Below are 56561 nucleotides of genomic sequence, written 5' to 3'. Positions count from 1 at the left end.
GCACGGCATGGCCCAGCGATTCCGCTTCGAGACGCTCGTTGGTGCGCTGCCAGTCGCCCTCGGCCTGTCGGGTGAGATAGCCGCCCAGCCGCCGACAGCCGGCCATAATCAGCAGCCAGCTGAGCTCCGCCGGGGCGATCGGCGAACCGCCGCCGTCGCGAACGGCGATGCCCAGTTCCTCGCAGGCCTCGACGTCGATGGCCGAGGAGAGACGCCCGGTCTGGACCACCAGCTTGAGGTCCGGCAGCTGCGCCAGCAGTTCGCGGGTCAACGAGGTGCGTTCGCGGATCAGGATGATGGCGTCGCTCTCCGCCAGGCGCGCGGGCAGCGCCTCGTCTTCGAGATGTCGATGTTCGATGTCCAGGCGCACATCGCTGCCGTCTAGCTCGTGAGCGGCGTCGAGAAAGGCACAGCATCCCTGATAGTCGTCCAAGACCGTAACCGTTATCGACATGACAGCTCCTCGAGATGATGGCGTTTGCGCATTGTTGGCACTTTCGTCATCGGCTGTCGAGTCGCTTTCACCGTCTTCGATTGCCGGTTTTCGGTTCAGCTCTCTTCCCGCTCCAGGAACTTGCGTACCCGCTCGGTACTGGGGTTGGTGAAGAACGTCTCCGGGTCGGCCTGCTCGATGATCAGCCCCTTGTCCAGAAACACGACCTTGTCGGAAACCGCGCGGGAGAACGCCATCTCGTGGGTGACGACGATCATGGTGTATCCCTCGGCGGAGAGATCCTTGATCACCGCCAGCACCTCGCCGACCAGTTCCGGATCGAGTGCCGACGTCGGCTCGTCGAACAGCATCACTTCCGGCTGCATCGCCAGCGCCCGGGCGATCGCCACGCGCTGCTTCTGGCCGCCGGAGAGGGTGCCGGGATAGGCATCGGCCTTGGCCGACATGCCGACCTTTTCCAGCAGTTCGCGAGCGTGAGCTTCGGCCTCGGCTTTCGATTTACCCAGCACGTGGATCGGCGCTTCGGTGACGTTGTGCAGCACGTTGAGATGCGGCCAAAGGTTGAAGCTCTGGAAGACCATGCCGGTACGGGCGCGAACCCTGGCCAGCTCGCGAACCGGCATGGGACGCCCGGCATCGTTGACGCCGATGCGCTGGCCGCCGATGTGGATGCTGCCGCGGTCGGGCTGCTCCAGCCAGTTGATGCAGCGCAACAGCGTCGATTTACCGGAGCCGGAGGAGCCCAGGATCGTCACCACGTCGCCCTCGCGCACCTCCAGATCCACGTCGCGCAGGACCTCGACGCCGTCGAAACTCTTTGAGAGATGGCGGATCGAGACTGCGGCTCGCTCGCTGCGGGCTGCGCCGGTCGCGGTTTGTTCAGACCTGACTCTTTCGGATGTGTTCTTCTCAAACATTATCGAATCCCCGTTTGGCGCTGAAACGGCCGCACTGTTTGACGATGATCTCCATGACCACGCTGACCGCCCAGTAGAAGCCGATGACCACGATGAAGGCCTCGGTGGGAATGAAATAGGTTCCCGACAGGCTGTTGGCGGCGGCGGTGAGCTCTCGCACGGTGATGATCACCAGAAAGGCGGTGTCCTTGAGCGCGTAGATCAGCTGGTTGCCCAGCAGCGGCCGGGTCTGCATCACGATCTGGGGCAGAATCAGGCGGAAGAACATCTTGCCCTTGGTGAAGCCGTGGGCCTTGGCGGCTTCGACCTGACCGGGCGGAAAGGTCAGCCGCGCGCCGCGGAATATCTCGGCGAAGTAGCAGCCGTGGTAGACCGCCAGTGCCCCGACGCCGGACCACCAGGCATCGAGGCGAATATCGAACGCCGGCAGGCCGTAGTAGAGCAGATAGGCCAGGATCAGAAACGGCAGCATCCGCATGCCGTCGATGAATACCCGCAGCGGCACGGTCAGGCGAGGGCGGCTGCCCTCCAGCAGATAGAGCATGCCGCAGCCGATCAGGAATGCAGCGCTGATCGACAGGCCGAAGATCTCCATCGTGCTGAAGAACCCGCTCCAGAACTGATCGCGAGCGCTCCACAGAATTTCCCAGTTACTCATGGCGCCTCCGCAGCGTTTCGTTCCACCGCTTCTGTCGTCGTGGTCTCATCACACCGCCAGCCGATTGGCGCGACGTTCGGCAATTCGCTGCAGCCAGACCAGACAGCCAATCGCGGCCATGTAGAGCGCGCAGGCGACCAGAATCGGTGGCAGAGGTTCGTAGGTGACGGCCGAGATGCGATTGGTGACCCGGGTCAGGTCGACGATCCCGATCACCGCGATCGCCGGGCTGCCCTTGATCAGAAACGACATCTCGTTGATCAACCCGGGGAGGCTGGTGATCATCATCTGCGGCAGCATGATGCGGCGGAACGTGACCCACGGCGTCATGCCGGCGGCCATGGCCGCCTCGCGCTGATCGCGGGAGAAGTTGCGAAAGGCGCTACGCCAGATTTCGGCGTTGAACGCCGTGGTGTTGAGCGTCAACGCCAGGATGCCGGCCACGTTGCGGTCGAGATTGATGCCGAAGGTCGGGGCGCTGAGAAAGATGAACAGCGCCAGCGTGACCAGCGGCGTGGCACGCGCCAGGCTGATGTAGAGCACCAGGATCTGGTCGACGACGGGAATGCGGGCGAGGCGGATCAGGGCCAGCATCAGGCCGGCTGTCACCCCGATGACGATGGAGACGCCGGATATCCAGATGGTCGTCCAGGCGCCTTCCATCAGCATGTGCCAGGCACTGGCATTCATGGGCGGCTCCCGAGGGCTTGAGAACGGGGAAGGCGCCGCGCAAACCTGCGGCGCCAAGGATGTTACGTGTCAGGCGCTGTGAGGTGTCAGGCGATGCGGTATGTCGTGCGACCTGACGATCAGGCGACCTGGATCAGTCGTCCAGCCCCGCCAGCTCGTGGAACTGCTCGACGCTTTCCAGCGGCTCGTCCGGGAGGTCGGGGAAGCTCTCGCCGAACCACTTCTCCTGCAGTTCGGCCAGACGGCCGGTCTCCTTCATGTGATCCAGGAACTTCGTCATGTAGGCGAGCAGTTCCGGGCTCGACTTGGGGATCGGCCAGGAGACGTAGCCGGCACCGGAAACCGCCGGACCCTTGGCAAAGACGTCCGGCTTGGAAGCCACCAGCGTGTTGACCGGCACCGCCGAATCGATCACGAAATCGAGACGGCCGTTGGCCAGGTCGGCGAAGGCTTCGGGGTAGGACTCGTACTGCACCACTTCACCCAGCTCGCCGCCGTCGTCCTCGAGCATCTTCTTCAGCTCCGGCAGTCGCGACAGCAGCACGCTGCCCGCCTGAACGCCCACTTTCTTGCCGCTGAGGTCGTCGACATCGCTGATGCTGTCGTCATCGGCGCGCTTGATCGCGAAATGCTGGGCAGAGGCATAGGGCGGGGTGTAGTTGAACACCCGCAGGCGTTCATCGGAGACCGACGCGCCGGTCAGCGCCATGTCGTACTGGCCGGTGGAGACGGCCGCTAGCAGGCCGGTCCAGGGCAGGATGTCCTGGCGGATCTCGAAGTCGGCGTAATTACGCAGCTCCTCGAGCATGTCGGTGTTGAAACCTTTGGCGTTGCCATCCTCGATGAAGTTGAACGGCGCGTAGTTGTCCTCCGTCGCCACGCTCAGATAGCCGCGGCTTTCGATTTCCGGCAGGTCGGCGGCGAAGGCCGTCAGCGACAGGGTCGACAGAGAAAGTGCCATCAGCGTACCGGCCATGGCCTTGGCAGCGAGACGTGGCAGCGGGAATCTGGCGGTGGGTTTGCGGTTCGGGAAGCGCATCATGAAGTACACCCTCTCATTGTTGTTGGTGTCGGTGATTGATCGTGATGATTGGTCGTGACGATTGCGTACCGATGATCCCACCCTAAAGAATCCGGGAGCGGTTGCTGTAGAGCCAGTTGATGAGCATCGGCTGGCCAGATCGGCGTTGCCGCCGGCAAATCAGGCGAGCGCTTTCAGCGCCGTGATCAGCGCATTGAAGGAATCGCCAGCGAGGCCGATGCCCACCAGCTGGCTGGCGCCCGGGCGTGGCGTGGCGGGTGTCCATTCGGCCCGTCCGCCGCTCCACTGAAAGACGTAGTGCCGGCCGTCGGCCTGGATGAAGCCCTTGGCCCGCGCCAGGCCGTCGGCATGCTCGACCAGCAACGCTTCCAGCGTTTGCCGTGTCAGCGAGGGGGGAAGGGTGATCGCGAAGCGCTGCCAGTCGGGGTCGCGATCGGCAGCGGGGGGATGCAGTGTCAGCGGTCGAGCCGGGGCGGGTTGTGGTGTCCGCTCGACGCTGGAATCAACGCCGGCACCAGCACGGGCGACCTGAGCCGCGGGGTTGAGCGACTGCAGCCGATGCATGAGAGATTCGCGCTCGGCCGGGTCGAGATCGTCGCCGCGGTTGAGCGAGAGCGTGTCGGCGCTGGCAATCTGGTCGGCCACCAGCTCGCCGACGCGACTGTCACCGAGGCGCTGCGCGAGACTGGCCAGATCGACCAGGGTGACGATCCGATCCAGACGGAAACGGCGCGCCACCCGGATCATGTCGGCGATGCGGCGGGGCCGGGCCACGCCGCTGGTCTCGATGATCAGCGCCGCCGGCGGTTCCGGCCAGCGGCCGATGCGCGACAGCTGCGTGCCCAGCTCGTCGCTCAGCGAGCAGCACAGGCAGCCGCTGCTGAGCTTGAGCAGGCGCTCCCCGGCATAGTCGATCAGCTCGGCATCGACGTTGATGGTGCCGAAGTCGTTGACCAGCACCAGCGTGCCCGGCGCCACGCCTTTGCGCAGCAAGGCGTTGAGCCAGGTGGTCTTGCCGGCGCCGAGATAGCCGGCCACTAACGTGACGGGAATCGTCACCGGAACCGCGTCCGGTGTTTCGCTGTGAACCGGGCCGTCGCCAAGCTCAGACATTGCTGAACACTTGCCCGCCGACGACCGTGGCGACCACGCCGATCGAGGCCAGCCGCTCCAGCGGCACGTCGCGCGGGTCCTCGTCGAGCACCGCCATGTCGGCGAACTTGCCCACTTCCAGGCTGCCGACGCGGTCGTCCAGCTTGAGAGTGTAGGCCGCGTCCAGCGTGATCAGACGCAGTGCGCGTTCCACGCTCAGCGCCTCATGCGGCCCCAGCACCTCGCCGCTGGCGGTCTGACGGGCGACCGCGCACCACGCCGTGAACAGCGGCGCCAGCGGGGTGACTGGCGCATCGCAATGCGCCGCGATCGGAATGCCCAGGCGATCGGCCGAGGCCAGCGGTTCGAGACGCTGGCAGCGTTCGAAACCCAGCGTACGCGAGCGGTGAATGTCGCCCCAGTAGTAGAGATGATTGGCGAACATGTTGAGACACACTCCCAGCCGTGCGGCGCGTTTCAACTGAGCGTGGCTGATGATCTGACAGTGCTGCAGGGTGTGGCGATGATCGGCGCGCGGCCATAGTTCCAGCGCCGATTCGATGGCGTCCAGCATCAGCTCGACGGCTTCGTCGCCGTTGGTATGAATATGCAGCTGCAGCCCGGCCTGATGATAGCGGTGAACGATCTCGGTCAGACGTTCCGGTTCGGCATTCCACATCCCGTTGGGCGAGCCGTCATGATAGCCCGGCCACTTGAGGCGCGCGGTATAGCCCTGGATCGAGCCATCGGTCATCAGTTTGACCAGCCCGAAATACAGCTTGTCGCTGCCAAGCTCGCGGCAATTCAATACCCGCTCGATGCCGGCTTCCGGCGTATAGGTCAGCGCGCTCATCGCCGGCGCCAGACGCATCGGGACGTCGGCCCGGTTACAGGTACGCTGCATGCTCTCGATGCCGTCGTCGCTCAACGGGTTGTAGAGATCGGTGAGCGTGGTCACGCCGTGGCGTTGGGCGATGCGGGCGTAGCGTTCGAGCGTGGTCGCCTCGCTGCCGCGATCGAAGAGATCGAGATTCAGGGTATCGAAGATCGCGAACATCGCCGCCATCTCGCGCAGCTCACCGTTGGGCTGGCCGTCGTCGAAGGTCACCACGCCCTCGATATCCGCCTGGGATTCGAGACCGGAGAGGCGCAGCATGGCGCCGTTGACCGTCATCATGTGCAGGTTGGCGTGGATCACCACGATCGGGCGCTCGGCGTCGACGGCGTCGAGATCGTTGCGATCCAGCCGGCGATCGGGAAAGTAGATCGGATCGAAGCCCCAGGCGATCAGCGGGGTGTCCGACGGGAGCTTGACTACCTGTTCGCCGAGATGGCGCTGCAGCGCGGCGATGTCGGTCAATCCCGGCCAGGTACGGCCTTCGGGGTCCTGGCGCGGGAAGAATCCGGCGTAGGGATACTCCCACAGTACGCCCTCCAGCGCGTGGCTGTGCCCCTCGACGAAGCCGGGCAGAATGACCTTGTCGGCGAAGCGCTCGTCGAGTTCGAAGTCACCCAGATCCGTCAGCGTTTCCAGCGAGCCGACGCCGAGAATCCGGCCGTCGCGGACCGCGATGTGGGTGGCCTCCGGCTGCGAGGGGTTCATGGTCAGGATGCGTCGGGCGGAGAAAATGCGATGATTCATGAGGGGTTCGGCTCCTGAACGGAAGATGTCTCGCCGCCCCGACGGCGCTGCCATTTCAGCAGCAGCGGGATGCACACCAGCATCAGGACCACGTAGCCGCCGAAGATCGCCAGGTAGCTCCAGGTGCCGAGGGAGGGCGCAATCGGGGCGACGAAGAAGAGTGTCGGAATATTGACCACGATGATCGCGATATTGAAAAACGCCAGCTCCTTGGGCACCGAGGTGCTGAAGTCGGCATCCAGCATGCGCAGCAACAAAAGGCCGGTACCGGTGGAGCCGCAGCAGCAGCCGAAGGCGGTGACGGCGCGCTCGGGCCCGAGCCGGCCGCTGAGACGCCCGATCGCCATTGCACCCAGGAAGGTGACCAGGGTGACCGCGACCGCGATGAGCAGAATCGGTACCAGCAGAGCGGAGAGTACGGCAATCTGGATGCTCATCAGCGTCGCGACGACCATGAAGTCCACCGAGCCGCTGGTGATGCGCTTGAGCGTGTCGTCATCGACCTTGTGGGTCCAGCCGAACCGATCGATCGCCATTCGCATCAGCACGCAGACCGTCAGGCCGTGGATGAAGAACAGGTTGTAGCTGAAGAATACCGACAGCACCTGATTGCCGGCCACCAGCGGCTGCATCGCGGTCAGCCACACGTAGGTGATGGCATAGGCCACGCCCAGCAGGCCAATGTGCCAGGCCAGCGAGTCGACGGTACCGGAGTGCGACACCTGCTTGCCGGCAGAGGGCTGGGTCTCTGGCGTGTGGAAGCCGCGAACGAAATCGTCGTCCAGGGTCGAGTTGCGGTTGGCATTGAGTCCTCGCTTGAGGAAATAGCGTGCGGCCGGTACCCCGACGACGAAGGCGGCCACGAAGCCCAGCGAGGCGAAGATCACGCCTACCTGCGCGGCGTTGGCGATGCCGTAATCGTTCTCCCAGATCGTGCCGTAGGTCAACGCCTGGCCCGGGCCCTGAGTGAAGCCGTGGGTGACGATGGCGCCGAGCAGCGGGCTGAGATCGCTGCCGCTGATCAGATCGTAGCCCGCCATCAGCCCATAGCCGATCACCGCCTGGGCGCCGAGACTGGCGGTCCAGATCAGGGTCAGCCACAGCCCACCGCCGACGATACCCTGGCGCTGTTCACCGGCAGCCGGCTTGGGGCTGCCGGTCAAGCACAGCGACATGAAGCTCAGGGTGAAGAAGTGGAAGGCCAGCGTGGTGAAATCGGATGGGCTGTAGCCGGGAACCAGCCCTGCGGAGAGCCCGACGAAACCGATGATGCCCGCCACGATACTGCCGGGAATCAGGCTGGCACGCAGCCAGGGGAGTCGGCTGCGCAACAGGCTGCCGACAACCAGCAGGGCGGCGATCAGCGCGAAGGCGATGACGCCATGGAAGGTGCTGCCCATGATGTAGTCCTCGTGATTGACGTTGTTATGGTCGGGTCATACGAAATCGTCGAGTCATACTAAAGTTCGGGTGCGCAGCGCTACAGGACAGATTTCCGATCTCGTCGAGACAGGCCTTTCGAGGCAGATATTTCAAGACAGTCCCGGCAAGACTGTGCCAAGTATCGGGCAGCAGCACCGAGCATGCAGCACGATCAAAGTGTCGCGAGTCGATGGAGTGGCTGATCGGCGAGAACGGAACTGGCGCAAATCTTGCAGCGTATGGAGTTCAGCCACGGGGCGGGACTCGGCATGCTCGATCACTACTTTCATCTCGACTTCGATATCCGGCGCGGCCTTCAGGAACAGCTGCGCGAGGCGCTGCTGGATGCCATTCATACCGGCACCATCCCCCACGAGGAGGCGCTGCCGTCGTGTCGCAAGCTGTCGCTGCAGCTGGGGATCTCGCGTAATACCGTGGCGCTGGTCTACGAGGGCTTGGTGGAAGACGGCTATCTGGTCAGCCGGCCGCGCAGCGGCTACTACCTGCACGATGCCTATCAGGAGTCCGGCGCCTGCCACGAGTCCGATGCCCTCGAATCGGGCCGAAGGATGCGCGACGAAGTCGTGGATGCACCAACCTGGGGCAGCCGGTTCACCCATCGGCCCAGTCATCTGCAGGGTGTCCTGCGCCCGAGCAACTGGATGAACTACGAATTTCCCTTCGTCTACGGCCAGCTCGATACCCGGCTATTTCCCCTGGAGCAGTGGCGCGAGACGTCTCGACGGCTGCTGGGCGGAAGGCGCGAGCGTCACTGGCTGAGCGACCGCTACGATCAGGACGATCCGATGCTGGTCGAACAGTTGCGAACCCGCGTGCTGCCCAAACGCGGCATTCATGCGCGCAGCGACGAGATCCTGATCACGCTCGGTTCGCAGAATGCCCTGTTTTTGATTGCCCAGCTGCTGTTCGATGCGCGCACGCGGGTAGCGATGGAGAATCCCGGCTACCGGGAAGCGGCCAACGTCTTCCTGCGTCAGGGGGCCCAGCTCAGTTATCAGTCGATCGACGGCGAAGGCATGTGTCTGGACGCCGCGGCCGCCAAGAGCGATTACCTCTACGTCACGCCCAGCCATCAGGGGCCCACCGGCGTGACCATGAGCCGGCGGCGGCGCGAGGCGTTGATCGAGCAGATCCAGCGCCGCGATCAGATCGTGCTGGAGGACGACTACGATGCCGAGGTCAATTTCGATCGCCATGCCCAGCCGGCGTTGAAGGCGAGTCGCGCCGGTTCCCGGGTGATCTACATGAGCAGTCTGTCGAAGCCGCTGTCGCCGGGGCTGCGGCTGGGCTACGTGGTGGCCGACGCCGAACTGATCGAGGAACTGCGCGCCCTGCGCCGTCTGATGTACCGCCACCCGCCGTCCGGTCTTCAACAGCAGTTGGCGCAGTTCCTCTCCCAGGGCCACTACGACCGCTATCTGCGGCTGTTCGCCGACGAGATGCGCCATCGCTGGGAGATCATGGAAGCCGCCATCAGTCGTGATCTGCCCGACTGCCGACGGGTCGGCGGCGATCATGCCAGCGTGTTCTGGCTGGAAGCGCCCCAGACGATCGATACTCAGCGCCTGGCGTGGCAGGCCGCGCAACATGGGGTGCTGATCGAGCCCGGCTTCCAGCACTTCTTCGACCAGGCCCCGCCGCGCAACTACATGCGATTGGGGTTCGGCGCCATCGATGCCGAACGTATCGCGCCCGGGATCGCCCGCTTGGCCCGCGCTTTCGGCTGATCGTCGATATCGAATGGCTGCGGCCGGACGACAGCGCCCGGACGACAGTGACCGGAGCCGGTCGCTCCGGTCATCTAGCGTGGAGCCTGTCAGCCCGCCGAGAATTCGCCCAGCACCTCGTCGAGGATCGCCAGCCCTTCGGCGACTTCCGCTTCGCTGACGATGCACGGCGGCACGACGTGAATGCGGTTCTCGACCACGAACGGCAGCAGACCCTTGGCGATCAGACCATTCTTGATCGCCCCCATCTCCTTGGCCGGTAGCGGCGTGCGGGTCTGGCGATCGCTGACCAGTTCCAGAGCGTGGAACACGCCGAGACCGCGGGTTTCGCCGACGATGGCGTGGTCTCGTGCCAGCTGCTGGAGGCCGGCAGCCAGTGGACCGTTGCCGATACGGTCGGCGTTTTCCACGATGCCTTCGTCGCTCATCGCGTCCAGCGTGGCGACGATCGAGGCCATCGCCAGCGGATGCCCCGAGTAGGTGAGCCCGCCGAAGAACATGTGGTCGTCGAAATGGCGGCATATCGCGTCGGAGATGATCACGCCCCCGGCCGGGACATAGCCGGAGTTGACGCCCTTGGCGAACACGATCAGATCCGGATTGGCGCCGAAGTGCTCGAGCGCGAACCATTTGCCGGTACGGCCGAAGCCGGCCATGACTTCATCGAAAATCACCAGAATGCCGTACTGATCCGCCAGTTGGCGCACGCCTTCCAGATAGCCCTTGGGCGGAATCAGCACGCCGGCGGTGCCGGGAATCGACTCCAGCAGGATCGCGGCGATGGCGGTCGGCCCCTCGCACTCGATCACCCGCTTCAGGTGCTGCAGCGAGCGCTGGCACTCCTCTTCCTCGTTGCCGGCCCAGAAGTCGCTGCGGTAGAGGAAGGGGTTGAAGAAGTGCGCATGGCCGCGGGCGAACTCGTTGGGTACCCGGCGCGGATCGCCGGTGGCGACGATGGCCGAGCCGGTGTTGCCGTGATAGGAGCGGTAGGCCGACAGGATCTTGTCGCGACCGGTCACGCTGCGCGCCATGCGCATGGCGTTTTCGTTGGCGTCGGCGCCGGCGTTGGTGAAGAACACCTTGCCGAAGCCGGAAGGCGCCCGTTCGAGAATGCGCTTGGCCGCTTCGCCACGGGCCAGATTGGCGTGGGCAGGCGCGACGGTGGTCAGCTGTTCCGCCTGGGCCTGAATGGCGGCGATCACCTTGGGATGCTGGTGGCCGATGTTGGTATTGACCAGCTGGCTGCTGAAATCCAGATACTCCTTGCCGGCGTAATCCCATAGCCGGCAACCCTTGCCCCCCGCGATCACCATCGGCGACAGATTGCCCTGCGTCGACCACGAGTGAAATACGTGCTGACGGTCGAGCCGATGGACAGTGTCATTAGAAACAGTGTCATTGGAAACGGTGTCGTTGATGAGGGTGTCGGTCATGGCGGGGTTCCTGTTATTCCTGGTGGCTGACGTATGTCGGGTTGCCGAGCATGTCTAGTGCTGAAGCCTATCGGGTTGCTGGCGTAGGTCGACGACAAGGCGACAAGAAGATTAGGCGACGAAAGTCCGACGTCTCCGGGCGAATGCGAAAGCTCGGGCGATGATTCTCGATATCCTGATTCAAGACTAGGGGGCGATGGTCGAATCGCGTAGAGCCAGAATTCGCCGATGGTCGTGACAGTCGCGGGAATCGAGAAAGCGGCAAGAGTCGCGTCATGACGATCGTGCCGGAATGACTGCACGGCGATGTCCCGCTTCGAAGGGGAAACTGGCTCTACCCCGACGCCGGGTGGCTGGGTAGGGTTACGACTCACGGCGTGAAGAGCCGTCGATACTCGAAACCCACAGGCCAGCAGAGGAGTCGGCAGCATGATGTCATCGATGCCCCTGCTGTGGCCGGCCATCGGTCTGGCGTGCTTTGCCGGACTGGTCAGAGGATACTGCGGGTTCGGGTTCGCCATGCTGCTGGCCTTGGGGCTGATGCTGTTTCTGCCGCCGCTCGAAGCGGTACCGCTGGCGCTGCTGCTCGATCTCGTGACCAGTATCGGGCTATGGCGCCGTGCCGCTCGACTGGCCGACTGGCGACGCCTTCAGCGGCTACTTTGTGGCATGGTAGTGGCGACCGTGGTCGGCGTTAGCCTGATTGCCACGCTGCCGGCCGCGCCGATGCGAATAGCGGTCGCCTTGCTGGCGCTGGCCGGGGCGTTGGCGCTGCTGTTGCGGCGCGAATTGCCGTCCGAGCCAGCGCCGTGTGAGCCAGCATCGTGTGAGCCTCTGTCGAGCGGTCGCGAAGCGGAGAGCGGTGGCTGGTCGAGCGTGGCGGCCGGGGGCGTATCCGGGCTGTGCATGACGTTGGCCTCGTCCGGCGGACCGCCGTTGATGCTCTATCTGCTGCATCAGCGTCTACCGCCGGTGGGTTTACGGGCCACGGCGATCCTGTTCTTCGCCGCCAGCAGCAGCGCGTCGCTGATCGGATTGGGGCTGGCGGGCGAGTTGAGCCAGCAGACATGGCTGCGTGCCGCCTGGCTACTGATACCGGCGCTGATCGGCAACCTGCTGGGGCAGTGGGCATTCGAACGCTCTAAGCCGCGTTCCATGAAATTGACCGTAGCGCCGCTGTTGATTGCGCTATCGGTCTGGGTGCTGATTCGGGAAGGGTTGCATGGCTGAAGACGCCCGGGATCAACGCCAGCGATAAACGTCGGGCGCGGAGAAGCGCCCGTTCCATCGAAGTCTGACCAGGAGAATATCGTGAACGATGTCGTTTTCATTACCGGAGCCACCTCCGGATTCGGTCGCGCCGCTGCCCATCGTTTTGCTCGGGCCGGCTGGTCGCTGGTGCTGTCCGGGCGTCGCGGCGAGCGACTCGATGCGCTCAAGGCCGAGCTTTCCGACAAGGTGGACGTGCACACCATGGTGCTGGACGTTCGCGACGACGAGGCCGTGCAGAAGGCCGTCGATGCGCTGCCGGAAGCGTTCAAGCGCGTGCGCACGCTGGTCAACAACGCCGGGTTGGCGCTGGCGGCGCAGCCGGCGCAGAAGGTGGCGCTGAAGGACTGGCATACCATGATCGATACCAACGTGACGGGGTTGGTCAACGTCACCCACGCGTTGCTGCCGACGCTGATCGAGGTCGGCGAAGGGGCGACGATCATCAACGTGGGCTCCATCGCCGGCCAGTGGCCCTACCCGGGCAGTCACGTCTACGGCGCCTCCAAGGCGTTCGTCAAGCAGTTCAGCTACAACCTGCGCTGCGATCTGCTAGGAACCGGCGTGCGGGTGACCGACCTGGCACCGGGCATTGCCGAGACCGAGTTCACGCTGGTGCGCACCGGTGGCGATCAGGCGGCTTCCGACAATCTGTATCGCGGCACCACGGCGCTCTCCGCCGAGGATATCGCCGAGCAGATGTTCTACATTTCGACCTTGCCGGCGCACATCAACTTCAACCGGCTGGAAGTGATGCCGACCCGCCAGGCCTGGTCGGCCTTCGCGATCGATCGCGACGACTGAGAGCGATCCCACGCCGTCTCGTCGATGACGGCGGTAGTCACTGGAAAGAACGTCGAGAAAGAACTTCGAGAAGGTGCCACGAAAAAGAACGGATTAGAGAAATGGAAACGAGAGAGGCCCGAGCCTGTCATTACAGGGCTCGGGCCTCTTTTTTAAGCGCTTTGGCATCGAGGCTGGCCGGATGCCAGGCGATGACGCTAGACGCTGGGGTTCTGCTCGATACCCTGAACGTACCAGGGGGAACCATCGCGCAGTGCGCGCTTCAGGTGCCAGGTCTCGTTGAATTCGGTCTCTTCACCGTTCTCTTCGAGCACGCCGTGGAACAGTACGGTCGCTTCGGCTTCGTCCTTGATCTCCTGCACACTGCCCAGTTCCGCGAACAGACGCACGATCTCGGTGCGGTTGTTGGCCGGCTGCGCCATGCGTTCGGCCTTCAGCAGATTGTAGAGCTCGGGCGTCACGTACTCCTGGATCTGGCTCAGGTCGTTGTTGTCCCAGGCGCGCTGGAGCGTGGTGAAATGCTCCTTGGCACCGGTCAGGAAACGCTCACGATCGAACCACTCCGGCTCGCTGGCGATGCCAGCGGAGCTCGTTCCGGTGGCGTTGCCGCCCATGAAAGCCGCCGGCTGGGACCGGTTTTCCTGCGACTGAGTCTCCTGCGACGCGTCCCGCGTCTGGGTGCCGTCACGATGACCGGCCGGGGCATGGCGTCGACGTCCCGCCAGCAGCCGGAAGGCGATGAAGGCCACCAACGCGATCAGCAGCATGTCCATCATCCGGAAGCCATCGAAGGCGCCGCCGAAGAACAGCGATGCCAGCAGGCCGCCCGCCAGCATCCCGGCCAGCGGCCCGGCGAAGCGCGACAGCCCGGCGCTCGGCTGACGAGGCGGCGCGGACGCGTTGCTGCGGGTCGTGGTCGGCTGCTGTACCGAACGCGAGTAGGAGCCGAAACTCTTGCCGCCGCCCAGACGGCGGGCTTCGGCGTGATCGACCGCTGCACCGAAACCGAGCAGGCCGATCATCAACATGACGAGCAGATGCCGCATGGCGTTCTCCTGAAAATCATCGTTATCCGGGACGAGTGCTGGTTTCTCGACCGGTAGCGATCGGATGCACTCGTTACTGCGAGCATTATCGCAGACCCTCATGAATGGAAGCTGAACGCATCGACTTCCGAACTGATTCTTTAGTCGCGGCTGTCTGATTGCAGCCGCCGAGTCGAAGTCGTTCAGTCACGGTCCTGCTCGCGACGACGGAAGACGGGTTTGCCCGGTTTCGATTCGTCCGGCGCGTAGCGATATCCGGCGACGTCGAACCCGGTCAGTGCCGCGGGCTTGTCGATCCGTTCACGGATCAGCCAGGCCGCCATCAGCCCGCGGGCCTTCTTGGCATAGAAGCTGATAATCTTGAACTGGCCGTTCTTCTCGTCCTGGAATACCGGGGAGACGACTTCGGCCTCGAGCGTCTTGAAGTCGATCGCCTTGCTGTACTCGTTGGAGGCGAGATTGACCAGCGTCGAACTGCCGCTGGCGGCGACCGCCTCGTCCAGATCTGCCGTCAGCCGTTCCCGCCAGTAGGCATACAGATCCTTGCCCGCGGCATTCTCCAGCCGGATCCCCATCTCCAAGCGATAGGGCTGGATCAGATCGAGCGGGCGCAGCATGCCGTAGAGCCCGGATAGAATTCGCAGATGCTCCTGAGCGAAAGCATTATCGGCCTTGCTGAATGTACTGGCTTCCAGCCCGACGTAGACATCGCCCTGAAAGGCCTGCGCCGCGGGCTTGGCGTTGTCGAGCGAAAACGGCGGCTTCCAATCGGCGTAACGGGCGGCGTTGAGCCCGGCCAGCTTGTCGCTGATGCCCATCAACTCGGATAGCTGCTGGGGCGAGTAGCCGCGCAGGATATCGATCAGCTCCCGACTGCGGTCGAGGTAGTCGGGTTGGGTGACGTCCTGAGTCGTCGAAGGGGTCTCGAAGTCCAGCGTCTTGGCCGGAGAGAGGATACTGAGCATGGCGTTGCCTACCGTAGCGTGTGGGAGTCGGGAACAGGGCGTCGGCAGCTATCAGGGGCAGGGATTGGAGATCCGCCGATGCACGCCCTCGATCGCTTCCAGCACCTCGTCCGAGAGCTCGAGCGAGTCGCTGTCGATGTTGGCCTCGAGCTGCTCGAGCGTGGTCGCGCCGATGATGTTGCTGGTGACGAACGGTCGCGAAGTCACGTAGGCCAGTGCCATCTGCGCCGGGTCGAGGCCGTGCTCGCGGGCGATGTCGACGTACGCCTGGGTCGCCTCGTTCGCCAGTTCGGAGGTGTAGCGGGAGAAGCGTTCGAACAGCGTCAGCCTGCCCTTGGCTGGCTTCTGGCCGTCGAGATACTTGCCCGAGAGCACGCCGAACGCCAGCGGAGAGTAGGCCAGCAGGCCGACGGACTCGCGATGAGCGATTTCGGACAGGCCGATCTCGAAGCTGCGGTTGAGCAGATTGTATGGATTCTGGACGCTGGCGACCCGCGGCAGGCCTTGGGTTTCGGCCAGATGCAGGCAGCGCATGACGCCCCAGGGGGTGTCGTTGGAAAGCCCCACGGCGCGGATCTTGCCGGCATCCATGGCCTCTTTCAGCGCGCCCAGGGTCTCTTCCAGCGGTGTGGCATCGCTGTCGTCGCCGGGCAGATAGCCCAGCTGGCCGAAGCAGTTGACGTGCCGGTCCGGCCAGTGGAGCTGATAGAGATCGAGATAGTCGGTCTGCAGGCGCTTCAGACTCGCGTCCAGTGCCTGGTGGATCTGCTCGCGGGTATGGCGCGGGCCACCACGCAGATGCTCCATGCCCCGGCCGGCCCCTGCTGCCTTGCTGGCGATGATCAGATCGTCGCGCTTGCCACGTTTCTGTAGCCAGCTGCCGATATAGGCTTCGGTGCGTCCCTGAGTCTCGGGCTTCGGCGGCACCGGGTACATCTCGGCAGCGTCGATGAAATTGATGTCGGCGGCGATGGCGCGGTCGAGTTGCTCATGGGCTTCGGCTTCGGTGTTCTGCTCGCCGAAGGTCATCGTGCCGAGGCACAGGCGCGAGACCTGCATGTCGGTGTTGCCGAGAGGGCGTCGCTGCATGTTGCGCTCCAGAGGGTAAAAACGCCGGGTCGAGAGGAACCGGACCGTGACGAAAAAGGCGGTGAAAATCGTATGTTACTGGCGCCGCTGTGAGGCGGCAAACCCGGCCCGGGCGTCAGGGGTTGAGTCGCTGCCCGGGCAGGCGTATTCTTGCGGCCTTTCGCCGCTCGGCCCCGGTCGAGCGCGCCTGTGTAGAGTCGATTCCGACGCGCCATAGATTGTAAGAAGCGGCACGCTGTCCAGGCAGCGTGCGCTCATAGAGAACAAGAGGCGTCCAGATCGACACGGTAGTTCGGACCGTTAACGGATCCCAGTCTCCAGGGTCACTGTCAGTTATGCCACAGACGTTTTCTTTCTTTACGCGCTTCGAGTTTCAGCTGGCCACGCAGCTTAGCCATACGCGCTGGATGACGGGCTCGCCGGGCAAGCAGCGCTTCATGCTGCGCTGGTTCAAGCGTTGCGCCGACGCCGGTCACGTACCGGCGCGTTCGCTCTACGGTCGCGTCCTGATGCATCGCGGGATCTCGCCGCGGGACAAGTCGACCGGTGCTCGCTATGTGCTGCAGGCGGCCCAGCAGGGCGATAGTCACGCTCAGTATCAGGCCGGACGCATCTATGAGCTGGGCTGCTCGCAGTATCAGCCCAACGTGCATCACGCGGTGACCTGGTATGCGCGGTCCGGCGAGAATGGCCATCTCCAGGCGGCGCAGCGGCTGGCCGATGCGTATCGCCGCGGTGAGCTGGGCTTGCCCCATGACCCCGCGCGCGCGGACGAATGGCAACGCTGGGCGCTCAATCTCGCTGCAGACGGACCCAACGGCGAGACGCCTGCCGCGCTCGCCACGCACTGACCGCCCGCAACCGTCGGAGCACTCCGCGTGCATCCCGCCACCCTCCGGTGGCGGGATGAAGTCACGCCCCAACGCTGTCATGATGATGCCTCATCGGCGTCGCAAGATGAGACGGCATCATGGAGAGGGAGCCCGCAACGTGTTGCTGCCCACCCTGCTAGACATCGAAGCTTCCGGTTTTGGCCGTGGCAGTTATCCCATCGAGATCGGACTGGCCCGGCCCGATGGGAGCCGCTGCGCGTTTCTGATTCAACCCGGCGAAGAGTGGACGCACTGGGATCCCAAAGCAGAGCTGCTGCATGGTATATCCCGATCGCGACTAATGCGTGAAGGCCACCCGCCGATCGAAGTCGCTCGCTGGCTCAACGACGAACTCGCCTCCATCGGCATTGCCTACAGCGATAGCTGGGGCTACGACAACACCTGGCTGTCGCTGCTGTTCGACCAGGCCGGGATGCTGCCGCGATTTCGCCTGGAGGCGTTGCGGCGGTTGCTGAGCGAAGCGCAGACCGAAGGCTGGGCCGCGGCCAAGGAGCAGGTCATCGAAGCCCACGGCATCCGTCGCCACCGGGCCGGCGACGACGCTCGCCTGCTGCAGCTGACCTACAAGGCGACGCTGAATCTCGAATAGCGCTTTTCTCGAATAGCACTTTTCTCGAATAACCACCTGCCTCGAACAGCGCGTCCTCGAACGGCCACTCATCGAACAGCGTGCAGGGCGGGCGGAACGTCCCGCGTCGATTGCCGCGCGCCAGGTCGCCCCATGTTCATGCCCCAGGCTCATGAAGGCGCGGCGACGACTCAACCCTTGCCGCTGACGCTCAACAGGATCTTGCCGATATTGGCGTTGTCCGACAGGTGCTGCATCGCGGTTTCCGCTTCCTGTACCGGCCAGGTGCCGGCGATCAACGGTTTGATCTCGCCGCGGCTCAGTCGGGGCCAGACGTGCGCGTACAGCGCATCGAGAATCGCGCCTTTGGCCTTCGCCGAACGAGAGCGAAGGGTCGATCCGATCAGCCGTTGACGCTTCATCAACATCCGGCCCAGGTTGACCTGCGCTTCCAGTCCGCCCATCAGGCCGATCAGCACCAGTCGGCCATCGGCGTTCAGAACCGCCAGATCCTGGGCGATATAGTCGCCACCCACCGGATCGAGAATCATGTCGGCACCACCCCAGTCCTTCACCGCGTCGACGAAGCTGCCGTCATGGCGATTCCAGCCGGCGTCCGCGCCCAGCCGATAGCAGGCTTCCAGCTTGTCGGCGCTGCCCGCGGTGACGAAACAGGGGTTGCCGAACGCGCGGCAGAGCTGAATCGCGGCCGTCCCGACGCCGCTGGCGGCGGCGTGCAGCAGTACGCGCTGGCCCGTCTGAACCGCCCCTTCCATGTAGAGGTTGAGCCAGGCGGTCGCGAAGACTTCGGGTAGCGCGGCGGCCTCGCGCAGCCCCAGCTCCTGAGGAATCGGCAGTACCTGCGCTTCGTTGACCACCACCTGCTCGGCGTAGCCGCCGCCGGCGAGCAGGGCGCAGACCCGGTCGCCGTGGCGAAAGCGTTCGACGTCACGGCCGGTCTCGGTAATCGTTCCGCTCACTTCCAGTCCGGGAATCTCGGACTCCCCCGGCGGCGGCGGATAATTGCCGCCGCGCTGCATCAGATCGGCGCGATTGATGCCTGCCCAGGCGACATCGATGCGCACGTCGTTGGCGCCGAGCGGGCCCGGATCCTCGTGGTCGCGCCAGATCAGCCGCTGGTCGTCGATGGCAATGGCTTGCATGCGAAATCCTCCTTGATGGATACGGTGGCGTCGATGAGGTGACGGTCGCGTCACGGGCTCGGTGCTTGTCGAACCGGCGCTATCGAGAATCGACACTTTCGGCGACCGTCGCTTTCGCTAATTGTCGCTTTCGCTGACCGTCTCTTTTGAACGGCGCTCGGTTTGAACGTGGCCTTTCGATACGCCGCCGATACTAGACATTGGCACCGTCAAGTTTGGCACTTTCGGCCAGACGGTCCAGCAGGGTTTCGATATCCCCCTCGGCCAGCAGCGTGCGGCGGGTCGAAACGTCGAGGAAGCCGTGTTCGACCGTGGTGTCGAGGAAGGTCAGTAGCGGCGAGTAGAACTCGGCGATATTGAGCACGCCGAGCGGTTTGGCGTGGAGGTCCAGGTAGCGCCAGGTCCAGATCTCGAACAGCTCTTCGAGCGTGCCGATACCGCCGGGCAGGGCGATGAATGCGTCGGCATGTGCCGCCATCGCGGCCTTGCGCTCGTGCATGTTGTCGACCCGGATCAGCCGGCTCAGACCGTGATGCGAGACTTCGCGCTGCACCAGGTGTTCGGGCATCACGCCGATCACTTCACCGCCCTCGGCGAGACAGGCGTTGGCCAGTTTGCCCATCAGACCGTTGCGGGCGCCACCGTAGACCAGGCCCCAGCCGCGCCTAGCAATCGCTGCGCCCAGAGCTTCCGTCGCCTCGGCGAAACGTGGATCATTGCCTTCGCGTGACCCCAGATAAACACAGATTTGCACGCTGTCACTCCTGAACGAAGAAAGAGGATGGGAACGGTGGCGATCAGGGAATGCTGGCAGCGACGTCGTACTCTGCGTCGAGCCAGCGACCGATGGCGTTGTCGCCGCAGAGATGATGGGCGTACTGCGTATGCAGGCAGCGCACCTGATCCCAGTTGGTGATACCGCCGACGCCGCGTTCACGCATCAATTGCGAGTAACCGCGCTGTTCGACCGCCTCGCGTTGCGCGTCGGTCATGAAATTCCAGCGCTGGCGGACATAATCGGCGTGGCTCTGGTGATAGCTGGCGAGCCATTCGGGCTCCCGCTGCAGTCGCGCTTCCAGCTCCTTGATCACGCCGCTGGCCTCGAGCCGTGACAGCACGACCTTGAGCCGCTCGCAGGAGAGCCAGTAGAGAGTCGGGAAGGGCGCATCGTCGACGATCGGTGCCATGCGCAGGACCAGCGGGCGGCCGAGGCCATCGGTGGCGGCCACTGCTTCCAGACCGCGGGGCGGGCGGCCCAGCTGTTCAGTGATGATCGCCAGTTGCGCTTCAGTCGGTGTCTGATCGGTGTGAATCACCATGGGAGGAATCCAGTATGACCTTATTGGAACGAGCCACGGCGCGGTAGAAGGCCTGGCTCAGCTGCATCGGCGTGGGCGAGTAAAGATATTCACCCAGCAGATAATGGCGGGCGCGCTCGACCAGCACGGTATGCAGCCGATTGAACGGCGCATCATAGTCGTAGGGATCCGGGCCCGGCAAACGCAGATGCGGATAGTCGGCCAGTCGCTCCAGGAAATAGTGCTCCAGCACCTGTTCGATGGCGCGATGGCGTTCATGATCGTCGGGATCGATCCATAGGTCGAAATCTATCGACATGAGCGAACCCTGAGGCGTCGACTCATTCGCAAAGCGATCCGCGCCGGGCCAGGTCGACCACGCGGGCGGCGGTCAGCGCGATAAGGTCGTTCGGGGTCAGCGACAGTTCCAGCCCGCGGCGACCGGCGCTGACATGGATCGTTTCCAGACTCATGGCGCCCTCGTCGATGAAGGTCGGCAGACGCTTCTTCTGGCCCAGCGGGCTGATGCCGCCGACCAGATAGCCGGTGGTGCGCTCGGCCGTGGCGATCTCGGCCATGCGCGCCTTGCGCGTGCCGGCGGCCCTGGCCAGCGCCTTGAGATCCAGCGAGGCATCGACGGGCACCAGCGCGACCACCAGGCGGTCGTCGTCGAGCTGAGCGAGCAGCGTCTTGAACACGCTGGCCGCGGATAGCGCGAGCGCCCGAGCGGCATCCAGGCCGTAGGATCCCGAGCCGTTTTCCAGTTCGTAGCTGGTGACCTGGTGGGCAATGCCCTGCGACTCGAGCAGCCGGATTGCAGGTGTCACGAGCTAGCTCCCGCGGTGTCGAACACGGGCGGGCAACCCGAACATATGGCTAAGCTGACCACGCGATGGAAACTCCCTGACAAGAGTGGCTGACGTCGAGGTGGCCGAGCGCTGAACGAACGTGCTGCGTCAGCGATGCCTCATTTCCTCGTTCCTGGAACGTTGCACCGCAAATCGCGCTATCGCAAGCCCTCTGTCGACGACAGCCTGGGCAGCGGCGCAATCGACAGCTAGGGCATCCTTGAGTCGCGATGTCGCCGAGGCCAGGAACCGAAGAGTTCCGGAGGCTTGCGTTAAATCAGACGCTGGCCGCGATAGTCCTGCCACGCTTCGGCCAACGGTGCCGCGAGACACTCACGCAGATGGGCGGGCAGTGAATCGCGCGCCGTCTCGAGCGCGTCGAACTCGCGATTGTGCAACCAGCAGTAGGCCCAGGCACAGGCCTCGTCGTCGTCCCGGGGGCGGGGCTTGCCCGGCATCTGCACCAGCAGGAACAGCGACGTTCTCGCGGCCCAGCGCGGCGGGGTAGCATCGCCGCTCCAGTGAGTCAGCGTGGCACCGTCCGGGGTCGATTCGGGCTCTCCCAACTTGGCGATGCGCGCCGTATCGGCCAGAATCATGGCCAGACGGTCGGGATCGGCCTGCCCCAGCAGAAGCCAGTGCCCGACCAGTTTCGAGTTGCCGGCCAGCACCCGAGCGTAGAAGGGTCGGGGGGAGGCATTGTCCGCAACGTCAGGCCGCTCGCACATATTCGTCAATCCATTTCGATGATGAGATCACTATCGTGAACTTCGATTTTGCCACGCGTATCGATCGCCGCCAGCACCCCACCAAGAAGTGGCAGCAGTACGATGAAGATGTCCTGCCACTGTGGGTCGCCGACATGGACTTCCGCTCGCCACCCGCCGTGCTCGAAGCGCTCGAATCGCGCGTCGAGCACGGGGTATTCGGCTACGGCGGGGTGCCGGAGAGTCTAAAGCAAGCGCTGAACGATTGGAGCCGCCATCATTACGACTGGGCAATCGACACCGAGTGGCAGCTGTGGGTACCCGGCGTAGTGCCGGCGCTCAATCTGGCGGCGATGGCGCTCAGCGAGCCGGGCCAGGGCGTGCTCACCGCGACCCCGATCTACCCGCCGTTTCTGAGCGTGGCCAAAAATGTCGGCCGCGAAGCGCAGACCTTCGAACTGGCCGAACCTCATGCCTCTCAATACGGGGCCCCCGGCGAGCCGTGGCGACTCGATCTCGAGGCGCTGGAGGCGGCGATTCAGCCCAATACTCGCGTGTTGCTGTGGTGCCATCCGCACAACCCTACCGGGCGCGTGTGGACCGTCGATGAACTCGAGGGGCTCGCCGAACTGGCGGTGCGCCACGATCTGATCGTCGTTTCCGACGAACTGCACTGCGATCTGATTCTCGATCCTTCGCGGCCCCACCGTCCGCTGGGCCAGCTGTGTCCGGAGCTGGCCTCGCGTCTGATCACGCTATGGGCTCCGTCGAAGACATTCAACATTGCCGGACTATCGGCCGCCTGCGCGATCATTGCCGACGACGATCTGCGTCGACGATTCCAGACGGCCGCTGCCGGCCTGCTGCCCGGCGTCAACGTGCTCGGGTTGAGCGCGTCGCTGGCGGCCTATACGGACTGCGAGGATTGGCGTCAGGCATTGCTGGGCGAACTGCGGGACAATCTGGCCATGGTGGAAGCGCATGTTTCGCGCTGGCCGGGCGTGACGATGTCGACACCGGAGGCGACGTATCTGGCGTGGCTGGATTTTCGCCATAGCGCGTTGACCGATTCGCCGCAGCAGCGCCTGCTCGAGGAAGCGCGGGTAGCGCTCTCCGACGGTGCCGATTTTGGCTGGCCCGGATTCGTCAGGCTCAACTTCGGCATGCCGCGGAGCTGGCTGGAGGAAGCTTTGCTGCGGCTGGACCGTCTGCTTTCCGATTGAGACACAAAGATGTCCGGCGCCGAGAACGTTCGGCGCCGGCTATCATCGGGCATGTTCAGTAATCGTGCATGTTCAGTAGAGCATGGCGAACAGCCGACGGCGGTAGGTGACCGTCAGCGGATGCTCGGCACCCAGGGCGTCGAAAACGCGCAGCAGCGTCTTGCGTGCGGCATCTTCGCCGTAGGCACGATCGCGTATCATCAGCGTCAGCAGCGCCTCGAGGCCGGTCTCATACTGGCCGTCGGCGATCTGGCGCATGGCACGCTGATACTGTGCTTCGCTGTCGTCGCGTTCGCCCAGAGCGTCGATCTCGGCCTGACTCAAGGCTTCCTCACCGAATTCGATACGCGCACGCACGCCGCGTGCCTTCGCCGCATCGCGGTGTTCCGGCGGCAGGTTATCGAGAATCTGCTTGGCATCGTCGGTCCGGCCGGCGGCCACTCGTACGCCGGCCAAGTCGATTTGGTAATCGTAGTGTTCCGGATACTGCTGGATCAGCTCCTGATAGATCGCCTCGGCGGTTTCGGTGTCGCCGGATGCCAGCGCCGCTTCGGCCATCTCTTCGGGGCTCTGAGACGCCTCTGCCGGCGCCTCGAGATACTTGCCCAGCCATTCACGTATCTGCTTCTCCGGCAGCGCGCCCTGGAACTGATCGTAGAGCTGGCCCTGGGAAATCAATTTGACGTCCGGCACCGAGCGCACGCCCAGTTGCGAGGCGATCTGCGGAAAGGCCTCGATATCGAGCCGCGCCAGCACGAAGGCCCCGGCATACTCTTTGGCAAGTTTCTCCAGTACCGGTTTCAGGGTCTGGCACGACTCGCTCGAGTTGGACCAGCTTTGAAGTAGCACCGGGTGCTGCATCGAACCATCGAGCACGACCTGCTGAAAGTTTTCCAGCGTGACGTCGACGATGACGTCTTCCGCGGCAACAGTGTTGCCGGCGCCATTCTGACTGCCTTGCTCGGGGCCGGTCAGCGGCTGTCCGGTACGGGGATCGACGATAGCCATGTGAAAAACCCTTGATGTTCGATTCGAGATTGATGAGTGTTATGCGGGTCATGGTGCGTCGATTCAACCCCCGGCGTTCGACTCACCCTCAGGAATCCGCTATTTCCATGAATTTATCTCGCCTACTCAAGCGCCTGCTTGTCTTCGTGCTGGCGCTCGTTGTCTTCGTCGTCGTGCTGCTGTTGGGGCCTGGCTACATGCTGGCTTCCCAGCAGGTGCCGATGCATGCCAACTGGCAGGGCGCCGATCGTTCTTCGAGCGGACTGGCGCCGGATCCGGGGGAGGTTCGCGAGGCGGTCGTTCAGGTCTACGCGGCGCGCACCTTCGAGTGGCGCGGGGCATTCGGCGTGCATACCTGGATCGCGACCAAGGCCGAAGGCGCCAGTCGCTACCGGGTCTATCAGGTACTGAGCTGGCGTCGACCCACGGTGGAAACCGGCTACGCGCAGCCGGATCGCCAGTGGTACGGCAATCCACCGACGTTGCTGGCGGATATTCGCGGAGACAAGGCGGCGCGGGCGATCGACGGGATCGAGCGTGTCGTGCCCGCCTATCCTGACCCGGATCGTTACCGGATCTGGCCCGGACCCAACAGCAACACTTTCATCGCCTGGGTGGTGCGGCAGGTGCCCGAACTGTCGGTGGACTTCCCGCCCAACGCGATCGGCAAGGATTATCTCCCCGGACAGATCGTGGCGCGAACGCCCACTCACACCGGCTACCAGCTATCGCTGGGCGGTCTGTTCGGCGTCATGCTGGCCTGGGACGAGGGCTTCGAGCTAGACCTGCTGGGGCTGACGGTCGGCGTCGACTGGCAGTCCCCGGCGCTCAAGCTGCCCGGCATCGGCCGGGTCGGCATGGCGCAACCCACCGGCAGTGCCGGGGAGCGCGAGGCCGAGCAGGAAATCCCGTAGCGACATGCCACCGCGCTTCCGCTCGCCTTCTTTTGCTAACCATCTCTTGTTCTTCACGCCATGCCGGTCGCGTCTCCCGAGCTACTCGGTAGCGGCGGCCTGGGGGATCTCATCGACGCCGGCACGCGCCTCGGCCTCGACGAAGACCCGTTTGACGCTTTCATGTTTTTGCTTGATCTCGCCATCCAGCTTGGCAATGGTACGTTCGATGCGCTCGGCGGGGGTGCCGCGCGCGAAACGCACGCTGAGATTGACCAGGATGAAGTTCGGACCCATGTGCATGGTCAGGACTTCATTGACGCCTTCGACACCGTCGGCCTCGGCGGCGAGCTGGCGGATGTTCTCGACGACGTTCGAATTGGCGCTCTCGCCGATCAGCAGGCCCTTGGTTTCCATCGCCAGCCAGATCGCGGTACCGCCGAGGATCAGACCGATGACCACCGACGCGATGCCGTCGAAGATCAAGATGCCTGTCCACTGAGAGAGCGCCACGCCCGCCATGGCCACCAGCAGGCCGAGAAGGGCGGCGGAATCCTCGAAGAGGACCACGAACATCGACGGATCCTTGCCGCGGTGTACCGCTTCGACATAGCTCCACTTGCCCTTGGTCTTGCGGAATTCATTGAGTGCGAAGGCCCAGGAAGCCCCCTCGAACAGAATGCCCAGGCCGAGCACGATGTAGTTGATCAGCGGCGACTCGATAGGCTCGGGGTGAAGAATGTGTATCACCCCTTCGTACAGGGAAACCCCGGAGCCGACCGCAAAGATCAGCAGGGCGACCACGAAGCTCCAGAAGTAGACTTCCTTGCCGTGACCAAAGGGGAATTGTGGGCTGGGTGGCTGTTTGGCCCGGTGCATGCCAAATAGCAACAGTACCTGGTTGCCGGTATCCACCACCGAGTGAATACCTTCGGAGAGCATCGCCGAGCTACCGGTCATGGCGGCGGCGACGAACTTGCTGATCGCAATGAGCAGATTGCCACCCATGGCGGCATAGATGACTGGTTTGGATTCCGCCATGTCATTGACTCCCTGTCGTATCGGCCGCATTCCGGCGGCCATGGCGTTATTGTGAAAAGGCGATGAGCGCCGTTATCGGCCCGAATCCGGCCACTCGATGGTGTTCTCGCTGCCGTCCGGTAGTACCTGCCAGAAACGGTCGGGGTCGTCGCCGGGTTGCCAGCCGCCGAGTGAACAGCGCGCCTCGCAGCCCAACTCGCGGGCGGCGTCGCGGGCGCAGTCGGTATCTCGCGGCCAGGGCGTGGCATCGCAATCGAACCACAGGCTGGCATAGCGGTCCGCCGCGCGCTCGACGAGCATGACGCCGATGGTGCCCTCGGCGCCCATCGCCTTGCCGCGCCAGATCCCCTTGCCGGCGCGGTCGAGGGTCATCTCGTCGTCGTCGAGTGCCGCGCGCAGCCACCGGGTGATGGCGTCGATATCGGCGACCGCCAGGTAGATTTCGATGTCAGGAAAACGCTCCATGGGTTCCTCAGGCAAACAGCCGCTCGAGTGTGGCTTCGTAGATGCGGCTCAGGGTATCGAGGTCGTCGGCACGGATGCGTTCGTTGACCTGGTGGATAGTGGCATTGACGGGACCCAACTCGATCACCTGTGTGCCTAGTGTAGCAATGAAGCGTCCGTCGGACGTGCCGCCGGAAGTCGATAGCATCGGGCGGTGCCCGGTGATCGTCTCGCAGGCGTTCTGCGCGGCCTCGAGCAGCTCGCCGGCCGCGGTCAGGAAAGGCTCGCCGTTGAGCGTCCAGTCGAGCTGGTAGTCGAGCCCGTGCGCCGCGAGCTTGTGCTCGACGCGTTCGCGCAGCTGAGTCTGCGTGACTTCGCTGGAGTAGCGAAAGTTGAACGTCACTTCCAGCTCGCCGGGCACGACATTGGTGGCGCCGGTCCCCGCGTAGAGATTGGAAATCTGGAAGCTGGTCGCCGGGAAGAAGTCGTTGCCGGCATCCCACGGTTCGTTGACCAGCTCGGACAGCACCGGCAGCGCCTGATGAATCGGATTACGTGCCAGATGCGGGTAAGCGACGTGGCCCTGAATACCGCGCACGCGCAGCACCCCGCCCAACGACCCGCGGCGGCCGTTCTTGATCACGTCGCCTAGATATCGGGTCGAGGAAGGCTCGCCGACGATGCAGTAGTCCAACGGCTCATGGCGCTCGCGGAGCCGTTCGACGACCGCGCGGGTGCCGTGAATTGCGGGCCCTTCCTCGTCGGCCGTGATCACGAACGCGATCCTGCCGTGGTGATCGGGATGGGCGGCAACGAAGCGCTCGGCTGCCGTCACCATGGCTGCCAGACTGCCTTTCATGTCGGCGGCGCCGCGGCCGCAGAGAAAGCCGTTGTCATCGATGATCGGCTCGAACGGCGGATGATCCCATTCGCGCTCCGGGCCGCTGGGCACCACGTCGGTATGGCCGGCGAAGGCCAGCAGCGGGCCATGCTGGCCGCGCGTCGCCCAGAAGTTTTCGATGCCGCCGATCGTCATCCGCTCGATCTCAAAGCCGATGCGCTCCAGACGTTCGATCATCAATGCCTGACAGCCGTGATCGTCCGGGGTCACCGACGGTCGCTCGAGTAGTTCGAGCGCCAGCGCCAGCGTGGCCGAGCGGGCGGTGGACGGTGACGCTATCGTCCGTGACGCTTGAGACATGCCTTTCTCCAGGGCGGCCGACCGGCAGGGTCGGATCAATTGTGAGCGTGAAGTGATTCGTTGAGGGCGACTGCACTCTTGTTGGTGCGGCACTCCAGCCGACCTGTCACCGAGTGACGAATGAACAGCAGATCGTCCTGACCGGCGAGTTCGCGGGCGGCGACCGTCTGAACCGCCTCGCCCCGATCGTCGAGCACGGTCACCTTGGCGCCGGCAGTGACATAGAGGCCAGCTTCGACGGTGCAGCGATCGCCCAGCGGAATGCCGAGGCCGGCGTTGGCACCGATCAGGCAGTTCTCGCCGATCTTGATCACCACGTTGCCGCCGCCGGAGAGCGTGCCCATCGTCGAGCAGCCGGCGCCCAGATCCGAGCCCTTGCCGACGAAAACGCCGGCGGAGATACGGCCTTCGACCATGCCCGGGCCTTCGGTGCCGGCATTGAAGTTGCAGAAACCTTCATGCATGACCGTGGTGCCTTCGCCCAGATGCGCACCGAGACGCACGCGGGCGGTATCGCCGATCCGGATCCCCTTGGGCACGACGTAGTCGGTCATCTTGGGAAACTTGTCGACGCAGTCCACGGAGAGCGGGCGTCCGGCGAGACGGGCCTTGAGACGACGTGCCGGCAGCTCTTCGACATCGATGGCGCCTTCGTTGGTCCAGGCGATGTTCTTGAGCAGACCGAACATGCCATCGAGCTGGGTGCCATGCGGCTTGATCAGTCGATGAGAGAGCAGATGCAGCTTGAGATAGACCTCCGGCACGCTGGTCGGCGCATGATCTTCATCCAGAAAGACCGCGACCAGCGGACGCTGCGCTTCGGCAAAGGCCTCGGCGATCTCGGCCTGATCACCGGCACCAGCGTCGCGCAAAGCGGTCGCGAGCTTGGCGGCGTGTTCCGGCAGAAAGCTGACGACTTCCGTGGACTCGTCGGCGTCTAGCGCCTGGCGTGCGGCCGCGACCAGGGCCGCGGCAGGCTGGTGCAGCGGGGCTGGATAGTAGATTTCGAGCCAGTCGCCCTGGCTGTTCTGGGTGCCGATTCCTAGCGCGAAGCTCAGCATCGCAGGTTCCTCATGATGGTCGAAAAGTCGTCGAGATCGTCAATGCGGGCGGCATGCTCAAGCCTCTCTAGGAGACGAGGGCCGCGTAGCGGTCGGCGTCGAACCCGACGATGATCAAGGTGTCGTCGCTGCCGCTCTCGGTATGCTGCAATACCGTTCGTTGCAAGATCGGGCGCTTGATCAGGGTCGGGTGGGCGAGCATCAACTCGCGGGCGCGCTCGGCGTCGAGAGGCTGCTTGTCCGCGGGGTCGAGCTGGCGCCAGGTGGTGCTGCGGGTGTTGAGCAGCGTCTGCCAGTCGGCACCGGCGAGAAAGGCATCCAGTTGCCGCGGATCGAGGCCATCCTCGCGCAGATCGTGAAAGCGATATGGCACGCCCAACGCATCGAGGTGGCGCCGGGCCTTGCGGCAGGTATCGCAGGTCTTGATGCCGTAAACGGTGATGGTCATGTCACGTGCCCGTCAAGCGCTTCTCAGGAAGCGGCCGATTATAGGCGCCCGCGGACGGGAGCTCAAAAAAGTCGTCGGTTCGACGCCATAGATGGCTCTTGACCTAGAGGCTACACCTTGGTGTTAACGTCGGTTTTTTCCCGGGAGAGAACGGATGACAACTTCCAAGCGTCTGATGGCGGGTATCGTGGGGTTTTCCGCGCTGGCTTTCGCCGCCAGTGGTTTTGCGCAGTCGGGTAGTGACAGTCGTGAGGGCCACCAGGCTCATTCAGCATCGAGTTTCCGGTCCGGTGACGCCGGCAATGCCTATCGTGAGGCGGCGAGGGCCATGCAACACGACATGGATCTGGCAAATAGTGGCAATCCAGACGTCGATTTCGCTCAGGGTATGCTGGCTCACCACCAGGGCGCGGTCGCAATGGCCAAGGTCGAACTGGAGTATGGCAAGGATCTGGAGATGCGGACGCTGGCCAGAAAGATCATTGCGGCCCAGCAGGCCGAGATAGAACAGATGCAGGCGTGGCTGAAAGCCAATCCCGCATCGGTCGATTGAGCCTGTTTCGAGCTGGCTGAGCTGGCTGGTCTCTGTGCTACACGTCGAGCACCTCGTACAGGCGCTGGCGCAGACGCGCCTGGGCTTCCGGGTCGGTCAGCGGTTGGCCGCGCTTGTCGGTGATGAAGAACACGTCTTCGACCCGCTCACCGAGGGTGGCGATCTTGGCCGTCGACAGGGCAATGTCCTGCTCCATGAAGATACGCCCGACGCGGGCCAGCAGGCCGGGGCGGTCGGGGGCGATCAGTTCTAGCGAGGTGCGGGCGTTGGCGGGGTCCTGCTCGATGATGACTTCGACCGGAACCCGGAAATGCTTGAGCTGGCGCGGAGTATGGCGGCTGACGATCTGTGGATAGTCATCCGGATCGTCGAGCTCTTCCACCAGGTGGCGACGAATCGTTTCCAGACGTACGGGATCGCGAATGGCGTCATCGTCATCGTCCAGCAGGATGAAGGTGTTGAGCGTCCAGTCATCGCTGGAGGTGGCGATGCGGGCATCGTGGATCGACAGGCCCAGCTGCTCGATGGCCGCCGCTGTGGCGGCAAACAGGTCATCGGCCGAGCGGGTATGGATGAACAGCTTGGTGCCGCCTTCGGTCATGTCCTCGCTGGGGGCGCTGACCAGGATCAGCGGCAGATGGTCGTCGTCGTGGGCGAGGATGCCCTGAGTCTGCCAGGCGACTTCGCTGGGCGTGTACTGCAGAAAGTAGTCTTCGCCGAAGGTTTGCCACAGCCGGGTGACGCGCGCCACGTCGGCGCCGACTGCCCGTAACAGTCCCAGTGCCTCCTCGCGGGTTTCGCTGACCCAGCCCTGGCGATCGACGGTGTTATCGAGGCCGCGGCGCAGCACGCGGCGGGTTTCGGTGTATAGCTGGCGCATCAGCGACGCGCGCCAGCCGTTCCACAGCGTCGGGTTGGTGGCGCTGATGTCGGCGACGGTGAGCACGTATAGATAGTCGAGATGGGTTTCGTCACGCACAGTGCGAGCAAAGCCGTGGATCACGTCCGGGTCGGAGATATCCCGCTTCTGGGCCGTCTTCGACATCAGCAGATGATGTTCGACCAGCCAGGCGACCAGTCGGGTATCCCAGTTCGACAGCGCATGGCGACGGCAGAACTCGGCGGCATCGACCGCGCCGAGTTCCGAATGATCGCCGCCGCGGCCCTTGCCGATATCGTGGTAGAGCCCGGCGATCCATAACAGTTCGAGCTTGGGCAGCTTCTGGATGACGTCGATGGCGACGGTGTATGCGTCGGTGTCGCGCGCCTCGCGAAAACGCTGAAGAAAGCTGAGCAGGCGTAGCGTGTGCGCGTCGACGGTATAGATGTGGAACAGATCATGCTGCATCAGGCCGATCGCCTCGCCGAACTCCGGGAGGTACTTGCCCAGCACTCCGTAGCGATTCATGCGGGTGAGCTGGGTCGGCACGTCGCCGCCGCTGCGCAGCAGCTCCATGAACAGACTCTGGTGGCGCAGGTCGTCGCGGAACGTATCGTCGATCAGATGGCGGTGGTCACGGATCTGACGGATGGTGTCGGCACGCACGCCCTCGATCTCCGGGTGCTGGGCCATCAACAGGAACAACTCGAGCAGCGCGTCGGGCCGATGCAGGAAGACGTTGGGGTGGCGATGCTGGATGTAACCGCCTCGAATTTCGAAGCGCGTGTTGATCGGCTTGATCTCCAGCGATTCACCGGCGTGGAGGATCACCTCGTCGAAATGCTGCAGCAACATGTCGTTGAGGCCGGCCAGGGCGGTGACGTGCCGGTAGTAGGCTTTCATGAACTGTTCGACGGCAAGCCGCTGGGGGGTATCGACGTAGCCGAACAGCTTGGCCAGAGCACGCTGATGATCGAACAGCAGCCGATCTTCGGCACGGCCGGCGATCATGTGCAGGCCATAGCGAACCTGCCACAGAAAAGCCTGGCCCTGGCTGAGGATCCTGAGTTCGGCATCGTTCATGAAGCCCTGGGCAACGACGTCCTCGTAGCGCATGGGGCCGAAGTGGCGCTTGGCGACCCAGCCGATCATCTGGATGTCGCGAAGTCCGCCCGGGGCACTCTTGAGGTTGGGCTCCAGGTGATACTCGGAGTTGTTGTGCTTGTAGTGGCGGGTGATCTGTTCTTGCCACTTGCCCTCGAAAAAAGCCGCCGATGACCACATCTGCTGGGTCGAAAGGCGAGCTCTCATGGCCTCGCGCAGACTCTCCGGCCCCGCCAGGGTGCGGGTTTCCAGCAGGTTGGTGATGATGGTGATGTCACCGCGGGCCTCGCGTTCGCAGTCGTCGAGCGAACGCACGCTCTGACCGACTTCGAGCCCGATATCCCACAGGAAGGTGATGAAACCGGTCAGCGACTCGCGGTAGGGCGTGTCATCGTTGTCTCCCAGCAGCAACAGCAGGTCGATATCGGAATGAGGGTGCAGCTCGCCGCGACCGTAACCGCCCACCGCGAGCAGGGCGACGTTGGCATCCGGCCAGTCGAAACGCTCCCACGCGACCTGCAGCAGTCGGTCCAGGCACCAGGCGCGACCGTAGACCAGATCGCGCACGTCGGCACCGTTGCGAAAGCGTTCGTCGAGGCGATCGCGGATCGTCTGGAGCGCCTGCTTGAACAGCGGGATCGGCTGGCTCTCCAGCGCCAGCGCCTCGCGAAAGGCCGCCGCATCGAAAAGGGTCGTGTCCGGATGAAAACGGTAGTGATGCAGCAGCATGCGGCGGGCGTCTCCGAGGGCGAGGCGGTGGCGGGGCGATCAAGCCTTCAGGAAGCTGAAGTCTTCGTCGGAACGGGCGGTCAGGACTTCCACTCCGGACGCGGTCACCAGCAACGTGTGCTCCCACTGCGCCGACAGGCTCTTGTCCTTGGTCACGGCGGTCCAGCCATCCTTCAATACCTTGGTGCGATAGCCGCCGGCGTTGAGCATCGGTTCGATGGTCAGGCACATGCCCTCGGCGAGTTCGGCATCGGCCTCTTCGGCGTAACCGTCGTAGTGCAGCACCTGGGGTTCCTCGTGGAATCCGGCGCCGATGCCATGGCCGCAGAAATCCCGGACCACGGAGTAGCCGGCCTTCTCGGCATGGTGCTGGATGACCCTGGCGATGGTCGACAGCTTGACCCCCGGGCGAACCTCGGCGATACCTTTATACAGGCTTTCCTGGGTGACGCGGCTCAGGCGCTCGCCTTGGATGGTGTCGCCAATGACGAACATCATGCTGCTGTCGCCGTGGAAGCCGGCCGCCGTCTTCACGGTGATGTCGATATTCATGATATCGCCGTTCTTGAGCTTCTTGTCGAAATCCGGGATGCCGTGGCAGACGACGTGATTGATCGAGGTGCAGATCGACCGGGGAAAACCGTGGTAGTCGAGCGGGGCCGGGGTGGAGCCGAGCTCCTTGACGATGAAGTCGTGACACAGGCGGTCGAGCTCGCCGGTGGAGACGCCAGCTTGCACATGCGGCGTGATCATCTCGAACACGGCGGCGGCCTGACGGCCGGCTTCGCGCATCTTTTCGATTTCTTCAGGCGTCTTGCGTGGAATGTTCATGCGCTCTCGCAATGGGGTCGATGGGGAAAGACGAAGGATCGCGAAACAGGGTGGACGCCCACTGGGGTGCCGGGGTTAAGACGTCTGTCGGCTTCATCTTACGTGTGTTCTATGGTATAAATCCGCGCGCTTGACTGCAATTGCCTGTCTATCAGTCCCGAAGACTGCCTGTCTATCAGTCTCCGAGACGAGACGGTCGAGATGGCCTGCGACAGCATTCCATCGGCACGAGCGAGTAGCGACGACGGTAGTCGAGTGACTGCCGCGTCATAAAAAACACACACGCACCGGCACATTGTCCCGGGTGCCGCGTTGGCCTAGCCAAGCGGTCGGATCCATGGGGTGTGTGGAAGCCTAACCCGATTCTTCAGGAGTCATCATGGCACAAGTCAATATGCGTGACCTGCTCAAGGCAGGCGCACACTTCGGTCACCAGACCCGTTACTGGAACCCGAAGATGGGTCAGTACATCTTCGGCTCGCGTAACAAGATCCACATCATCAACCTCGAGCACACGCTGCCGGCTCTGCTGGAAGCGACCGGTGTCGTCGAGAAGATGGCGTCTTCCAGCAACAAGATCCTGTTCGTCGGCACCAAGCGTTCCGCCAGCAAGATCATCAAGCAGGAAGCCAATCGTGTGGGTCAGCCGTTCGTCAACCATCGCTGGTTGGGCGGCATGTTGACCAACTTCAAGACCATTCGTCAGTCGATCAAGCGCCTGCGCGAACTCGAAAGCATGCGCGAAGATGGCACGTTCGAGAAGCTGACCAAGAAAGAAGTTCTGATGGCGACCCGCGAGCAGGACAAGCTCGAGCGTTCCATCGGCGGTATCAAGGACATGGGCGGTCTTCCGGACGCACTGTTCGTGATCGACGTCGATCATGAGCGCATCGCGATCAACGAAGCCAACAAGCTGGGCATCCCGGTGATCGGTGTCGTCGATACCAACTCCAACCCGGACGGCGTCGATTACGTCATTCCGGGTAACGACGACTCCATTCGCGCCATCCAGATCTACGTTCAGGCGATCGCCGATGCCTGCGGCAAGGCGAAGGAAGGCAACCCCGACGAATTCGTCGAGGTGAGCGAGTCGGGCGAGACCAGCGAAACCAGCGACGCTGCCCAGTAAAACGGGTTGGTAATGGCGTCGAGTCTGCGCTGGGCATGCCCTTCGAGGGCGGCCATCGTTTGGGCCCATACCGGCCAGATCATCAGCGCAGACTAAAAGGGGGCTCGCGAGCCCCTTTTTTACACCCGCGACGACGCGCAGCTAGCGTCGTCGTTAGATGAAACCGCGATTCTCAGGGGTAGAACATGGCAGCTATCAGCGCTTCTCTAGTCAAGGAACTGCGCGAGCGTACCGGTCTCGGCATGATGGAGTGCAAGAAAGCACTGACCGAAGCCGACGGCGACATCGAGCGTGCGATCGAAGACCTGCGCAAGAACTCCGGTCTGAAGGCCGCCAAGAAGGCAGGCCGTATCGCCGCTGAAGGCGCGATCCTGACCCAGGTTGCCGAAGACGGCAGCTACGCCGCGATGCTGGAAGTCAACTCGGAAACTGACTTCGTGTCCCGCGACGACAATTTCCGGGGCTTTGCCACCAAGGTGCTGGCCAAGGTTTTCGAGACCAAGTCCGAAGACGTTGCCGCGATCATGGATGGTGAGCTGGAAGACGCTCGCAACCAGCTGGTGCAGAAGATCGGCGAAAACATCTCCGTACGTCGTGCGGTCGTCGTCGATGCGCCGGAAGGTGGTGTCGTCGGTGGCTACGTCCATGGTGACCGTATCGGCGTGTTGACCGTGCTCACGGGCGGCAACGCGGAAGTGGCCAAGGACATCTCCATGCACGTGGCCGCGATCAACCCGGTCGTCGCGCGTCCGGACGACATGCCGCAGTCGCAGCTCGACAGCGAGAAGGCGATCATCCTGGCCCAGCCGGACATGGCGGGCAAGCCAGAGCAGATCGCCGAGAAGATGGTCCAGGGCCGTCTCAAGAAATATCTGGCGGAAAACAGCCTGACCGAGCAGCCGTTCGTCAAGGATCCGAACCAGACCGTCGCCGAGTACGCCAAGACGGCGGGCGGTGAAGTCGTCGGTTTCACCCGCTTCGAAGTGGGCGAAGGTATCGAGAAGGAAGAAGTCGACTTCGCCAAGGAAGTGATGGAACAGGCTCGCCGCAGCTAAGTTCGACGGGCTGCGTCTTGCAGGGCCAGGTTTCAAGCAGTGCCCGGAGCGGGGTGTCAGGTATCATCCCCTGGCCTCGGCTCCATCCCATGGCGTGCGCGAAAGCGCACGCCATTGCGTATCCGGTAGATGAGAAGCCATCTAGCCGATTGCCGAACCGACTCGCCATCTCCAGGAGAGAGTGACATGACCGACGTCATCGACCGAACCGCCAAGCCCAGTGAGCGCGGCGATAAATCCGAGCGCGGTGATAAATCCAAGTACAAGCGCATATTGCTGAAGCTGTCGGGCGAGGCGCTGACCGGCGAGCAGGAGTTCGGTATCGATCCCAAGGTGCTCGATCGCATGGCACTGGAAATCGGGCAGCTGGTGGGTATCGGAGTCCAGGTCGGTATCGTGGTCGGTGGTGGCAACCTGTTCCGCGGCGCCGCACTGCACGCGGCGGGGATGGATAGGGTCACCGGCGATCATATGGGCATGTTGGCCACGGTGATGAACGCGCTGGCGATGCGTGACGCTCTCGAGCGCTCCAACATCCGCTCGCGGGTGATGTCGGCGATTCCCATGAGCGGTGTCGTCGAGCATTATGACCGTCGTTCCGCGATTCGCTATCTGACGTCCGGGGACGTGGTCATCTTCTCGGCGGGTACGGGGAATCCGTTTTTCACCACCGACTCGGCGGCTTGCCTGCGCGGTATCGAGATCGATGCCAACGTGGTGGTCAAGGCCACCAAGGTCGACGGTGTCTACGACAAGGATCCGGTCAAGCATCCGGATGCCGTGAAATATGAGCAGCTCAGCTACGATGACGTACTGGACCAGAAGCTGGGAGTGATGGATTTGACCGCCATCTGTCTGGTGCGTGACCATGACATGCCGGTTCGTGTCTTCGACATGACCAAACCTGGCGCCCTGTTGAATCTGGTGGTCGGTGGGCGAGAAGGCACGCTGATTGATTGAGGTTTAGGACATGATCGACGATATCAAGAAAGACGCTGGCGCGCGGATGCAGAAGAGTCTGGAAGCGCTCCAGAGCAATTTCCATAAGATCCGCACGGGGCGAGCACATCCGAGCATCCTCGACGCGGTCATGGTGGAGTACTACGGCAGTCAGATGCCGATCAACCAGGTCGCCAACATCATCATCGAAGACGCCCGTACTCTGGCGGTGACGCCTTGGGAGCGCTCGATGGTGCAGAAGGTCGAAAAAGCGATCATGACGGCGGATCTGGGGCTGAATCCGGCCACCGCCGGCACCGTGATTCGCGTGCCGATGCCGCCGCTGACCGAGGAGACTCGCCGCCACTATATCAAGCAGGCGCGTGGCGAGGCCGAGAATGCGCGAGTGGCGATTCGCAACGTTCGGCGTGATGCCAATGGCGATCTCAAGACGCTGCTCAAGGATAAAGAGATCACCGAGGACGATCAGCGTCACGGCGAAGAGGAGATCCAGAAGTTGACCGACAAGCACGTCAGCGAAATCGATCGCCTTCTGGAAACCAAGGAACACGACCTGATGCAGGTATAAGGGTCGGGGCGCCCAGGTTCATCCGCGGGCGCCACCAACCACCTGTCTTGCGAGCTATCATGACAGACATGCAGTCGCGTGACGCTCAGGCGCTGCCGTCGATTCCACGCCACGTGGCGATCATCATGGACGGCAATAACCGTTGGGCGCGCGCTCGGGGTCTCTCCAGCGCACAGGGGCATCGTGCTGGTGTGGAATCGCTACGCGCGGTCATCCGGCGCGCGGCGGAGCGGCGTATCGAGACCCTTACGCTATTCGCCTTTTCCAGCGAAAACTGGCGCCGACCGTTGGCCGAGGTCAGTGCGCTGATGGAGCTTTTCATGCTGGTGCTCAAGCGCGAGGTCAGAAAGCTCCACGAAAACGGCATTCGACTTACCATCATCGGCGACCGCCAGCGCTTCTCGCCATCCTTGCGAAAGCACATGGAGCGTGCCGAAGCACTGACGCGCGACAATTTCGGGATGCACCTCGTGGTGGCCGCCAACTACGGCGGTCGCTGGGATATCGCCTCTGCAGCCCAGCGCCTGGCACGCAAGGTCGCCGATGGCACGATGAGCGCCGAAGCGATCGACGAGGCGGCGCTGGATCGGGAGATATGTCTGAGCCAGGAACCGCCGATCGATCTCTGCATTCGCACCAGTGGAGAACAACGAATCTCAAATTTCCTGTTATGGCAGTTGGCCTACGCGGAACTCGTCTTCGCCCCTGAGCTGTGGCCCGACTTCGATGGGTCGAGGTTCGATGCGGCGCTGGAGACCTATCAGCAACGTCAGCGCCGATTCGGCATGAGCCAACAGCAAACCGAGGTTCAAGGTGCTTAGACAGCGCATCCTCACGGCGCTGGTCCTGGCGCCGCTGGCCCTGGCCGGCCTGTTCGGGCTCTCGGGTGGCAGCTTCGCCGCATTTACGGCATTGGTGCTGCTGCTCGGTGCCTGGGAGTGGGCTCGGCTGGCTGGCTTCGACGAGCTCAAGCCTCGGTTGATCTATACCGTGGTGCTGGGGCTGACACTGCTGGTGGCCTGGTGGGCGGACTGGATATCGGCGCAGTGGCCACTCTGGATTGCCGCTGCCGGCTGGTTGGCCAACGCCTGGTGGGTCTCGCGTTATCCCCGGGCGAGCGATCAGTGGCAGCCGCCGTGGCGTCGTCTCGCCATGGGTGGCTGGGTGCTGGTTCCTTGCTGGGTAGGGCTCTACCAGTTGCGCCAGGACGGCAGCGAGTGGTTGCTGTTCGTGCTGCTGCTGGTCTGGGTCGCCGACATCGGCGCGTACTTTTCCGGGCGTCGCTTCGGGCGTCGCAAGCTGGCGCCTCACGTCAGCCCCGGCAAGTCCTGGGAAGGGGTCTACGGCGGCTGGGTCGCGGTTGCCGTCCTGGTTTTCCTTTATGCGCTGTGGCTTTCGCTCGATCTTCATCAGACGCTGGCGCTGCTGGTCGTTGCGCTGGTGGTGGCTTTCGTTTCCGTCATCGGCGATCTGCTCGAAAGCATGCTCAAGCGCTTTCGCGGCCTGAAAGACTCCAGTCAGCTGCTGCCGGGGCACGGCGGCATTCTCGATCGTATCGATAGCCTGACCGCTGCCGTTCCGCTCTTCGCTCTGATTCGCCCCTGGCTGGGATAGCGCACCGATGCCTTCATCTTCTACCCGCAAGGTCACCCTGCTGGGGGCGACCGGTTCCATCGGTCGCAGCACCCTGGACGTGATCGCGCAGCAACCCGACGCCTATGAGCTTTATGCGGTCACGGCCCATCGCTCGCGCGAGGCGCTGCTCGATATCTGCCTGCGCTTTGCACCGACCCGGGCGGTGATCGGCACCGAGTCCGATGCCGAGTGGCTTCGAATGCAGTTGCGCGAGGGCGGGCGCGGCGATGTCGACGTCAGCCATGGCGAGGCGGGGCTACTGGAGGTCTCGCGCGCCGCCGAGGTCGACACCGTGATGGCGGCGATCATCGGCGCGGCAGGGCTGCTGCCGACGCTGGCGGCAGTGGAGTCGGGCAAGCGCGTGCTGCTGGCCAACAAAGAGGCGCTGGTGATGTCCGGCGGGCTGTTCATGGACGCCGTGACCCGCCATGGCGCGACACTTTTGCCCATCGATTCGGAACATAATGCCATCTACCAGTGTCTTCCTATGCAGCATCGCGGCGGGCTGTCGCGACATGGGGTGTCGAGGCTGCTGCTGACCGCGTCGGGCGGGCCGTTCTGGAAATGGCCGTTGGCGGAGCTCGAAGCCGTCACGCCGGATCAGGCGTGCGCGCATCCCAACTGGTCGATGGGCCGCAAGATCTCGGTCGACAGCGCCACGATGATGAACAAGGGCCTCGAGCTGATCGAGGCGTGCTGGCTGTTCGATGCGACGCCTGCACAGATCGAGGTGGTGGTGCATCCGCAGAGCATCGTCCACTCGATGGTCGGCTATGCCGATGGCTCGGTGCTGGCGCAGATGGGCAATCCCGACATGCGCACGCCGATCGCCTACGGGCTGTCCTGGCCGTCGAGGATCGAAGCTGGCGTCGAGCCGCTCGATCTGTTCGCGATCTCGCGGCTCGATTTCGAGGCGCCGGACGAATCACGGTTCCCGTGCCTGCGGCTCGCCCGTGAAGCCATGCAGGCGGGCGGCACTGCGCCGGCGACGCTCAATGCGGCAAACGAGATCGCGGTACAGGCGTTTCTCGACGAGAAGCTCTCTTTCCTCGATATCGCCCGGCTGGTGGACGCGACGCTGGCGGCGACCGAGGTGCGCGCGGCGGATTCGCTCGACGTGGTATTGTGCGAGGATGCTCGGGCGCGACAACTGGCCGAGCGCCTGTTGCATCAACGGTCTTTCTAGAGGGGGCAGGCGTGATGGATGCGATCCAGAACGTACTGGCGGTCATTGTCGTACTCGGCCTGCTGATCACGTTTCATGAGTTCGGGCACTTCTGGGTGGCGCGGCGCTGTGGCGTCAAGGTGCTGCGGTTCTCGGTCGGGTTCGGCAAACCGCTGTGGTCGCGATTCGATCGCCAGGGTACGGAGTATGCCATCGCCGCGATTCCCCTCGGCGGCTACGTCAAGATGCTCGACGAGCGGGAAGGGCCGGTCGCGCCGCAGGAGCTGGATCGCGCGTTCAATCGCAAGAGCGTCTGGGCCCGGATCGCGATCGTGGCAGCCGGGCCCATCGCCAATCTGCTGCTGGCGCTGGTCGCCTACTGGGCGCTGTTCGTTTACGGCTCGACCACGGTGGCACCGGTCATCGGTGACGTGGCGACGGACTCGCTCGCGGCCCAGGGCGGTTTGCGCAGTGGCCAGGAGATCGTCAGCATCGACGGCCGCGAGACGCCGTCGTGGAACGAGGTCAATCTGCAGCTGATCTCGAAGATCGGTGCCGATGGCGAGCTGCAGTTCACCACGCGAGACCCTTCGGGCGGCGCGACCCGGACACACGACGTATCGGTGCACCAGTGGCTGGTGCGCCAGGATCCGCCGCAGCCGATGTCCTCGCTGGGTATCACGCCATGGCGTCCCGAGGTGCCGGCGATACTGGGCCAAGTGCTCGAGGATGGCCCGGCGAGCCGTGCCGGGCTGCAGGCGGGAGACAGGATCGTCAGCGTCGACGGCAAGCCGGTCGGCGACTGGGTCGCCTTCGTCGATGTCGTGCGCAGCCATCCCGGTGCCGATCTCTCACTGTCGGTCGAGCGGGACGGTGCGGCTCGCAGCGTGTCGCTCACGCCGGAATCGAGGAAGGCCGAAGACGGCGAGAGCATCGGCTACGTCGGCGCAGCGTCGCAGACGGTCGAATGGCCGGAGTCCTATCGCCGCGAGATCCGCTACGGACCGGTCGCGGCGATCGGTCAGGCGCTGAGCAAGACCGGTGAAATGACCTGGCTGACCGCCGACTCGATTCGCAAGATGATCGTTGGCTGGATATCGCCCTCGAATCTGTCGGGGCCGATCACTATCGCTCGCATTGCCGGTGACTCGGCGCGTAGCGGGGTCGAGACCTTCGTCGGATTTCTAGCCTATCTGTCGATCAGTCTCGGCGTGCTCAACCTGCTGCCGATCCCGGTGCTCGACGGTGGCCACCTGGTCTATTATCTGATCGAGCTGGTCCGGGGTAAGCCGGTGTCGGAAACGGCGCAAGCCATGGGGCTGCGCGTCGGGGTCGCCCTGGTGGGGTGTCTTATGGTGATGGCGCTCTACTTTGATTTGATGCGGCTGTAGTTATTGGGATGATGTGAGTGACAGCAGTGTAATGCGACGTTGGCGCAGCGGTTCGTCAGCGGTCGCCGCCGCGGTGGTGGCGTATGGAAAGACCCCGGGCATGGCGAGCAATGCGCTTGTCAGTCGTAGGGAGAAATGTATAAGGTGCCTGTTCGATACGCGGGCGGACCCCACAGAAGCGACTGATTGAATGAAACTCAAGACCATCGGATTGGCAGGACTACTGCTGGCCAGCTCTCCCGTTGCGCTGGCAGCACCTTTTGAGATTTCGGATATTCGTGTAGAGGGGCTGCAGCGCGTCTCGGCCGCATCCGTTTTCAACGCTTTCCCCGTCAGTGCCGACCAGTCGGTAGACGATCAGCAATTGGGCCAGGCGGCTCAGAAACTGTTCGATACCGGATTGTTCGATGACATTCGGCTCTCCCGTGACGGTGACGTGCTGATCGTCAACGTGGTCGAGCGGCCGTCCATCGCCGAGATCAACATCGACGGCAACTCCCAGATTTCCGATGACGATCTGCGCAAGGGTCTGACCGATGCCGGCCTCGCCGAAGGGCAGGTTCTGCAGCGCTCGACGCTCGAAGAGATGCAGCGCGAGCTGGAGCGTCTCTATCAGTCCCAGGGGCGTTACAGCTCGAACATCAAGACCTCCGTCGAGCAGCTCGAGCGCAACCGTGTCCGCGTCAACATCAATATCAACGAAGGTGAAGTCGCCAAGATTCGTCAGATCAACGTCGTCGGCAACGAGGCCTACGACGATGGCACCCTGAGCGACCTGTTCCAGCTCGAGGACAAGCCCGGCTGGTTCTTCGGCTGGTTCTCCGACGACGAATACTCCCGCGAGGCGCTTTCCGGCGATCTGGAAACGCTGCGCTCCTGGTATCTCGACCGGGGCTACGTCAACTTCGCCATCACCTCGACCCAAGTGTCGATCAGCCCGGACAAGTCACGAATCTTCGTCACCATCAACGTCGACGAGGGCAAACGTTACAAGCTCGACAAGATCAACTTCGATGGCGATCTGAAAATCGACGAGTCGACCGCACGCTCGTTGGTGACCGCCAAGCCGGGTGAGTATTTCTCCCAGAGCAAGCTGACCGAATCCTCGGAAGCGTTGCGCCAGAAACTGGGTGCAGAGGGTTTTGCTTTCGCCGACATCAAGGCGGTGCCTACCGTCGATGACGCGGGCGATACCGTCGATATCACCTTCCGCGTCGATCCGGGTCGTCGCGCCTACGTGCGCCGGATCAACTTCGAAGGCAATACCACGACCCAGGATGAAGTGCTGCGCCGCGAAATGGTGCAGATGGAAGGCGCGCCGGCCTCTACCGACCAGATCTCCCAGTCGCGGCAGCGGCTCGAACGTCTCGGCTTCTTCAAGCAGGTCGATGTCGATACCCGCCCGGTCGCCGGTGAGCCCGATCAACTGGACGTGACCTACAACGTCCAGGAGCAGCCGTCGGGGTCGATCTCGGCCAGCGTCGGGTTCTCGCAGACAGCCGGCGTGATCTACGGCGCGGCGCTGTCACAGAGCAACTTCCTGGGCACGGGCAACCGCGTCAATATCGGCGCGCAGAAGAGTGATACGTTCACCAATATCAACTTTGGTTTCACCGATCCGTACTGGACGCTCGACGGTATCTCGCGCGGTTATAACGTCTTCTATCGCGAGACCGATTACGAAGACTCCGATATCTCGACCTACTCGACCGACTCCTACGGCGGCAACATCAACTTCGGTTATCCGATCAACGATCTGTCACGCCTGAATTTCGGTGTCGGCCTCGAGAATCTGTCAATCGATACCTACGACGATACACCGGCGGAGATCGTCCAGTACACCGACGATCAGGGCGAGGACTTCTTCAACTATAAAGTGACGGCCAGCTGGACCCGGAACGATCTGAACCGCGGTATCATGCCGACGGCCGGCAGCTACCAGCGCGTGTCGCTGGAGGCCGCTGTCCCTGGCTCTGATGCCGACTACTACAAGCTGCGTTACCGTGGGCAAAAGTTGTTCGAACTCAATCCCGACTGGTCGCTCAAGTTCAGTTCCAACCTCGGTTACGCCGATACGCTAGGCTCTAACGATCCCTATCCGTTCTACGAGAACTTCTACTCGGGCGGTCTGGGCTCGGTACGTGGCTACACGGGTAACACCCTGGGGCCAAAGACTACCAAGCGCGGCGACGGCGACGACGATACCCTGGGCGGTAACGTGCTGGTCGAAGGATCCGCGGAGCTGATCTACCCGTTCCCGTGGGTCGAGGATCGCCGTTCGCTACAGACCAGCATCTTCCTCGATGGCGGTAATACTTTCCTGACCGATTGCTACGATGTCCCTGACGACTTCACTTCGAGCTGTAACAGTGGTGTCAATCTCGATGATCTGCGCTATAGCGTGGGTCTGGGGCTTTCCTGGCTGACGCCGGTAGGGCCGTTGACGTTCAGCGTGGCCAAGCCGCTGAACGACAAGGAAGGCGACGATCCTCAGGTCTTCCAGTTCTCGCTGGGACAGACCTTCTAGCATCAGCGCACGGGATCACGGCACCCTGGGGGTGCCGTGAATTCGATCCCGATGATTTCACCAGCAATCAGATTTATTTCAAGGAGATGCCGTATGCGCAAGATCGCAGGAGTTCTCGGACTCGGTTTGTTGACCATGGTCTCCGTGCCAGCCATGGCCACGGAAGTAGGTGTGCTCGATTGGCGTGAAGCGTTGATGTCCTCCAATTCCGCTCAGGCATCGATGAATCAGTTGAAGAACCGTATCAGCGCACAGCAGCAGCAGGCGAAGTCGCTGAGTCAGCAGCTTCAGCAGCTTCAGCAGCGGCTGCAGAAAGACGGTGATGTGATGTCCGAATCCGAGCGCAACTCGGTGACACAGCAGTTGCGCGAGAAGGGCGGAAAGTTTCAGCAACTGCGTGGCCAGATCTCTCAGGCACAGCAGCAGGCCGAGCAACAGTATCTGAAAAGTGCCAAGCCCCAGCTCGATCAGGCGATTCAGCGCGTTGTCGACGAGCATGACCTCGACATGGTCGTTGACCGTGATGCCGTGGTCTATTCGGGTGACAGCCTCGATATCACCGATGAAGTGACGAAGATATTCAACTCGCTCAAATAATGGTTCAACCCGGCGCCCGTTCATGAACAGAGATGCTGCTACCTCCTACACGCTCGGTGAACTCGCCGAGCGTATAGATGCACGCGTGGTCGGTGATGCTGACGTGCGTGTCAGCGGACTGTCGACGCTGACCGACGCCGGCCCGACGGATTTGGCGTTTCTCGCCAACCGGGCTTACCTGAAGTATCTAGCCGAGACTCATGCGGCTGCCGTTCTGGTGCATCCCGCGCATGGCGAAAGTTGCCCCTGTCCGCGGCTGGAGCTGGATAACCCTTACCTGGGTTATGCCAAGCTTTCGCGGCTGTTCGACCCGTTGATCAATCAGCCCTCACGTGGGGTGCATCCGACGGCGTCGGTATCGACGACAGCGGTCATCGGAGAGCGAGTCGAGATCGGCGCCTACTGTGTCATCGAGGACGGTGTCGAGGTTGCCGACGACTGTGTCGTTGGAGCGGGGTCTTTCGTCGGTGCCGATACGCTGATCGGCAAAGGGTCTCGACTGCACGCCAACGTCACGCTTTACCACGGCGTGGTCATCGGTGAACGTGCCATCCTTCACAGTGGCTGCGTCATCGGGGGGGACGGGTTCGGTTTCGCCCACGATGGCAAGCAGTGGGAAAAAATCGCGCAGTTGGGTGGCGTTACCCTGGGCGACGATGTCGAGGTCGGCAGCTGTTCCAGCATCGACCGTGGTGCGCTGGGCGACACCTTGATCGGCAATGGGGTCAAGATCGACTCCCAGGTGCAGATCGCCCATAACGTGCAGATCGGAGATCATAGCGCGTTGGCGGGTTGCGTCGGTATTGCGGGGTCTACCAAGGTGGGCCGCCACTGCCTGCTAGGCGGCGGCGTCGGTCTTTCCGGGCATCTTACTCTGACCGACGGCGTGCAGGTGACCGGCATGAGTCTGGTGACGAACTCGATTCTCGAGTCCGGTGTTTACTCTTCCGGCACCGGTTCGATGTCGAATAGTCAGTGGCGAAGGAACGCGGTACGCTTCAAACAACTCGATGAGATCGCCAAGCGGCTGACGCGGCTCGAGCGCGATATCCGCGACGCTTGAGAGCTTGGGCCACTCTCTTGGCAATCCGGGCCCGGCGCCCGGAAGGCTGGTAGTCGCTAGGTGCGCCTGTATAATGCCCGCCCACACGGGTCACCGCTTTTTCTGCCCGGTGCCTGCCCTTGGCCAAAGCCCTGCCATTGGTCAACGTTCTGCCCTTGTCAAAGTATAGGGCAGGCATTTCGTTATTCTAGAGGTCGTATTGATGATAATGGACATCAACCAGGTTCGTGAGTATCTACCGCATCGTTATCCGTTTTTACTGGTAGATCGCGTGATGGAAATCACGCAGGGCGAGTCGATCGTCGCGCTCAAGAACGTTAGCATCAATGAGCCCTTTTTCAACGGCCATTTTCCGCACCACCCGATCATGCCCGGCGTGTTGATCATTGAGGCACTGGCTCAGGCCTGCGGTATTCTCGGCTTCAAGACCGTCAACAAGATGCCGGCGGATGGCTATGTCTACTATCTGGTCGGTAGCGACAACGTACGCTTCAAACGCCCGGTCATGCCAGGCGATCAGCTACGACTCGAAGCCAATGTCATCAAGGGCAAACGCGGTATCTGGAAGTTTGCCTGCCGCGCCACTGTCGGCGGCGAGCTGGCCTGTGAAGCTGAAATCATCTGTGCCGAGAGGAAAATCGCTTGATTCATCCTACCGCCATCATCGACCCTTCCGCCCGACTGGCCGATGACGTCGAAGTCGGCCCTTATAGCGTGATCGGCCCCGACGTCGACATCGGCGCGGGGTGCGTGATCGGTCCGCACGTGGTGATCAAGGGGCCCACACGACTCGGCAAGCGCAACCGGATATTCCAGTTCGCATCGGTCGGGGAAGATTGTCAGGACAAGAAGTACGCTGGCGAGCCGACGCGCCTCGAGATGGGTGACGACAACGTCGTACGCGAGAGCGTGACCATCCATCGCGGCACGGTCCAGGGCCACAACGTGACCACCATCGGTCATCGCAATCTGTTCATGGCCTATTCCCACGTGGGTCACGACTGCCTGATCGGCAACGATTGCATCCTCGCCAATCAGGCGACGCTGGCTGGCCACGTGACGCTGGGTGATTTTGCCATCATCGGTGGGTTGTCGGCGATCCATCAGTTCGCCCATATGGGTGAACATGCCATGGTTGGAGGTTGCTCGGCCATCACCAAGGACATCCCGGCTTTCGTCATGGTCAATGGCAACCCTGCCGCTGCCCACGGTTTGAACTCGATTGGACTCAAGCGTCGTGGTTTTTCGGCCGAGGCCATCAAGGCGTTGGGTGAAGCCTATCGCCTGGTTTACCGCAAGGGATTGACGACAGAGCAGGCCATTAGCGAAATCGAGAGTCGCTTTTCACTCGAGGAGACGCAGCGTTTCGTCGACTCCCTGAAAGTCTCCGAGCGTGGCATCACTCGCTAAACGCTATCCGGCCTGGGTTTATCCAGGCGGGCTTGTTTAGCCTGGTTCTACTTCGCCAAGCCCGTTTACCAAGCCCTATTTAGCCAGGTCTTATCGGACAGGAGACGGCGCATGCGCGTCTATCTCATAGCGGGAGAGCTGTCGGGGGATATCTTGGGCGCTGGCTTGATGCAGGCGCTCAAGCACCGCCATGCTGATATCGAGTTCCGCGGCATCGGCGGCCCTCGTATGCGGGCCCAAGGCCTCGATTCGCTCTATCCGTTGGAAACGTTGTCGGTCATGGGCTTTGTCGAGGTGTTGAAGCACCTGCCGCGTTTGATCAAGGTGCGACGTCATCTCAAGCGCGACGCGCTGGCCTGGCAGCCCGACATCATGGTGGGCATCGATTCACCGGACTTCAATATTGGTCTCGAGCGCCAGCTGCGCGAGCAGGGTATCCGTACCGCGCACTACGTCAGCCCGTCGGTATGGGCGTGGCGACAGGGCCGAGTGAAAACGATCGCCAAGGCGGTCGACGGAATGTTGACCTTCCTGCCGTTCGAAGCGGATTTCTATGCCGAACATCGGGTGCCGGTCGCCTACGTCGGTCATCCGCTGGCCGACGAACTGCCGCTGGTCAATGATCGAGCGTTGGCTCGCAATGAGCTTGGGCTTGCCCTCGGGGTGCCGACATTGGCGGTGCTGCCTGGCTCGCGCAGCAACGAGATCCGCTTTCAGGGGGAGATGTTCCTGCGGGCGGCATCCGCGCTGCGCCAGCATCTTGGTGCGCTGCAGGTGGCGATCCCTGCGGCATCACCGGAGCGGCGTCGCGAGCTCGAGGCGTTGCTCGTGGAGTTCCCGGACCTTGCCGCCAACACGGTCATCGTCGAGGGCCGCTCGCGCGAAGTGATGACGGCCGCCGATGCGGTGCTGCTGACCTCCGGTACCGCGACTCTGGAAGCCATGCTCTGCCATCGGCCTATGGTAGTCGCCTATTGCATGGCGCCAGCGACCTACTGGCTCGCACAGCGGCTGGTCAAGACGCGCTGGATTGCGCTGCCGAATCTGATCGCCCAGGAAACGCTGGTGCCGGAGCTGGTCCAGGAGGCGGTGACTCCCGAATCGCTGTTCGAGACATTGATGCCGTGGTTCGAGGACGAGCAGGCGCGCTTGGCGCTCGAGCAGCGCTTCGCGGCACTGCATGCCGAGCTTCAGCGGGGTGCCAGCGAGCGAGCTGCCACAGCCATTAGCACGCTGGTCGAGCATGGGACGCTGAATTCCGAAATCGGAAGCGTTTGACGAGGAAATCATGTCATTGAAATCTTCGATATCCGCTTGGCCGGACATTATCATCGAGTATGATGGTCATCTGCTTGCCGGTGTCGACGAGGTTGGGCGAGGGCCGCTGATCGGATCTGTGGTGGCCGCAGCGGTGATTCTCGATCCCGACCGTCCGATCGACGGGCTGACGGATTCCAAATGCCTGAGTGCAGCGCGCCGCGAGGCGTTCGACCTGCAGATCCGCGAGTGCGCGCTGGCATTCGCGATTGGTCAGGCTTCGCCACGGGAAATCGACTCGCTCAACATCTATCACGCGACGCATCTAGCCATGCGACGCGCGATCGATTCACTGCCGATGGCCGCCGAGTACCTGCTGGTCGATGGTAATCGTCTGCCCGGTCATGCCTGCCCGGGGCAGGCCGTCGTCAAGGGCGATCTGCGCCACCCCGCGATCAGCGCGGCTTCGATTCTGGCCAAGGTGGCGCGGGATGCTCAGATGGTCGAGCTGGACGCGCGCTATCCGGGTTATGGCTTCTGCCGTCACAAGGGCTACCCGACGCCGGAGCATCTCGACGCGCTGGCGCGGCTCGGGCCACTGACGGAGCATCGCTGCTCCTTTGCGCCGGTTCGCGAACGACTGATGCCGGTATGAGCGGGCGGGCCTGATAGGATCGTTCTGGTCGATTCGCGCCGACCGATTCGCAACTCAAATACGCCCCATCGCCCATTGTGGCTCGTGTGACGTTTAGGCATGCTGATTTTCACGAATCGCCGGTCGCTGTCATTATCTTCCTGCCGGTGACCGCGAGCACCCCGGGATTTTGTGCCCAACGTCTGATTTCATTCGCCGCCTGACTCGAGTTCGTCATGACAACACCCTTCGTTCACCTTCGTGTCCACAGCGAATACTCTCTGGTCGACGGTCTGGTTCGCCTCAAGCCGCTGATCAAGGCAACGGCCGAAGCCGGCATGCCGGCGGTAGCCGTGACCGACGACACCAACCTGTTCGGACTGGTCAAGGTCTACAAGGCAGCTCAGGGCGCCGGGCTCAAGCCAATCATCGGTGCCGATCTTTGGCTGCACAACGCTCACGACGAGAGCCATCCCTATCGTCTGACCCTGCTGGCGATGAGCGATACCGGCTACCGTAATCTGACCGAATTGATTTCGCGGGCCTGGACCGAGGGTCAGCGGCAGAACATGGCGATCCTCGACAAGACCTGGGTGTTCGAGCAGAGCGAGGGGTTGATCGCCCTTTCCGGCGCTCGTGAAGGCGAAATCGGGCGTTTTCTGATTGCCGAGCATATCGACACCGCGCGCCAGCTGCTGGAAGAGTGGCGCCAGCATTTTCCGGGACGCTTTTATCTGGAGTTGCAGCGCACCGGCCGGCAGTACGACGAGGAGTGCGTGCACCATTCGGTCAGGCTGGCGAGCGAGAGCGGTACACCGGTGGTGGCGACCAACGACGTACGCTTTCTCCAGCGTGAGGACTACTGGGCCCACGAGACGCGCGTCTCGATCGGCGAAGGAAAGGCGTTGGAGGACCCCCGGCGCGAGCGACGCTATAGCGAAGAGCAGTATCTCAAGACCCCCGAAGAGATGGCCGAGCTTTTCGCCGACGTGCCCGAGGCGCTCGAAAACAGTGTCATGATCGCGGCGCGCTGTAGCGCCAGCGTGCGACTTGGCGAGATATTCCTGCCTGAATATCCGATCCCCGAAGGGCTGACCCAGGACGAATTCTTCCGCAAGATATCCCATGACGGCCTCACCGATCGCCTGAACACGTTGTTCGCGGGCGACACGCCGATCTATCCGGGCCGGTCGCTGGCCGAGCACGAGCCCGCCTACCGCGAGCGGCTCGACTTCGAGCTCGATATCATCCTCAAGATGGGGTTCCCCGGTTACTTCCTGATCGTGATGGACTTCATCCAGTGGGCCAAGGACAACGACATCCCGGTGGGGCCGGGACGCGGCTCCGGTGCGGGCTCGCTGGTCGCCTACGTGCTCAAGATCACCGATCTCGACCCGCTGGAATACGATCTGCTGTTCGAACGCTTCCTCAACCCCGAGCGGGTGTCGATGCCCGACTTCGACGTCGATTTCTGCATGGAGAAACGTGATCGGGTTATCGACTACGTGGCCAATCGCTACGGCCGTGACGCGGTCTCGCAGATCGTCACCTTCGGTACCATGGCCGCCAAGGCGGTGGTGCGTGACGTGGCGCGTGCCCAGGGCAAGCCCTACTCGATGGGCGACAAGCTCTCCAAGTTGATCCCGTTCGAGGTCGGCATGACCCTGGCCAAGGCGATCGAACAGGAGCCGCAGCTCAAGGAGTATCTCGAGTACGACGAGGAGGCCGCCGAGATCTGGGAGATGGCGCTCAAGCTCGAGGGGATCACTCGCGGTACCGGCAAGCACGCTGGTGGCGTGGTGATCGCGCCGACCAAGTTGACCGATTTCTCGCCGCTGCTGTGCGACGAGGACGGCTCTGGCTTGATGGTGCAGTTCGACAAGAACGACGTCGAGGATGCCGGGCTGGTCAAATTCGACTTTCTCGGTCTGCGCACGTTGACCATCATCGACTGGGCACTGGAGATGGTCGATGTGGTGCGCGCCCGCGACGATGTCGGTCCGCTCGATATCAGCACCATCCCGCTGGATGACAAGCCGACCTTCGACATGCTCAAGAAGGCCGAGACCACGGCGGTCTTCCAGCTCGAATCCCGGGGTATGAAGGAGCTGATCAAGCGCCTGCTGCCCGATTCGCTGGAGGACATGATCGCCCTGGTGGCGCTGTTCCGTCCCGGTCCGTTGCAGTCGGGCATGGTCGACGACTTCATCAACCGTAAACACGGCCGTGCCGCCATCGCCTATCCCAGCGCCGACTATCAGCATGAGTTGCTCAAGCCGGTGCTGGAGCCGACCTACGGCATCATCCTGTATCAGGAACAGGTGATGCAGATTGCGCAGGTGCTGGCCGGCTACACCCTGGGGCAGGCCGACATGCTGCGTCGCGCCATGGGTAAAAAGAAGCCCGAGGAGATGGCCAAGCAGCGCCAGGGCTTCATGGACGGCTGTGCCGACAAGGGGATCGACAAGAATCTCGCCGGCAACATCTTCGACCTGGTGGAGAAGTTCGCCGGTTACGGGTTCAACAAGTCGCACTCGGCGGCCTATGGCCTGGTGTCGTACCAGACCGCCTGGCTCAAGGCACATTATCCCGGCCCGTTCATGGCCGCGGTGCTCTCCACCGAGATGGACAACCTCGACAAGGTCGTGCCGCTGATCGAGGAGTGCCGGCATCTCGGGCTGACGGTGACGCCGCCGAACGTCAATGTCGGTGCCTACAAATTCACCGTCGACGAGAGCGGTCAGGTCGTTTACGGGCTCGGCGCGATTCGCGGCGTCGGCGAGGGGCCGATCGGCGCTATCGTCGAAGCGCGCGAGGCGGGCGGCGAGTTTACGGACCTGTTCGACTTCTGCCGTCGCATCGACGGCAAGCGCATGAACAAGCGCACCCTCGAAGCGCTGATTCGCTCTGGCGCGGTGGATACGCTGGGCCCGTCGCGTGCGGTGCTGGCGGCTTCTCTGGAGGCCGCGATCAAGGCCGCATCGCAGAACCAGACCAACCAGAACCTGGGCATGATCGACATGTTTGGCGAGGCTTTTGCCGAGCCCGTCGACGATGGCGACATCTACGCTGACTATCGCCACGCCCGCGACTGGAGCGACAAGGAGCGTCTGGCCGGCGAGAAGGACACCCTTGGCCTCTATCTCACCGGCCACCCGATCGACGAGTACGAGCACGAGCTGAAGCGCTTCGTGGCGACCCGGATCGTCGACCTCAAGCCCTCCCGCGAGCCGCAGCGCGTGGCCGGGCTGGTCGTCGCAATGCGCACCATGAAATCGAAGCGTGGCGATACCATGGCTTTCCTCACGCTGGATGACCGCACCGGGCGGATCGAGGCCTCGCTGTTCGGCGAGATGTACGATCAGGTCCGCGGGCAGCTGACGGCCGAGCAGGTGCTGATCGTCGAGGGGGAAGTGTCCAGCGACGACTACTCCGGTGGCCTGCGTCTGCGCAGCAAGGACATCACGCTGATGGCCGACGCCCGTGCCCGCTTTGGTGAAGCGGTCGAGCTCTGCGTCGACGGTGCTCAGCTCAACGGCCGGTTCTCTCGATCCCTGCACGATAGCCTCTCGCCATGGTTGAGCGACTCCGGTCTGCCGGTGCGGGTGCGCTACCGCAATGCCGAGGCCAGCGGCTGTTTCGAGCTGGCGCCGAACTGGAAGGTCTCCCCCAGCGATGAACTGATGACCGCGCTTCGCGGCGTCGAAGGTTACGAAAAAGTCGCGCTTCGCTATCGGGGTGGCTAACGTGTGGCGGTAGGGTGCCTCCTTGCGAACACGCATGAAGGTGCGATAATAGTTCGTTTCGCGGCACGCCAGTCGCCCGTGTTTCAGAAATCCGCTCTGTTTCAGAAATCGAAGCCTGCCAGGATCACAGTAGAAGCTCTATGAATCCCAACTATCTAGACTTTGAACAACCGATTGCCGAACTCCAGGCCAAGATCGAAGAACTGCGTCTGGTCGGTAACGATAGCCGCATCAGCCTGAGTGACGAGATCGGCAAGCTCGAAGAGAAGAGCCGTAAACTCACCGAGCAGATCTTTCGCGATCTGACCGCCTGGCAGGTGACGCAGCTGTCGCGGCATCCTCAGCGCCCCTACACGCTCGACTATCTCGCCAGCGTCTTTACCGATTTCGACGAGATGCATGGCGATCGTCATTTCTCCGACGACGCCGCTCTGGTCGGTGGCGTGGCACGTCTCGACGACAAGCCGGTGATGGTCATCGGCCACCAGAAGGGGCGTGACGTCAAAGAGAAAGTGCGGCGCAACTTCGGCATGCCACGGCCTGAAGGGTATCGCAAGGCGTGCCGACTGATGGAGACGGCCGAGCGTTTCAAGATGCCGGTACTGACGTTCATCGACACGCCCGGCGCCTATCCCGGTATCGATGCCGAGGAGCGAGGGCAATCCGAAGCGATCGCCTACAATCTGGCGGTGATGTCGCGGCTGAAAACGCCGATCATTGCCACCGTGATCGGCGAGGGCGGCTCCGGCGGGGCGCTTGCCATCGGCGTCTGCGACGAGCTGCAGATGCTCCAGTACTCCACCTATTCGGTGATCTCGCCGGAGGGTTGCGCCTCGATCCTGTGGAAGAGCGCCGACAAGGCCTCTGAAGCGGCTCACGCGATGGGTATCACCGCCTCGCGTCTGAAAGAGCTCGGATTCGTGGATTCGCTGATCGACGAGCCGCTGGGCGGCGCGCATCGCAATCCGCGCAAGACGGCCGATCGGGTCAAGGACGCGCTGACGGGCAGTCTCGATCGGCTGCGGGCGATGGATACCGAGACGCTGCTGGAGCGACGGTATCAGCGCCTGATGAGCTACGGCGCTCCAGCCGCTTAACGGCTCTTCCTGCGCTCGCCCACACGGCGTTGAGTCGGAGCGCAGCAAAGACAACGGCCGAAGACCGGCCTGGCGCGCGAGCGTAGCAAGTCATACCGGCTCGGCATGCTCATTGACACCCAGGTCAAATCCGCTGCCTCGCCGGTTTTCGTCTTGTTTGGGCTTCGCTCGGGGCGAGCCCTCTAGATCGTCAAGTCCCCAAGAGAATCTCGCTCTATTTTCGAGGCCTAGCATCATTGCCGCAGCACGTAGGAGTCCGCCGTGCGACCTTCCCTCGAAGATCTCATTGATAACGCCCTGGCACGTCATGTGTCGGGGCGTGTCGTCTGGGTGGCACTCTCCGGTGGTCTCGACTCTTCTCTGCTGCTGAGTGTGGCGGCACCGCTGGCGCGCCAGCGCGGCGTCGATCTGCGGGCGATTCACGTCAATCACGATCTGCAGGCGGCGGCGGGCGACTTCGAAAGACACTGTCGCGAGCTGTGCGATTCGCTGGCCGTATCGCTGGTCGTTGCTCTGGTCACCGTCAGCCCGGCGGGGCAAGGGATCGAGGCCGCCGCCCGCGACGCGCGTTATCAGGCATTTTCCCATCATCTCTCTGCGGGTGACCGCCTCTGGCTGGCGCAGCATGCCGACGACCAGGCCGAAACGCTCCTGCTGGCGACGCTTCGTGGCAGCGGGGTGCGTGGCCTGGCGGGCATGCCTGCAGTGCGTCAGTGGCGAGGCCTCGCCGTCGAGCGCCCCTGGCTGGGTCTGGCGCGATCCGAGCTGGCACGGGAGGCGGCACGCCGTGGGGTGGCATGGTGCGAAGATCCCACCAACGCCGAGGTAAGGTTCGATCGCAACTATCTGCGTCACCGCGTGCTGGCACCGTTGCGACAACGCTGGCCAGGCGCTGCCGAGGCACTGGCACGAAGCGCCGGTCATCTGCAGGAGACCGATGAGCTGCTGGGACAGCTGGCCGAAATCGACCTGGCGGAGGCGGGGGGCGATCCCGGGCGCCTGCGGCTGTCGACGCTGCGCGGGCTTGCCTCTTCGCGTCGACGCCTGCTGATTCGTCATGCGCTCGAGCGCCTGGGTTTGCCGACGCCACCGGCGCCACGCCTGGTCGAGCTCGAACGTCAGCTGACCACGGCAGCGGCTGACCGTCTGCCGTCGCTTGTCTGGGCCGGGGGCGAAGCCCGGCTATGGCGGAATCATCTCTACTTGCTGGCGCCCCAGCCACCGATCGATCTGTCCTGGCAGACGACCTGGGATGGCGTCTCGCCGCTGGAAACCCCCTGGGGGCACTATCATTGGGTGCTACGGCCGGCTCGAGATGGCGCGACAACGTCGCTGCGGGTCGGCCTGCGCCAGGGCGGCGAACGTCTCTGTCTGGCCGGGCGTGGCAGGCGCGATCTCAAGCGTCTGCTGCAGGAAGCCGAGATCCCGCCGTGGCAGCGAGATCGTCTGGCGTTGGTGTGGTGCGGCGACGAACTGGTGGCGGTGCTTGGCGTTGCGTCAGCGCAAGGGTGGCATCAGGTGCCGTATGACAGCGTCAGACCGGCGCTTTGCTGATAGGCGGCTTCCTGCTCGAGGTCGTTGAGCAGCAGCGCCTGAGGCTTGGCATCGGGCAACCTCAGATGAAGGTCGTCGCCGTCGCAGGCGAGGTGGAAGTCGACGGGGGCCTGTTCCGGGCGAGCGTGATTGAGCATCACGGCCAGCCGCAGTAGTCGAGCCAGGCGCTGGTAGGTGAGCCGTACGGCCTCGGGCAGCGCTTCCAGTTCTTTCTGGGCGAATTTACGCCGATGAGCGCGGACCAGAAACGCCAGCGCCTGCTGCTCGGGGCGCGAGAAACCGGTCAGATCGGAATATTCGAGCAGATAGGCGCCATGACGGTGGAACTGGCTGTGGGAGATCGCCAGACCAATTTCGTGCACCTGGGCCGCCCAGAACAGGAACAGTCGCTGCTCTTCACTGAGCGACCAGCCATCGCGGACCTGATCGAAAGCCGCCATGGCGCTCTGCGCCACGTGATCGGCATGGGCCGTCTCGACACTGTAGCGGCGCATCAATGACTCGATGCTATGCCGCCGGGAATCTTCGGGCGTACTGCGGCCAATCAGATCGAACAGCACGCCTTCACGCAGCGCGCCGTCGGAGTAGCGCATGCGCTTGAGGTCGAAGGCTTCGAAAACCGCACACAGAATCGCGACGCCGGCGGGGAACACCCGCGCGCGATCTTCCTTCAGGCCGTCCATCGCGACCTTGTCCAGATTGCCGAAGCCGATCAGGGTCTTGCGCAGCTTCATCAGTGCGTCGCGCTCGATCAGCGTGGCATCGCCATCGCCTCTGGCCCCGATGACGGCGGCGGCAGCCTTGATCGTGCCGCTGGAGCCGATAGGATCCTGCCAGCCCAGCTGGCAGTAATGCCGTTGGATATTGGCCAGTTCGGACATCGCCGCCATTTCGGCACGTCGAAAGCGCTTCTCGCTGAGTTCGCCGTTGGCGAAAAAAGTGCCGGTATAAGCGACACAGCCCATATGCAGGCTTTCCAGCGCCTGGGGTTCGAAGTCCTCGCCGATGATGAGCTCGGTGGAGCCGCCGCCGATATCGACGATCAGGCGTCGGCCGTGGACCTCGGCCAGCGCGTGCGCCGCGCCCAGGTAAATCAGGCGCGCTTCTTCACGCCCGCCGATGATCTCGATCGGATGTCCGATCAGCGCCTCGGCGCGGTCTATCAACTGGCGGGCGTTGTAGGCCGCCCGTAGCGCGTTGGTGCCGACGATTCGCAAGTTGGCGGCAGGCACACCTTCGAGAAAAGGGGCGAAACGCTCCAGGCAGGCCAGGGCGCGTGCCACGGCTGCGTCGGTGAAATTTTCGTTCTCGTCGAGGCCGGCGGCGAGCTGAACTTTCTCCCCCATCTTGGCGACGACCTGGAGCTGGCCGTCCTGATAGTTGGCGACCAACAGGTGAAAGCTGTTGGAGCCGAGATCAATCGCGGCCAGGCGCCGCGTCTCGTCGTTGGCGGTCGACTTCCCGCTCATGGCGTGGCGTCCTCGAAAACGGTCATGAAATGGGTGGCTGCGGCGTGTCGTCCGATTGTGCAGCGTTCTCGGCGAACGCTGCGACAGCGCTGGATGAGCCAAGATTGCGGGGGGCGCCCGGCCTTGTCAATTGCCCGCGC

Annotated in this window: 53 protein-coding genes (1 of these 53 only partly in view); 26 read left to right on the top strand and 27 right to left on the bottom strand. The window is 63.2% G+C overall.

Annotated features, from left to right (window positions below):
• The 8 genes from ACUN9V_RS06675 to ACUN9V_RS06640 form a co-directional block, all read right to left on the bottom strand.
• Nucleotides 1-454, bottom strand: the 5' portion of a protein-coding gene (locus ACUN9V_RS06675) for a D-2-hydroxyacid dehydrogenase family protein (RefSeq protein WP_246837626.1). Its footprint begins 503 nt before the window's first position; the window shows 454 of its 957 coding nt (coding positions 1-454); the start codon lies at nt 452-454; its stop codon lies off the left edge, out of view.
• A 95-nt stretch (nt 455-549) separates the two neighbouring features.
• Complete coding sequence (locus ACUN9V_RS06670; protein WP_083627652.1) at nt 550-1371, bottom strand: amino acid ABC transporter ATP-binding protein; 822 nt, start codon at nt 1369-1371, stop codon at nt 550-552.
• Nucleotides 1364-2029, bottom strand: a complete 666-nt coding sequence (locus ACUN9V_RS06665) for an amino acid ABC transporter permease (protein WP_075561051.1) — start codon at nt 2027-2029, stop codon at nt 1364-1366. The genes ACUN9V_RS06670 and ACUN9V_RS06665 overlap by 8 nt, the downstream gene beginning before the upstream one ends.
• Nucleotides 2030-2077: 48 nt before the next feature.
• A complete protein-coding gene (locus tag ACUN9V_RS06660; protein WP_445510805.1) occupies nt 2078-2719 on the bottom strand; it encodes an amino acid ABC transporter permease in 642 nt (213 codons plus the stop codon).
• A 133-nt stretch (nt 2720-2852) separates the two neighbouring features.
• Complete coding sequence (locus ACUN9V_RS06655) at nt 2853-3761, bottom strand: transporter substrate-binding domain-containing protein (RefSeq protein ID WP_439285759.1); 909 nt, start codon at nt 3759-3761, stop codon at nt 2853-2855.
• Between the two features lie 159 nt (nt 3762-3920).
• On the bottom strand, nt 3921-4874 hold the full coding sequence (locus ACUN9V_RS06650) for a CobW family GTP-binding protein (protein ID WP_445510804.1): 954 nt from the start codon (nt 4872-4874) through the stop codon (nt 3921-3923).
• A complete protein-coding gene (locus ACUN9V_RS06645) occupies nt 4867-6495 on the bottom strand; it encodes an amidohydrolase (RefSeq protein WP_445510803.1) in 1629 nt (542 codons plus the stop codon). The genes ACUN9V_RS06650 and ACUN9V_RS06645 overlap by 8 nt, the downstream gene beginning before the upstream one ends.
• Nucleotides 6492-7895, bottom strand: coding sequence for a sodium/glutamate symporter (locus ACUN9V_RS06640; protein WP_445510802.1), 1404 nt, complete (start codon nt 7893-7895; stop codon nt 6492-6494). Before ACUN9V_RS06640 ends, ACUN9V_RS06645 begins: the two co-directional genes overlap by 4 nt.
• Nucleotides 7896-8156: 261 nt before the next feature.
• Here ACUN9V_RS06640 and pdxR point away from each other — a divergent pair, with 261 nt between their 5' ends.
• Complete coding sequence (gene pdxR / locus ACUN9V_RS06635; protein WP_445510974.1) at nt 8157-9665, top strand: MocR-like pyridoxine biosynthesis transcription factor PdxR; 1509 nt, start codon at nt 8157-8159, stop codon at nt 9663-9665.
• A gap of 89 nt (nt 9666-9754) precedes the next feature.
• Here pdxR and ACUN9V_RS06630 read toward each other — a convergent pair whose 3' ends face one another.
• Entirely contained in the window at nt 9755-11098 is a 1344-nt protein-coding gene (locus ACUN9V_RS06630; RefSeq protein ID WP_445510801.1) for an aspartate aminotransferase family protein, read from the bottom strand.
• 429 nt (nt 11099-11527) lie between these two features.
• On the opposite strand from ACUN9V_RS06630, the gene ACUN9V_RS06625 reads away from it, so the two are divergent.
• Nucleotides 11528-12328: a sulfite exporter TauE/SafE family protein gene (locus ACUN9V_RS06625; protein WP_445510800.1), complete on the top strand. Its 801-nt coding sequence runs from the start codon at nt 11528-11530 to the stop codon at nt 12326-12328.
• Nucleotides 12329-12409: 81 nt separating this feature from the next.
• Nucleotides 12410-13171, top strand: a complete 762-nt coding sequence (locus tag ACUN9V_RS06620) for an SDR family NAD(P)-dependent oxidoreductase (RefSeq protein ID WP_445510799.1) — start codon at nt 12410-12412, stop codon at nt 13169-13171.
• Between the two features lie 197 nt (nt 13172-13368).
• On the opposite strand, the gene ACUN9V_RS06615 is transcribed toward ACUN9V_RS06620, so the two are convergent.
• The 3 genes from ACUN9V_RS06615 to ACUN9V_RS06605 form a co-directional block, all read right to left on the bottom strand.
• Nucleotides 13369-14217, bottom strand: coding sequence for a Tim44 domain-containing protein (locus tag ACUN9V_RS06615; RefSeq protein WP_445510798.1), 849 nt, complete (start codon nt 14215-14217; stop codon nt 13369-13371).
• Nucleotides 14218-14399: 182 nt separating this feature from the next.
• Entirely contained in the window at nt 14400-15182 is a 783-nt protein-coding gene (yaaA, locus tag ACUN9V_RS06610) for a peroxide stress protein YaaA (protein WP_445510797.1), read from the bottom strand.
• 51 nt (nt 15183-15233) lie between these two features.
• On the bottom strand, nt 15234-16271 hold the full coding sequence (locus ACUN9V_RS06605) for an NADP(H)-dependent aldo-keto reductase (protein ID WP_445510796.1): 1038 nt from the start codon (nt 16269-16271) through the stop codon (nt 15234-15236).
• A 335-nt stretch (nt 16272-16606) separates the two neighbouring features.
• On the opposite strand from ACUN9V_RS06605, the gene ACUN9V_RS06600 reads away from it, so the two are divergent.
• Nucleotides 16607-17122, top strand: a complete 516-nt coding sequence (locus ACUN9V_RS06600) for a tetratricopeptide repeat protein (protein WP_075561061.1) — start codon at nt 16607-16609, stop codon at nt 17120-17122.
• 139 nt (nt 17123-17261) lie between these two features.
• Complete coding sequence (locus ACUN9V_RS06595; protein WP_445510795.1) at nt 17262-17753, top strand: 3'-5' exonuclease; 492 nt, start codon at nt 17262-17264, stop codon at nt 17751-17753.
• A 170-nt stretch (nt 17754-17923) separates the two neighbouring features.
• On the opposite strand, the gene ACUN9V_RS06590 is transcribed toward ACUN9V_RS06595, so the two are convergent.
• The 6 genes from ACUN9V_RS06590 to ACUN9V_RS06565 all read right to left on the bottom strand — a co-directional run bounded on the left by ACUN9V_RS06590 (nt 17924) and on the right by ACUN9V_RS06565 (nt 21769).
• Complete coding sequence (locus ACUN9V_RS06590) at nt 17924-18895, bottom strand: NAD(P)H-quinone oxidoreductase (protein ID WP_075561062.1); 972 nt, start codon at nt 18893-18895, stop codon at nt 17924-17926.
• A gap of 193 nt (nt 18896-19088) precedes the next feature.
• The gene (locus tag ACUN9V_RS06585; RefSeq protein ID WP_445510794.1) at nt 19089-19649 is read right to left on the bottom strand and encodes an LOG family protein; all 561 of its coding nucleotides are present in this window, start codon (nt 19647-19649) and stop codon (nt 19089-19091) included.
• Between the two features lie 43 nt (nt 19650-19692).
• The gene (locus tag ACUN9V_RS06580) at nt 19693-20214 is read right to left on the bottom strand and encodes a DUF501 domain-containing protein (RefSeq protein WP_445510793.1); all 522 of its coding nucleotides are present in this window, start codon (nt 20212-20214) and stop codon (nt 19693-19695) included.
• The gene (locus tag ACUN9V_RS06575) at nt 20183-20512 is read right to left on the bottom strand and encodes a hypothetical protein (protein ID WP_445510792.1); all 330 of its coding nucleotides are present in this window, start codon (nt 20510-20512) and stop codon (nt 20183-20185) included. The genes ACUN9V_RS06580 and ACUN9V_RS06575 overlap by 32 nt, the downstream gene beginning before the upstream one ends.
• 22 nt (nt 20513-20534) lie before the next feature.
• Nucleotides 20535-21020, bottom strand: a complete 486-nt coding sequence (gene ybaK / locus ACUN9V_RS06570; protein WP_445510791.1) for a Cys-tRNA(Pro) deacylase — start codon at nt 21018-21020, stop codon at nt 20535-20537.
• A gap of 293 nt (nt 21021-21313) precedes the next feature.
• Complete coding sequence (locus tag ACUN9V_RS06565; RefSeq protein ID WP_445510790.1) at nt 21314-21769, bottom strand: hypothetical protein; 456 nt, start codon at nt 21767-21769, stop codon at nt 21314-21316.
• Nucleotides 21770-21804: 35 nt separating this feature from the next.
• Between ACUN9V_RS06565 and ACUN9V_RS06560 the strand changes: the two genes are divergently transcribed.
• A complete protein-coding gene (locus ACUN9V_RS06560; protein ID WP_445510789.1) occupies nt 21805-22971 on the top strand; it encodes a MalY/PatB family protein in 1167 nt (388 codons plus the stop codon).
• 72 nt (nt 22972-23043) lie between these two features.
• Here the strand turns inward: ACUN9V_RS06560 and ACUN9V_RS06555 are convergent, their stop codons facing one another.
• Nucleotides 23044-23979, bottom strand: coding sequence for a tetratricopeptide repeat protein (locus ACUN9V_RS06555; protein WP_445510788.1), 936 nt, complete (start codon nt 23977-23979; stop codon nt 23044-23046).
• Between the two features lie 107 nt (nt 23980-24086).
• On the opposite strand from ACUN9V_RS06555, the gene ACUN9V_RS06550 reads away from it, so the two are divergent.
• On the top strand, nt 24087-24893 hold the full coding sequence (locus tag ACUN9V_RS06550) for a DUF3750 domain-containing protein (RefSeq protein WP_445510787.1): 807 nt from the start codon (nt 24087-24089) through the stop codon (nt 24891-24893).
• A gap of 81 nt (nt 24894-24974) precedes the next feature.
• Here ACUN9V_RS06550 and ACUN9V_RS06545 read toward each other — a convergent pair whose 3' ends face one another.
• From ACUN9V_RS06545 to ACUN9V_RS06525, 5 genes are all read right to left on the bottom strand, one after another.
• Nucleotides 24975-25913 (bottom strand): cation diffusion facilitator family transporter, encoded by a 939-nt coding sequence (locus ACUN9V_RS06545; protein ID WP_445510786.1) that lies wholly within the window; start codon nt 25911-25913, stop codon nt 24975-24977.
• Between the two features lie 72 nt (nt 25914-25985).
• On the bottom strand, nt 25986-26378 hold the full coding sequence (locus ACUN9V_RS06540) for a hypothetical protein (protein ID WP_445510785.1): 393 nt from the start codon (nt 26376-26378) through the stop codon (nt 25986-25988).
• Between the two features lie 7 nt (nt 26379-26385).
• A complete protein-coding gene (dapE, locus tag ACUN9V_RS06535) occupies nt 26386-27558 on the bottom strand; it encodes a succinyl-diaminopimelate desuccinylase (RefSeq protein ID WP_445510784.1) in 1173 nt (390 codons plus the stop codon).
• A 35-nt stretch (nt 27559-27593) separates the two neighbouring features.
• Complete coding sequence (gene dapD / locus ACUN9V_RS06530; RefSeq protein ID WP_445510783.1) at nt 27594-28619, bottom strand: 2,3,4,5-tetrahydropyridine-2,6-dicarboxylate N-succinyltransferase; 1026 nt, start codon at nt 28617-28619, stop codon at nt 27594-27596.
• Between the two features lie 67 nt (nt 28620-28686).
• Nucleotides 28687-29067, bottom strand: a complete 381-nt coding sequence (locus ACUN9V_RS06525) for an ArsC family reductase (RefSeq protein ID WP_445510782.1) — start codon at nt 29065-29067, stop codon at nt 28687-28689.
• A 154-nt stretch (nt 29068-29221) separates the two neighbouring features.
• Between ACUN9V_RS06525 and copM the strand changes: the two genes are divergently transcribed.
• A complete protein-coding gene (gene copM, locus ACUN9V_RS06520; RefSeq protein WP_445510781.1) occupies nt 29222-29620 on the top strand; it encodes a CopM family metallochaperone in 399 nt (132 codons plus the stop codon).
• A gap of 37 nt (nt 29621-29657) precedes the next feature.
• Here the strand turns inward: copM and ACUN9V_RS06515 are convergent, their stop codons facing one another.
• A complete protein-coding gene (locus ACUN9V_RS06515) occupies nt 29658-32333 on the bottom strand; it encodes a [protein-PII] uridylyltransferase (protein WP_445510780.1) in 2676 nt (891 codons plus the stop codon).
• 39 nt (nt 32334-32372) lie between these two features.
• The gene (map, locus tag ACUN9V_RS06510) at nt 32373-33164 is read right to left on the bottom strand and encodes a type I methionyl aminopeptidase (protein WP_445510779.1); all 792 of its coding nucleotides are present in this window, start codon (nt 33162-33164) and stop codon (nt 32373-32375) included.
• Between the two features lie 379 nt (nt 33165-33543).
• On the opposite strand from map, the gene rpsB reads away from it, so the two are divergent.
• From rpsB to tilS, 18 genes are all read left to right on the top strand, one after another.
• Nucleotides 33544-34293: a 30S ribosomal protein S2 gene (rpsB, locus tag ACUN9V_RS06505; protein ID WP_445510778.1), complete on the top strand. Its 750-nt coding sequence runs from the start codon at nt 33544-33546 to the stop codon at nt 34291-34293.
• Between the two features lie 185 nt (nt 34294-34478).
• Complete coding sequence (tsf, locus tag ACUN9V_RS06500) at nt 34479-35348, top strand: translation elongation factor Ts (RefSeq protein WP_445510777.1); 870 nt, start codon at nt 34479-34481, stop codon at nt 35346-35348.
• A gap of 186 nt (nt 35349-35534) precedes the next feature.
• The gene (gene pyrH / locus ACUN9V_RS06495) at nt 35535-36308 is read left to right on the top strand and encodes a UMP kinase (protein WP_075561080.1); all 774 of its coding nucleotides are present in this window, start codon (nt 35535-35537) and stop codon (nt 36306-36308) included.
• Nucleotides 36309-36318: 10 nt separating this feature from the next.
• A complete protein-coding gene (gene frr / locus ACUN9V_RS06490) occupies nt 36319-36876 on the top strand; it encodes a ribosome recycling factor (RefSeq protein WP_445510776.1) in 558 nt (185 codons plus the stop codon).
• A 59-nt stretch (nt 36877-36935) separates the two neighbouring features.
• Complete coding sequence (uppS, locus tag ACUN9V_RS06485; RefSeq protein ID WP_445510775.1) at nt 36936-37697, top strand: polyprenyl diphosphate synthase; 762 nt, start codon at nt 36936-36938, stop codon at nt 37695-37697.
• On the top strand, nt 37690-38490 hold the full coding sequence (locus ACUN9V_RS06480; RefSeq protein WP_445510774.1) for a phosphatidate cytidylyltransferase: 801 nt from the start codon (nt 37690-37692) through the stop codon (nt 38488-38490). The genes uppS and ACUN9V_RS06480 overlap by 8 nt, the downstream gene beginning before the upstream one ends.
• A 7-nt stretch (nt 38491-38497) precedes the next feature.
• On the top strand, nt 38498-39697 hold the full coding sequence (gene ispC / locus ACUN9V_RS06475) for a 1-deoxy-D-xylulose-5-phosphate reductoisomerase (RefSeq protein ID WP_445510773.1): 1200 nt from the start codon (nt 38498-38500) through the stop codon (nt 39695-39697).
• A 14-nt stretch (nt 39698-39711) separates the two neighbouring features.
• A complete protein-coding gene (rseP, locus tag ACUN9V_RS06470) occupies nt 39712-41067 on the top strand; it encodes a sigma E protease regulator RseP (RefSeq protein WP_445510973.1) in 1356 nt (451 codons plus the stop codon).
• A 190-nt stretch (nt 41068-41257) separates the two neighbouring features.
• The gene (bamA, locus tag ACUN9V_RS06465) at nt 41258-43594 is read left to right on the top strand and encodes an outer membrane protein assembly factor BamA (RefSeq protein WP_445510772.1); all 2337 of its coding nucleotides are present in this window, start codon (nt 41258-41260) and stop codon (nt 43592-43594) included.
• A gap of 93 nt (nt 43595-43687) precedes the next feature.
• Nucleotides 43688-44191 (top strand): OmpH family outer membrane protein, encoded by a 504-nt coding sequence (locus tag ACUN9V_RS06460; RefSeq protein ID WP_110656963.1) that lies wholly within the window; start codon nt 43688-43690, stop codon nt 44189-44191.
• Nucleotides 44192-44213: 22 nt separating this feature from the next.
• The gene (lpxD, locus tag ACUN9V_RS06455) at nt 44214-45254 is read left to right on the top strand and encodes a UDP-3-O-(3-hydroxymyristoyl)glucosamine N-acyltransferase (protein WP_110656965.1); all 1041 of its coding nucleotides are present in this window, start codon (nt 44214-44216) and stop codon (nt 45252-45254) included.
• Nucleotides 45255-45456: 202 nt separating this feature from the next.
• Nucleotides 45457-45900 carry a 3-hydroxyacyl-ACP dehydratase FabZ gene (gene fabZ / locus ACUN9V_RS06450; protein WP_110656967.1) on the top strand — a complete coding sequence of 148 codons (444 nt, stop codon included), beginning with the start codon at nt 45457-45459 and terminating at the stop codon, nt 45898-45900.
• Entirely contained in the window at nt 45897-46664 is a 768-nt protein-coding gene (lpxA, locus tag ACUN9V_RS06445) for an acyl-ACP--UDP-N-acetylglucosamine O-acyltransferase (protein WP_110656969.1), read from the top strand. Before fabZ ends, lpxA begins: the two co-directional genes overlap by 4 nt.
• Nucleotides 46665-46775: 111 nt before the next feature.
• Complete coding sequence (lpxB, locus tag ACUN9V_RS06440; protein WP_445510771.1) at nt 46776-47942, top strand: lipid-A-disaccharide synthase; 1167 nt, start codon at nt 46776-46778, stop codon at nt 47940-47942.
• Nucleotides 47943-47952: 10 nt separating this feature from the next.
• Entirely contained in the window at nt 47953-48576 is a 624-nt protein-coding gene (gene rnhB / locus ACUN9V_RS06435) for a ribonuclease HII (RefSeq protein ID WP_110656973.1), read from the top strand.
• A gap of 215 nt (nt 48577-48791) precedes the next feature.
• The gene (dnaE, locus tag ACUN9V_RS06430) at nt 48792-52301 is read left to right on the top strand and encodes a DNA polymerase III subunit alpha (RefSeq protein ID WP_445510770.1); all 3510 of its coding nucleotides are present in this window, start codon (nt 48792-48794) and stop codon (nt 52299-52301) included.
• 140 nt (nt 52302-52441) lie between these two features.
• Nucleotides 52442-53398, top strand: a complete 957-nt coding sequence (locus ACUN9V_RS06425) for an acetyl-CoA carboxylase carboxyltransferase subunit alpha (RefSeq protein WP_075561093.1) — start codon at nt 52442-52444, stop codon at nt 53396-53398.
• A 261-nt stretch (nt 53399-53659) separates the two neighbouring features.
• Nucleotides 53660-54952 (top strand): tRNA lysidine(34) synthetase TilS, encoded by a 1293-nt coding sequence (gene tilS, locus ACUN9V_RS06420; RefSeq protein ID WP_445510769.1) that lies wholly within the window; start codon nt 53660-53662, stop codon nt 54950-54952.
• Here tilS and ACUN9V_RS06415 read toward each other — a convergent pair.
• Complete coding sequence (locus tag ACUN9V_RS06415) at nt 54913-56421, bottom strand: Ppx/GppA phosphatase family protein (RefSeq protein ID WP_445510768.1); 1509 nt, start codon at nt 56419-56421, stop codon at nt 54913-54915. The genes tilS and ACUN9V_RS06415 overlap by 40 nt on opposite strands.
• Between the last annotated feature and the right edge of the window lie 140 nt (nt 56422-56561).

This window comes from Salinicola sp. V024 (genome assembly GCF_052645315.1).
Note: the sequence above shows the minus strand (reverse complement) of the source record. Positions and strands in the feature narration are given on the sequence as shown.

What these genes read in the sequence shown, in the direction of transcription:
- ACUN9V_RS06670 (WP_083627652.1), bottom strand. Translation starts at nt 1,371, where the DNA reads ATGTTTGAGAAGAACACATCCGAAAGAGTCAGGTCTGAACAAACCGCG.
- ACUN9V_RS06665 (WP_075561051.1), bottom strand. Translation starts at nt 2,029, where the DNA reads ATGAGTAACTGGGAAATTCTGTGGAGCGCTCGCGATCAGTTCTGGAGC.
- ACUN9V_RS06660 (WP_445510805.1), bottom strand. Translation starts at nt 2,719, where the DNA reads ATGAATGCCAGTGCCTGGCACATGCTGATGGAAGGCGCCTGGACGACC.
- ACUN9V_RS06655 (WP_439285759.1), bottom strand. Translation starts at nt 3,761, where the DNA reads ATGATGCGCTTCCCGAACCGCAAACCCACCGCCAGATTCCCGCTGCCA.
- ACUN9V_RS06650 (WP_445510804.1), bottom strand. Translation starts at nt 4,874, where the DNA reads ATGTCTGAGCTTGGCGACGGCCCGGTTCACAGCGAAACACCGGACGCG.
- ACUN9V_RS06645 (WP_445510803.1), bottom strand. Translation starts at nt 6,495, where the DNA reads ATGAATCATCGCATTTTCTCCGCCCGACGCATCCTGACCATGAACCCC.
- ACUN9V_RS06640 (WP_445510802.1), bottom strand. Translation starts at nt 7,895, where the DNA reads ATGGGCAGCACCTTCCATGGCGTCATCGCCTTCGCGCTGATCGCCGCC.
- pdxR (WP_445510974.1), top strand. Translation starts at nt 8,157, where the DNA reads ATGGAGTTCAGCCACGGGGCGGGACTCGGCATGCTCGATCACTACTTT.
- ACUN9V_RS06630 (WP_445510801.1), bottom strand. Translation starts at nt 11,098, where the DNA reads ATGACCGACACCCTCATCAACGACACCGTTTCCAATGACACTGTTTCT.
- ACUN9V_RS06625 (WP_445510800.1), top strand. Translation starts at nt 11,528, where the DNA reads ATGATGTCATCGATGCCCCTGCTGTGGCCGGCCATCGGTCTGGCGTGC.
- ACUN9V_RS06615 (WP_445510798.1), bottom strand. Translation starts at nt 14,217, where the DNA reads ATGCGGCATCTGCTCGTCATGTTGATGATCGGCCTGCTCGGTTTCGGT.
- yaaA (WP_445510797.1), bottom strand. Translation starts at nt 15,182, where the DNA reads ATGCTCAGTATCCTCTCTCCGGCCAAGACGCTGGACTTCGAGACCCCT.
- ACUN9V_RS06605 (WP_445510796.1), bottom strand. Translation starts at nt 16,271, where the DNA reads ATGCAGCGACGCCCTCTCGGCAACACCGACATGCAGGTCTCGCGCCTG.
- ACUN9V_RS06600 (WP_075561061.1), top strand. Translation starts at nt 16,607, where the DNA reads ATGCCACAGACGTTTTCTTTCTTTACGCGCTTCGAGTTTCAGCTGGCC.
- ACUN9V_RS06590 (WP_075561062.1), bottom strand. Translation starts at nt 18,895, where the DNA reads ATGCAAGCCATTGCCATCGACGACCAGCGGCTGATCTGGCGCGACCAC.
- ACUN9V_RS06580 (WP_445510793.1), bottom strand. Translation starts at nt 20,214, where the DNA reads ATGGTGATTCACACCGATCAGACACCGACTGAAGCGCAACTGGCGATC.
- ACUN9V_RS06575 (WP_445510792.1), bottom strand. Translation starts at nt 20,512, where the DNA reads ATGTCGATAGATTTCGACCTATGGATCGATCCCGACGATCATGAACGC.
- ACUN9V_RS06565 (WP_445510790.1), bottom strand. Translation starts at nt 21,769, where the DNA reads ATGTGCGAGCGGCCTGACGTTGCGGACAATGCCTCCCCCCGACCCTTC.
- ACUN9V_RS06555 (WP_445510788.1), bottom strand. Translation starts at nt 23,979, where the DNA reads ATGGCTATCGTCGATCCCCGTACCGGACAGCCGCTGACCGGCCCCGAG.
- ACUN9V_RS06550 (WP_445510787.1), top strand. Translation starts at nt 24,087, where the DNA reads ATGAATTTATCTCGCCTACTCAAGCGCCTGCTTGTCTTCGTGCTGGCG.
- ACUN9V_RS06545 (WP_445510786.1), bottom strand. Translation starts at nt 25,913, where the DNA reads ATGGCGGAATCCAAACCAGTCATCTATGCCGCCATGGGTGGCAATCTG.
- ACUN9V_RS06540 (WP_445510785.1), bottom strand. Translation starts at nt 26,378, where the DNA reads ATGGAGCGTTTTCCTGACATCGAAATCTACCTGGCGGTCGCCGATATC.
- dapE (WP_445510784.1), bottom strand. Translation starts at nt 27,558, where the DNA reads ATGTCTCAAGCGTCACGGACGATAGCGTCACCGTCCACCGCCCGCTCG.
- dapD (WP_445510783.1), bottom strand. Translation starts at nt 28,619, where the DNA reads ATGCTGAGCTTCGCGCTAGGAATCGGCACCCAGAACAGCCAGGGCGAC.
- ACUN9V_RS06525 (WP_445510782.1), bottom strand. Translation starts at nt 29,067, where the DNA reads ATGACCATCACCGTTTACGGCATCAAGACCTGCGATACCTGCCGCAAG.
- copM (WP_445510781.1), top strand. Translation starts at nt 29,222, where the DNA reads ATGACAACTTCCAAGCGTCTGATGGCGGGTATCGTGGGGTTTTCCGCG.
- ACUN9V_RS06515 (WP_445510780.1), bottom strand. Translation starts at nt 32,333, where the DNA reads ATGCTGCTGCATCACTACCGTTTTCATCCGGACACGACCCTTTTCGAT.
- map (WP_445510779.1), bottom strand. Translation starts at nt 33,164, where the DNA reads ATGAACATTCCACGCAAGACGCCTGAAGAAATCGAAAAGATGCGCGAA.
- rpsB (WP_445510778.1), top strand. Translation starts at nt 33,544, where the DNA reads ATGGCACAAGTCAATATGCGTGACCTGCTCAAGGCAGGCGCACACTTC.
- tsf (WP_445510777.1), top strand. Translation starts at nt 34,479, where the DNA reads ATGGCAGCTATCAGCGCTTCTCTAGTCAAGGAACTGCGCGAGCGTACC.
- pyrH (WP_075561080.1), top strand. Translation starts at nt 35,535, where the DNA reads ATGACCGACGTCATCGACCGAACCGCCAAGCCCAGTGAGCGCGGCGAT.
- frr (WP_445510776.1), top strand. Translation starts at nt 36,319, where the DNA reads ATGATCGACGATATCAAGAAAGACGCTGGCGCGCGGATGCAGAAGAGT.
- uppS (WP_445510775.1), top strand. Translation starts at nt 36,936, where the DNA reads ATGACAGACATGCAGTCGCGTGACGCTCAGGCGCTGCCGTCGATTCCA.
- ispC (WP_445510773.1), top strand. Translation starts at nt 38,498, where the DNA reads ATGCCTTCATCTTCTACCCGCAAGGTCACCCTGCTGGGGGCGACCGGT.
- rseP (WP_445510973.1), top strand. Translation starts at nt 39,712, where the DNA reads ATGGATGCGATCCAGAACGTACTGGCGGTCATTGTCGTACTCGGCCTG.
- bamA (WP_445510772.1), top strand. Translation starts at nt 41,258, where the DNA reads ATGAAACTCAAGACCATCGGATTGGCAGGACTACTGCTGGCCAGCTCT.
- ACUN9V_RS06460 (WP_110656963.1), top strand. Translation starts at nt 43,688, where the DNA reads ATGCGCAAGATCGCAGGAGTTCTCGGACTCGGTTTGTTGACCATGGTC.
- lpxD (WP_110656965.1), top strand. Translation starts at nt 44,214, where the DNA reads ATGAACAGAGATGCTGCTACCTCCTACACGCTCGGTGAACTCGCCGAG.
- fabZ (WP_110656967.1), top strand. Translation starts at nt 45,457, where the DNA reads ATGATAATGGACATCAACCAGGTTCGTGAGTATCTACCGCATCGTTAT.
- lpxB (WP_445510771.1), top strand. Translation starts at nt 46,776, where the DNA reads ATGCGCGTCTATCTCATAGCGGGAGAGCTGTCGGGGGATATCTTGGGC.
- rnhB (WP_110656973.1), top strand. Translation starts at nt 47,953, where the DNA reads ATGTCATTGAAATCTTCGATATCCGCTTGGCCGGACATTATCATCGAG.
- dnaE (WP_445510770.1), top strand. Translation starts at nt 48,792, where the DNA reads ATGACAACACCCTTCGTTCACCTTCGTGTCCACAGCGAATACTCTCTG.
- ACUN9V_RS06425 (WP_075561093.1), top strand. Translation starts at nt 52,442, where the DNA reads ATGAATCCCAACTATCTAGACTTTGAACAACCGATTGCCGAACTCCAG.
- ACUN9V_RS06415 (WP_445510768.1), bottom strand. Translation starts at nt 56,421, where the DNA reads ATGAGCGGGAAGTCGACCGCCAACGACGAGACGCGGCGCCTGGCCGCG.